At 66.6% G+C, this 57,671-nt stretch carries 55 protein-coding genes and 1 pseudogene (2 of these 56 running past the window's edge); 38 read left to right on the forward strand and 18 right to left on the reverse strand.

The genetic code is table 11. The features are described 5' to 3' along the window. The 3 genes in view from rfbD to ACAG21_RS24365 are tightly spaced (at most 1 nt apart) and all read left to right on the forward strand, a layout consistent with a single transcriptional unit that may run on beyond the window. Positions 1-668 carry the 3' portion of a dTDP-4-dehydrorhamnose reductase gene (gene rfbD, locus ACAG21_RS24355; RefSeq protein ID WP_370498821.1) on the forward strand. The gene continues 250 nt to the left of window position 1, outside the view, so only the last 668 of its 918 coding nucleotides appear in the window; its start codon lies beyond the left edge, outside the window; it ends in the stop codon at positions 666-668. After that, positions 661-1,557 (forward strand): glycosyltransferase family 2 protein, encoded by an 897-nt coding sequence (locus ACAG21_RS24360; protein ID WP_370498822.1) that lies wholly within the window; start codon positions 661-663, stop codon positions 1,555-1,557. The genes rfbD and ACAG21_RS24360 overlap by 8 nt, the downstream gene beginning before the upstream one ends. Before the next feature lies 1 nt (position 1,558). Then, on the forward strand, positions 1,559-2,638 hold the full coding sequence (locus ACAG21_RS24365; RefSeq protein ID WP_370498823.1) for a sugar phosphate nucleotidyltransferase: 1,080 nt from the start codon (positions 1,559-1,561) through the stop codon (positions 2,636-2,638). A gap of 91 nt (positions 2,639-2,729) precedes the next feature. Here ACAG21_RS24365 and ACAG21_RS24370 read toward each other — a convergent pair whose 3' ends face one another. Genes ACAG21_RS24370 through cofD form a run of 4 tightly spaced genes read right to left on the reverse strand, consistent with a single transcriptional unit; the run spans position 2,730 to position 7,207 of the window. After that, complete coding sequence (locus ACAG21_RS24370) at positions 2,730-3,269, reverse strand: NUDIX hydrolase (RefSeq protein ID WP_370498824.1); 540 nt, start codon at positions 3,267-3,269, stop codon at positions 2,730-2,732. Continuing rightward, positions 3,266-4,849 carry a class I SAM-dependent methyltransferase gene (locus tag ACAG21_RS24375; RefSeq protein WP_370498825.1) on the reverse strand — a complete coding sequence of 528 codons (1,584 nt, stop codon included), beginning with the start codon at positions 4,847-4,849 and terminating at the stop codon, positions 3,266-3,268. The genes ACAG21_RS24370 and ACAG21_RS24375 overlap by 4 nt, the downstream gene beginning before the upstream one ends. Before the next feature lie 10 nt (positions 4,850-4,859). Then, positions 4,860-6,221, reverse strand: a complete 1,362-nt coding sequence (locus ACAG21_RS24380) for a coenzyme F420-0:L-glutamate ligase (RefSeq protein WP_370498826.1) — start codon at positions 6,219-6,221, stop codon at positions 4,860-4,862. Beyond that, the gene (gene cofD / locus ACAG21_RS24385; RefSeq protein WP_370498827.1) at positions 6,218-7,207 is read right to left on the reverse strand and encodes a 2-phospho-L-lactate transferase; all 990 of its coding nucleotides are present in this window, start codon (positions 7,205-7,207) and stop codon (positions 6,218-6,220) included. Before cofD ends, ACAG21_RS24380 begins: the two co-directional genes overlap by 4 nt. A 289-nt stretch (positions 7,208-7,496) precedes the next feature. Between cofD and ACAG21_RS24390 the strand changes: the two genes are divergently transcribed. Beyond that, positions 7,497-7,868, forward strand: coding sequence for a WhiB family transcriptional regulator (locus ACAG21_RS24390; protein WP_370498828.1), 372 nt, complete (start codon positions 7,497-7,499; stop codon positions 7,866-7,868). 18 nt (positions 7,869-7,886) lie between these two features. Here the strand turns inward: ACAG21_RS24390 and ACAG21_RS24395 are convergent, their stop codons facing one another. Continuing rightward, entirely contained in the window at positions 7,887-8,309 is a 423-nt protein-coding gene (locus tag ACAG21_RS24395; protein ID WP_370498881.1) for a metallopeptidase family protein, read from the reverse strand. A gap of 173 nt (positions 8,310-8,482) precedes the next feature. On the opposite strand from ACAG21_RS24395, the gene ACAG21_RS24400 reads away from it, so the two are divergent. The 4 genes and pseudogenes from ACAG21_RS24400 to manA all read left to right on the forward strand — a co-directional run bounded on the left by ACAG21_RS24400 (position 8,483) and on the right by manA (position 12,773). Beyond that, complete coding sequence (locus ACAG21_RS24400) at positions 8,483-8,965, forward strand: DUF3499 domain-containing protein (RefSeq protein ID WP_370498829.1); 483 nt, start codon at positions 8,483-8,485, stop codon at positions 8,963-8,965. A 67-nt stretch (positions 8,966-9,032) separates the two neighbouring features. Continuing rightward, a complete protein-coding gene (locus ACAG21_RS24405) occupies positions 9,033-10,430 on the forward strand; it encodes a phosphomannomutase/phosphoglucomutase (protein ID WP_370498830.1) in 1,398 nt (465 codons plus the stop codon). Continuing rightward, positions 10,427-11,538: pseudogene (locus ACAG21_RS24410) on the forward strand (TobH protein). Before ACAG21_RS24405 ends, ACAG21_RS24410 begins: the two are co-directional and overlap by 4 nt. Positions 11,539-11,546: 8 nt before the next feature. Beyond that, a complete protein-coding gene (gene manA, locus ACAG21_RS24415) occupies positions 11,547-12,773 on the forward strand; it encodes a mannose-6-phosphate isomerase, class I (protein ID WP_370498831.1) in 1,227 nt (408 codons plus the stop codon). Here manA and ACAG21_RS24420 read toward each other — a convergent pair. Next, positions 12,751-14,172, reverse strand: coding sequence for an FAD-dependent oxidoreductase (locus ACAG21_RS24420; protein ID WP_370498832.1), 1,422 nt, complete (start codon positions 14,170-14,172; stop codon positions 12,751-12,753). The genes manA and ACAG21_RS24420 overlap by 23 nt on opposite strands. Before the next feature lie 62 nt (positions 14,173-14,234). Between ACAG21_RS24420 and ACAG21_RS24425 the strand changes: the two genes are divergently transcribed. The 10 genes from ACAG21_RS24425 to lpqB all read left to right on the forward strand — a co-directional run bounded on the left by ACAG21_RS24425 (position 14,235) and on the right by lpqB (position 24,680). Continuing rightward, positions 14,235-15,710 (forward strand): amino acid permease, encoded by a 1,476-nt coding sequence (locus ACAG21_RS24425; protein WP_370498833.1) that lies wholly within the window; start codon positions 14,235-14,237, stop codon positions 15,708-15,710. Between the two features lie 101 nt (positions 15,711-15,811). Further along, the gene (locus ACAG21_RS24430; RefSeq protein ID WP_370498834.1) at positions 15,812-17,047 is read left to right on the forward strand and encodes an alkane 1-monooxygenase; all 1,236 of its coding nucleotides are present in this window, start codon (positions 15,812-15,814) and stop codon (positions 17,045-17,047) included. Beyond that, complete coding sequence (locus ACAG21_RS24435; RefSeq protein WP_370498835.1) at positions 17,044-17,217, forward strand: rubredoxin; 174 nt, start codon at positions 17,044-17,046, stop codon at positions 17,215-17,217. Before ACAG21_RS24430 ends, ACAG21_RS24435 begins: the two co-directional genes overlap by 4 nt. Next, entirely contained in the window at positions 17,214-17,396 is a 183-nt protein-coding gene (locus ACAG21_RS24440) for a rubredoxin (RefSeq protein ID WP_342929760.1), read from the forward strand. The genes ACAG21_RS24435 and ACAG21_RS24440 overlap by 4 nt, the downstream gene beginning before the upstream one ends. 17 nt (positions 17,397-17,413) lie before the next feature. Further along, positions 17,414-18,046: a TetR family transcriptional regulator gene (locus ACAG21_RS24445; protein ID WP_370498882.1), complete on the forward strand. Its 633-nt coding sequence runs from the start codon at positions 17,414-17,416 to the stop codon at positions 18,044-18,046. A gap of 85 nt (positions 18,047-18,131) precedes the next feature. Beyond that, positions 18,132-19,589, forward strand: a complete 1,458-nt coding sequence (gene ahcY / locus ACAG21_RS24450) for an adenosylhomocysteinase (protein WP_370498836.1) — start codon at positions 18,132-18,134, stop codon at positions 19,587-19,589. A gap of 88 nt (positions 19,590-19,677) precedes the next feature. After that, positions 19,678-20,310, forward strand: coding sequence for a dTMP kinase (locus ACAG21_RS24455; RefSeq protein ID WP_370498837.1), 633 nt, complete (start codon positions 19,678-19,680; stop codon positions 20,308-20,310). A gap of 80 nt (positions 20,311-20,390) precedes the next feature. After that, positions 20,391-21,077, forward strand: coding sequence for a two-component system response regulator MtrA (gene mtrA / locus ACAG21_RS24460; protein ID WP_007168097.1), 687 nt, complete (start codon positions 20,391-20,393; stop codon positions 21,075-21,077). A gap of 100 nt (positions 21,078-21,177) precedes the next feature. Then, positions 21,178-22,869 (forward strand): MtrAB system histidine kinase MtrB, encoded by a 1,692-nt coding sequence (gene mtrB / locus ACAG21_RS24465; RefSeq protein ID WP_370498838.1) that lies wholly within the window; start codon positions 21,178-21,180, stop codon positions 22,867-22,869. Next, on the forward strand, positions 22,869-24,680 hold the full coding sequence (gene lpqB, locus ACAG21_RS24470; RefSeq protein WP_370498839.1) for an MtrAB system accessory lipoprotein LpqB: 1,812 nt from the start codon (positions 22,869-22,871) through the stop codon (positions 24,678-24,680). The genes mtrB and lpqB overlap by 1 nt, the downstream gene beginning before the upstream one ends. Positions 24,681-24,682: 2 nt before the next feature. Here lpqB and ACAG21_RS24475 read toward each other — a convergent pair whose 3' ends face one another. Continuing rightward, complete coding sequence (locus tag ACAG21_RS24475; RefSeq protein WP_370498840.1) at positions 24,683-25,744, reverse strand: methyltransferase dimerization domain-containing protein; 1,062 nt, start codon at positions 25,742-25,744, stop codon at positions 24,683-24,685. After that, positions 25,728-25,940, reverse strand: coding sequence for a hypothetical protein (locus tag ACAG21_RS24480; protein WP_370498841.1), 213 nt, complete (start codon positions 25,938-25,940; stop codon positions 25,728-25,730). Before ACAG21_RS24480 ends, ACAG21_RS24475 begins: the two co-directional genes overlap by 17 nt. 180 nt (positions 25,941-26,120) lie before the next feature. Here ACAG21_RS24480 and ACAG21_RS24485 point away from each other — a divergent pair, with 180 nt between their 5' ends. From ACAG21_RS24485 to ACAG21_RS24530, 10 genes are all read left to right on the forward strand, one after another. Continuing rightward, complete coding sequence (locus tag ACAG21_RS24485) at positions 26,121-27,158, forward strand: AraC family transcriptional regulator (protein WP_370498842.1); 1,038 nt, start codon at positions 26,121-26,123, stop codon at positions 27,156-27,158. Positions 27,159-27,249: 91 nt separating this feature from the next. Next, on the forward strand, positions 27,250-28,275 hold the full coding sequence (locus ACAG21_RS24490; protein ID WP_370498843.1) for a nitronate monooxygenase: 1,026 nt from the start codon (positions 27,250-27,252) through the stop codon (positions 28,273-28,275). Between the two features lie 28 nt (positions 28,276-28,303). Continuing rightward, positions 28,304-28,936, forward strand: coding sequence for a ComF family protein (locus ACAG21_RS24495; protein WP_370498844.1), 633 nt, complete (start codon positions 28,304-28,306; stop codon positions 28,934-28,936). 346 nt (positions 28,937-29,282) lie between these two features. Beyond that, positions 29,283-29,963, forward strand: coding sequence for a ribosome hibernation-promoting factor, HPF/YfiA family (gene hpf / locus ACAG21_RS24500; RefSeq protein WP_370498883.1), 681 nt, complete (start codon positions 29,283-29,285; stop codon positions 29,961-29,963). A gap of 82 nt (positions 29,964-30,045) precedes the next feature. Then, complete coding sequence (secA, locus tag ACAG21_RS24505; RefSeq protein WP_370498845.1) at positions 30,046-32,889, forward strand: preprotein translocase subunit SecA; 2,844 nt, start codon at positions 30,046-30,048, stop codon at positions 32,887-32,889. Positions 32,890-33,026: 137 nt separating this feature from the next. After that, positions 33,027-33,773 (forward strand): hypothetical protein, encoded by a 747-nt coding sequence (locus ACAG21_RS24510; RefSeq protein ID WP_370498846.1) that lies wholly within the window; start codon positions 33,027-33,029, stop codon positions 33,771-33,773. 33 nt (positions 33,774-33,806) lie between these two features. Beyond that, positions 33,807-35,390, forward strand: a complete 1,584-nt coding sequence (locus ACAG21_RS24515; protein ID WP_370498847.1) for an HD domain-containing phosphohydrolase — start codon at positions 33,807-33,809, stop codon at positions 35,388-35,390. Between the two features lie 47 nt (positions 35,391-35,437). After that, entirely contained in the window at positions 35,438-36,193 is a 756-nt protein-coding gene (gene mddA, locus ACAG21_RS24520) for a methanethiol S-methyltransferase (RefSeq protein ID WP_370498848.1), read from the forward strand. 78 nt (positions 36,194-36,271) lie between these two features. Further along, positions 36,272-36,754 (forward strand): cation:proton antiporter regulatory subunit, encoded by a 483-nt coding sequence (locus tag ACAG21_RS24525; protein WP_370498849.1) that lies wholly within the window; start codon positions 36,272-36,274, stop codon positions 36,752-36,754. A 4-nt stretch (positions 36,755-36,758) separates the two neighbouring features. Then, positions 36,759-37,916, forward strand: a complete 1,158-nt coding sequence (locus tag ACAG21_RS24530) for a cation:proton antiporter (RefSeq protein ID WP_370498850.1) — start codon at positions 36,759-36,761, stop codon at positions 37,914-37,916. Positions 37,917-37,920: 4 nt separating this feature from the next. On the opposite strand, the gene ACAG21_RS24535 is transcribed toward ACAG21_RS24530, so the two are convergent. Further along, entirely contained in the window at positions 37,921-38,469 is a 549-nt protein-coding gene (locus tag ACAG21_RS24535; protein WP_370498851.1) for an Rv3235 family protein, read from the reverse strand. Between the two features lie 192 nt (positions 38,470-38,661). Here ACAG21_RS24535 and ACAG21_RS24540 point away from each other — a divergent pair, with 192 nt between their 5' ends. The 5 genes from ACAG21_RS24540 to ACAG21_RS24560 all read left to right on the forward strand — a co-directional run bounded on the left by ACAG21_RS24540 (position 38,662) and on the right by ACAG21_RS24560 (position 44,122). Next, entirely contained in the window at positions 38,662-40,071 is a 1,410-nt protein-coding gene (locus ACAG21_RS24540) for a wax ester/triacylglycerol synthase family O-acyltransferase (RefSeq protein WP_370498884.1), read from the forward strand. Between the two features lie 46 nt (positions 40,072-40,117). Continuing rightward, a complete protein-coding gene (gene ppk2, locus ACAG21_RS24545) occupies positions 40,118-40,984 on the forward strand; it encodes a polyphosphate kinase 2 (RefSeq protein ID WP_370498852.1) in 867 nt (288 codons plus the stop codon). A gap of 2 nt (positions 40,985-40,986) precedes the next feature. Next, positions 40,987-41,502: a hypothetical protein gene (locus ACAG21_RS24550; RefSeq protein WP_370498853.1), complete on the forward strand. Its 516-nt coding sequence runs from the start codon at positions 40,987-40,989 to the stop codon at positions 41,500-41,502. An 87-nt stretch (positions 41,503-41,589) separates the two neighbouring features. Further along, on the forward strand, positions 41,590-42,741 hold the full coding sequence (locus tag ACAG21_RS24555) for a ferredoxin reductase (protein ID WP_370498854.1): 1,152 nt from the start codon (positions 41,590-41,592) through the stop codon (positions 42,739-42,741). An 85-nt stretch (positions 42,742-42,826) separates the two neighbouring features. Further along, the gene (locus tag ACAG21_RS24560; protein WP_370498855.1) at positions 42,827-44,122 is read left to right on the forward strand and encodes a fatty acid desaturase; all 1,296 of its coding nucleotides are present in this window, start codon (positions 42,827-42,829) and stop codon (positions 44,120-44,122) included. Positions 44,123-44,131: 9 nt separating this feature from the next. Here ACAG21_RS24560 and ACAG21_RS24565 read toward each other — a convergent pair whose 3' ends face one another. Then, positions 44,132-44,737, reverse strand: coding sequence for a DUF5134 domain-containing protein (locus ACAG21_RS24565; RefSeq protein WP_370498856.1), 606 nt, complete (start codon positions 44,735-44,737; stop codon positions 44,132-44,134). Positions 44,738-45,048: 311 nt separating this feature from the next. On the opposite strand from ACAG21_RS24565, the gene ACAG21_RS24570 reads away from it, so the two are divergent. From ACAG21_RS24570 to ACAG21_RS24580, 3 genes are read left to right on the forward strand one after another with little or no spacing between them, the layout of a single operon-like run. Then, complete coding sequence (locus tag ACAG21_RS24570) at positions 45,049-46,566, forward strand: hypothetical protein (protein WP_370498857.1); 1,518 nt, start codon at positions 45,049-45,051, stop codon at positions 46,564-46,566. Positions 46,567-46,594: 28 nt separating this feature from the next. Further along, complete coding sequence (locus ACAG21_RS24575; protein WP_370498858.1) at positions 46,595-48,577, forward strand: hypothetical protein; 1,983 nt, start codon at positions 46,595-46,597, stop codon at positions 48,575-48,577. A gap of 39 nt (positions 48,578-48,616) precedes the next feature. Then, a complete protein-coding gene (locus ACAG21_RS24580) occupies positions 48,617-49,153 on the forward strand; it encodes a hypothetical protein (protein WP_370498859.1) in 537 nt (178 codons plus the stop codon). Between the two features lie 59 nt (positions 49,154-49,212). Here ACAG21_RS24580 and ACAG21_RS24585 read toward each other — a convergent pair whose 3' ends face one another. After that, entirely contained in the window at positions 49,213-49,950 is a 738-nt protein-coding gene (locus ACAG21_RS24585; protein WP_096285320.1) for a VIT family protein, read from the reverse strand. Between the two features lie 210 nt (positions 49,951-50,160). Here ACAG21_RS24585 and ACAG21_RS24590 point away from each other — a divergent pair, with 210 nt between their 5' ends. Then, positions 50,161-50,652: a DUF2231 domain-containing protein gene (locus ACAG21_RS24590; protein ID WP_370498860.1), complete on the forward strand. Its 492-nt coding sequence runs from the start codon at positions 50,161-50,163 to the stop codon at positions 50,650-50,652. 7 nt (positions 50,653-50,659) lie between these two features. Here the strand turns inward: ACAG21_RS24590 and ACAG21_RS24595 are convergent, their stop codons facing one another. The 3 genes from ACAG21_RS24595 to ACAG21_RS24605 all read right to left on the reverse strand — a co-directional run bounded on the left by ACAG21_RS24595 (position 50,660) and on the right by ACAG21_RS24605 (position 54,495). Then, positions 50,660-51,235, reverse strand: a complete 576-nt coding sequence (locus ACAG21_RS24595; protein WP_370498861.1) for a hypothetical protein — start codon at positions 51,233-51,235, stop codon at positions 50,660-50,662. Further along, a complete protein-coding gene (locus tag ACAG21_RS24600) occupies positions 51,228-51,419 on the reverse strand; it encodes a hypothetical protein (RefSeq protein WP_370498862.1) in 192 nt (63 codons plus the stop codon). The genes ACAG21_RS24595 and ACAG21_RS24600 overlap by 8 nt, the downstream gene beginning before the upstream one ends. Positions 51,420-51,519: 100 nt before the next feature. Then, positions 51,520-54,495, reverse strand: coding sequence for an RND family transporter (locus ACAG21_RS24605; RefSeq protein WP_370498885.1), 2,976 nt, complete (start codon positions 54,493-54,495; stop codon positions 51,520-51,522). 144 nt (positions 54,496-54,639) lie between these two features. Between ACAG21_RS24605 and ACAG21_RS24610 the strand changes: the two genes are divergently transcribed. Continuing rightward, the gene (locus ACAG21_RS24610) at positions 54,640-55,302 is read left to right on the forward strand and encodes a TetR/AcrR family transcriptional regulator (protein WP_370498863.1); all 663 of its coding nucleotides are present in this window, start codon (positions 54,640-54,642) and stop codon (positions 55,300-55,302) included. A 179-nt stretch (positions 55,303-55,481) separates the two neighbouring features. Here the strand turns inward: ACAG21_RS24610 and ACAG21_RS24615 are convergent, their stop codons facing one another. From ACAG21_RS24615 to ACAG21_RS24630, 4 genes are all read right to left on the reverse strand, one after another. Then, positions 55,482-55,886, reverse strand: coding sequence for a hypothetical protein (locus ACAG21_RS24615; protein ID WP_370498864.1), 405 nt, complete (start codon positions 55,884-55,886; stop codon positions 55,482-55,484). A 256-nt stretch (positions 55,887-56,142) separates the two neighbouring features. Then, positions 56,143-56,541, reverse strand: coding sequence for a DUF732 domain-containing protein (locus ACAG21_RS24620; RefSeq protein WP_370498865.1), 399 nt, complete (start codon positions 56,539-56,541; stop codon positions 56,143-56,145). Further along, complete coding sequence (locus ACAG21_RS24625) at positions 56,510-56,773, reverse strand: DUF3761 domain-containing protein (RefSeq protein WP_370498866.1); 264 nt, start codon at positions 56,771-56,773, stop codon at positions 56,510-56,512. The genes ACAG21_RS24620 and ACAG21_RS24625 overlap by 32 nt, the downstream gene beginning before the upstream one ends. 359 nt (positions 56,774-57,132) lie before the next feature. Further along, positions 57,133-57,671, reverse strand: partial view of an acetyl-CoA C-acyltransferase gene (locus tag ACAG21_RS24630; protein WP_370498867.1) — the 3' end only. The gene runs 661 nt beyond the window's last position; the window shows 539 of its 1,200 coding nt (coding positions 662-1,200); the start codon falls outside the window, past its right edge; the stop codon is at positions 57,133-57,135.

A 57,671-nucleotide genomic window follows, 5' to 3' on the forward strand; every position in this document is an offset into this window, starting at 1 on the left:
ACATCGCGCGGGCCTGCGCGCGGGTCGGCGCCCGGCTAATCCACGTCTCGACCGACTTCGTTTTCGCCGGTGATTACGCGGATCCGCACCCGTTCGAACCCGGTGACGAGACCTCGCCGCGCGGCGTCTACGCCTGCAGCAAGCGCGCCGGCGAGGTCGCCGTGCTGGCGGCGCTGCCGGATGCCTCGCAGTGCGCAGTGGTCCGCACCGCCTGGGTGTATACCGGCGGCACCGGCAAGGACTTCGTCGCGATCATGCGCAAGCTCGCGGCCGGTGACGGCCCGATCAAGGTCGTCGACGATCAGGTCGGCTCGCCCACCTACGTCGCCGATTTGGCCGCCGCACTGCTGCAGATCGCCGACGACGGCGTGCCCGGGCCGATCCTGCACGCTGCCAACGAGGGCGCCGTCTCGCGATTCGGCCTGGCCCGCGCGGTATTCGAGGAGTGCGGCGCCGACCCCGAGCGGGTGCACCCGGTGAGCACCGCGGAATTTCCCCGTCCTGCACCCCGCCCGACCTATTCGGCGTTGTCGAGCCGGCAGTCGGCGGCGGCGGGCATGACGCCGCTAAGGCCCTGGCGCCCAGCGCTTGTCGCCGCGCTGGCCGCGCGCGCCTCCTCTGGGGGGCCTGTCCCGGCCGAACGACCGATAACCTCTACGCGTGACTGATGTCCTGCCGGTCGTGACGGTGACCTATTCGCCGGGCCACCATCTCGAACGTTTTCTGGCTTCGCTGTCGCTGGCGACGGAGCGTCCGGTCAGCGTCCTGATGGCCGACAACGGTTCCACCGACGGCGCCCCGCAGGCGGCGGTGCAGCGCTATCCGAACGTGCGGCTGTTCAGCACCGGAGGCAATCTCGGGTACGGCACCGCGGTGAACCGCGCGATCGAGTATCTGTCCGAGCGCGGGGAGATCGACGACTGGGTGCTGGTGGCCAACCCCGACGTGCAGTGGGGCCCGAACAGCATCGACGCGCTGCTCGAGGCCGCCGCTCGCTGGCCGCAGGCCGGCGCGCTGGGCCCGCTGATCCACGACCCGGACGGCTCGGTGTATCCGTCGGCGCGCCACCTGCCCAGCCTGATCCGCGGCGGCATGCACGCGGTGATCGGGCCGTTCTGGAAGCGCAATCCCTGGACGGCGGCCTACCGCCAGGAGCGGCTCGAGCCCAGCGAACGGGCGGTGGGCTGGCTCTCGGGATCGTGTCTGCTGCTGCGCCGTTCGGCCTACGGTCAGATCGGCGGATTCGACGAGCGCTACTTCATGTACATGGAGGACGTCGACCTCGGCGACCGGCTCGGCAAGGCCGGCTGGCTCAACGTCTATGTGCCGTCCGCCGAAGTGCTGCACCACAAGGGCCATTCCACCGGGGACGATCCGGCCAGCCACCTCGCTGCGCATCACCGCAGCACCTATATCTTTCTGGCGGACCGGCATACCGGATGGTGGCTGGCTCCGCTGCGCTGGGTGTTGCGGGCCTCGTTGGCGCTGCGCTCGGCTCTGATGGTGCGCAACTCGCGCCGGCAGCGTGCGGAGAAGTCGGCAGAAAGGCGGCGCTGAGTTGGCGATTTCTTCAGTGGATGCGGTGATTCTGGTCGGCGGTAAGGGCACTCGCCTGCGGCCGCTGACGCTGTCGGCGCCCAAGCCGATGCTGCCGACGGCCGGGGTGCCGTTTCTCACCCACATGTTGTCGCGCATCGCCGCGGCCGGCGTCCAGCACGTCATCCTGAGCACCTCGTACAAGGCCGGGGTGTTCGAAGCGGAGTTCGGGGACGGGTCTGCGCTCGGTCTGGAGATCGACTATGTCACCGAGGAGGAACCGCTGGGGACCGGCGGTGGCATCGCCAACATCGCGGACAAGTTGCGCCACGACACCGCGCTGATCTTCAACGGCGATGTGCTCTCCGGCGCCGACCTCGGCCAGCTGGTGGACTCGCACCGGGCCAACGAGGCCGACGTGACGCTGCACCTGGTGCGGGTGAGTGATCCGCGTGCCTTCGGTTGCGTGCCGACCGACGAGAACAACCGCGTCCTGGCCTTTCTGGAGAAGACCGAGGATCCGCCGACGGATCAGATCAACGCCGGCACCTACGTCTTCGAGCGCAGCATCATCGACCGGATTCCGCGCGGGCGGCCGGTGTCGGTCGAGCGCGAGGTGTTCCCGGCGTTGCTGTCGGACCCCGACGTCAAGTTCTGCGGCTACGTCGACGCCACCTACTGGCGGGACATGGGCACCCCGGACGACTTCGTCCGCGGATCGTCGGACCTGGTGCGCGGCATCGTCACGTCGCCCGCGCTGCAGGGCCATCACGGCGAGAAGCTGGTACACGAAGGCGCGGCGGTGTCGCCCGGCGCGGTGCTGATCGGCGGCACGGTCGTCGGGCGCGGCGCCGAGATCGGTCCCGGCGTGCGGCTGGACGGCGCGGTGATCTTCGACGGCGTCAAGATCGAGGCCGGCAGCGTGGTGGAGCGCTCGATCGTCGGCTTCGGGGCCCGGATCGGTCCGCGCGCGTTGATCCGCGACGGGGTGATCGGCGACGGCGCCGACATCGGTGCGCGCTGCGAGCTGTTGCGCGGCGCCCGGGTCTGGCCGGGTGTCTCGATTCCCGACGGCGGGATCCGCTACTCCAGCGACGTCTGACGGTGATCGCGCTCGCGTCGCCATCGTCCGCGAGTGTGAAGCTGGCCGCACATTCGGCTTCGAGTGTGAAGCTAGCCGCACACTCGCCGGTTCATCCCGTCGCGCGCGCTCGCGAAACCAGGTGTGCGAGCGCGTAATCCGTGCCGGGTGGCAGCGCGTCGGCCGGCCACCACCGCAAGTCGTCGGATTCCTCGCTGATCGCGATCTGCGCACCGGCGGGCGCGTGCGCGACGAATTGCAGGTCCAGATGCCGGGTCGGGACGCCCAACGAGCAGGTGACCGGGTGGACGTGAATCGCGGCCAGCTCCGGTGTGATGCGCAGGTCGGGCACGCCGGACTCCTCGACGGCTTCGCGCAGCGCCGCGGTCACGATGTCGGCGTCGTCATCGTCGCAGTGGCCCCCGAGCTGGACCCAGCGGCCCAGCCGGGGATGCAGGGTCAGCAACACCTGGGTGCCGGTGTCGTCGAACACGATCGCCGACGCCGTGACGTGGCCGGCTTCGCACTCGCGGCGGCAGGCGTCGGGGCGACCGTGCACGAACGCCAGCACGGCGTGCCGCAGCGACTCCTGCGTCGGGTCGGGTGCCCGCCAGTCGGTGAGCACCGAGATGGCCGAATCGCGGATGCTCACCGGGCGCCGCGCCTGGTCCGGCGGTCGCGCAGCGTGTGCCAGGCCGCTCGGCACTGCGCGACGACACCGGGTGACCAGCCGAGCCCGTCGATCAGCACATGACGGTCGACGGTGTCGAGGGCCTTCTCGATTTCGTTGGCCTTCAGCAGCAGATCCACATCTGCGGCCAGGTCGGTGCCGGCCAGCGCCGGGGCTGGAATGGGCAGCTGCTCGGCTTCGGTCGGCTCGAGTTCCAAGATGCCTCCACCATAACTACGGCCCATGATCTCGGCGAAGGCGAATGTCGCGCTGTTGTGGAACACCGTCGCGAACGCCGCCGGGTCGCTTCCGGGACAGCCGCGCAGCCGCACCCGGTGTACGGTGTCGGTGCTGGTCGCCGCGGCGGCGTTGACGGCCAGCCGCGGGGCCAGGTGAATCTGGCGCAGCAGGAACAGATCGGGAAACCACAGCGACGGGGTTCGCCACCACGGCGCGCGAATCGAGCACTTGTAGCCGAGGTGAACCCCGGCTGCCTCACCGGCGTCGATGTGCGCGATCAGCGCGGGATCGGCGGGCTGCTCCGGGGCGTCGAGCAGCCAGGTCCGCTGGCCGGCCGCGATATCGCTTGCCCGGCAATCGGTGTCGTAGACCAGGCCGCTGAGCTGGCTGCTGCGCGAGACGAGCGGGACGCAGTGTGCTCCCAGGCCCAGCTCGCGGGCTTGTGCGTCGGTGAAGGTGAAGAAGCTGTTGCGGCCGGTCACGATGCCGACGTCGACGTCGGCGATGCACCCGAGCCGCGTCAAGTCGTCGGACCGGTTGAGCGTGCGCAGCAGCCGGATCGCGGCGGGGTCCAAGAAATACTTGGTCCACTTCTCCTTCTCGTGCAGTAGCGCGGGTGCGGCGTCGCCGTCGAGGCTCGCCTGCGCGAGCGCGTCGGCATCGGCGAGATCGATCGTCCGGATTCGCGCGGGCCCGGCACCGGCCACCCCGCAGAACAACACGACTTCTTGCAGGATGCCGTCGAAAACCAGCCGCTGAAATGTGACCAGAGTGATTTCACGGTATTGCGCGAGCAGAAATTCGCGCAATTGCGCGGCATAACTGACTTGCAGCAATTCGGCGGGCAATACCAAACCCACCCGTCCGCCGTCGCGCACCATTACGGTGCTCGCGACGACGAAAGGGACCCAGGCATTGGTCAGCCTGCTGGGGCGCAGCCCGGCACGGCGCATCAGCTCCAGCGCCGGCTCCCGTTGCTCGGACGCCCAATTGCCGAACCTGATGTACGGCGGATTGCCCGCCACCCCGTCCCAGCCGGTCGCCTCGTTGCGGGCGACCCAGCTGAACAGGTTCGCGGCGTCGACGGGAGCGAAGCGTCGTGCCTTGAGCGCTTCGTGTGACACGAGCTCCACACCGTGTACTTGCTCGCTGAGCGCGGCCAGCTCGCGCAGGATCCGGCCGTCACCGCACGAGGGCTCCAGGATGCGGGGTCCGGCCTCACGTACCCAGCGGGCCAGAAACCGCGCCACCGACACCGGTGTGTAGTAGCCGCCGCGAACCTTGTCGGCAGATGCGGCCGCCTTGCCCGCGAACGTTTTCACCGGGTCAGTATCACTTGCGGATCAGCAGATCTCCGGGATCCACCGGGTCGCGCGGCCCTTCGGGCCGTGCATCTTCGGAGGCGTAGCCGATCGCGATGCCGCCCAACGGCTCCCAATCGGGCGGCAGCTCCAGCTCGGCGCGGACCAAATCCGCGGCAAAGATCGTCGAGCCGATCCAGCAGCTGCCCACCCCCCGAACGGCCAGCGCGACCAACAATGCCTGCACGGCCGCGCCGACCGCGACGGTGAACATGGTGTGCTCGGCATTGGTGCGCTCATCGTCGGAATAGGTGTGGGCGCCCTCGGGCACCAGCATCGGGATGATGACCTCGGGTGCGTCGTAGAGGATCTGGCCGCGCGCCACCCGCCGATCGATCGCGTCGGCCGGCTTTCCGTCACCGGCCAGGTCGGTGCGCCACTTGTCCTTCATCCGATCGAGCAGCCGGGTCCGGGTGGCCGCGGTGCGCAGCCAGACGAACCGCACCGGGCGGGTGTGGTGCGGGGCCGGTGCGGTCAGCGCCTCGGCGACGGCCGCCTCGATCAGCTCCGGCGGCACCGGTTCGGCGCTGAACCGGCGCACCGACCGGCGCAGCAGCTGGGCTTCGCGGCGGCCCATCTCGATGGCTTCGGCGGTGCCGAGCCAGAACAGATCCTCCGGTCCGGGCCGCAACAACTGGCGCGCCGTGGTGCCGTCGTCGACGACGGTCAGCCCGCGCACGACGGCCACCGGCATCGCGGTCAGCTTGCCCTTGACCAGATCGGCCGCGGCGGCCACTTCGTCGGCCACTGCGATCTCGGTGACCACCAATTCGTTGCCGTGCTCGTCGACCGCGCCCGAATAGCCGTGCAGCACAGCCAGTCCCGCCGCGCCGATCGCGACGTCGATCTGACCGTTGCGCCAGGCGCGGCCCATGGTGTCGGTGATCACCACCGCGACGTCGACGCCGAGCTGCTCGCGCAGCGCGTCGCGCAGGGCCGCGGCACTGCCGTCGGGGTCGACGGGCAGCAGCGCGAGTTCGCTTCGGCCGACGTTGGATCCGTCGACGCCGGCGGCGGCCTGCACCAGCCCCAGTGAGTTCTCGGTGATCAGCGTGCGGCCCTTGCGGGCCAGCACCCGCACCGCCTCATCGTCGACCAGTTTGCGCCGCAGCTCGTCACGCTCCTCGGGGTCCTCGGGCGCGCTCACCAGCCGGCCCTCGCACTTGGACACCACCTTGCTGGTGACCACGACGACGTCGCCCTCGCGCAGCCATGGGGCGGCGGCGGCGACCGCGGCGCCGAGATCGTCGCCGGGGCGGAACTCCGGAAGCCCGGTGACGGGCAGGATTTCGATCGTCGCGGCGGTGCCGTGCTCCCTGGGCGAACGAGTCACGGCGCCACGCCCGCAATATCCAGTCCGGCCCGGACCATTTCGGCCGTCGCCTTCGGATCGGTCATCAATAGCGGCACCGCCCGCACCGCGACGCCGTCGATGTCGGCGTGATCGCCCTCGTGCACCAGCCAGCAATCCAAGATCCCGGTGCCGCTACGTGCTCCGTAATATCCGCCGACCGCTTCGGCGGTGGACTCGACCCCGATCACCTCGAGGCAGGCATCAGCCATGCCGCGCAACGGTTTTCCGCCGATGATCGGGGAGTAGCCGACGATCGGGGCGGACGCCGCCCGCAAGGCGCCGCGAATACCCGGCACGGCCAGGATCGCGCCGACGCTCACCACGGGATTGGACGGGGCCAGCATGATGATCTCGGCGTTGCCGATCGCGTCGAGGGCATCGGTTGTGGCACTGGCCGTTTCAGCGCCGACGAAGGCGAAGCTGTGGGTTGTCACGTCGGCCCGGTAGCGCACCCACCACTCCTGGAAGTGGATCGCGCGCCGACTGTCGTCGGCCGGATCGGTGATCACCACATGTGTTTCGCAGCGGTCGTCGCTGGCGGGCACCAGCTGCGCGCCGGGCTGCCAGCGGTCGCACAACGCCGTGGTGATCTGCGAGAGCGGGTAGCCGGCGTTGAGCATCTGGGTGCGCACCAGATGGGTGCCCAAATCGCGGTCGCCGAGTTGAAACCAGTCGGGCTGCATGCCGTAGCGCGCCAATTCCTCTTTGGCGTGCCAGGTTTCGTCGCGATGGCCCCACCCGCGCTCCGGGTCTACGCCTCCACCTAAGGTATACATGCAGGTGTCCAAATCCGGACAAACCCGAACCCCGTGGATCCAGGCATCGTCGCCAATGTTCACGACGGCGGTCAGCTCGTGGTCGGAAGTTTCTCCCCCGGTTGCGAACTGACCCAGCCCGAGTAATTGTTGAACACCCAGCAGGAACCGGGCGCCGCCGACTCCACCGACCAGAACGGTGACCTTCACACCGGACGACAGTACCGGCCGGGATCTTTGGCGAGGGTTTGTGACGGACACGCCGAAGGCCCGAAATAACAGAAACGCCGGAAACTGATCACGAGATGGTATGGAAATGCGCCGAAACGCTTGACCCGGCAGATTAACCCGTGTCTAATCACATCAGTGTCATTTTCGGTTGGCCGGCCGGTTCCGGTGTCGCAGACCGGGATTCGATCACTTGTTCGAATTGTCTGTTACATCAGAACAGCGGGACACAACCACTCTCTCAAAGACCAGCTGAGGAGGCGTACGACGCATGTCTTACGAGCACCTATGGGGCGTCATGCCAAGCACTGAGCGCGCCACGATCAGCTCCGCGCCGGCGCCGATTACCCGACCCCACTTGACCGTGGTCCCTGATGCGCCAAGCGCATTCGAGCCCGAGCCGTTGCCGGAGCCCGAGCTCACCCCGGACCAATGGCAGGACCGCGCGCTGTGCGCGCAGACCGACCCGGAGGCCTTCTTCCCGGAGAAGGGCGGATCGACTCGCGAAGCCAAGAAGATCTGCCTGGGCTGCGAGGTACGTCATGAGTGCCTGGAGTACGCGCTGGCACACGACGAGCGCTTCGGCATCTGGGGTGGCCTTTCCGAACGGGAGCGCCGCCGCCTCAAGCGCGGCATCATCTGACCGGCGAACCCGCGTGGGTTATTCGTCGTCGATCGTCGGGTCGATGACGGTCGGTTCGACGTCGAGGTAGATGGCCACCTGCGCCACCAGAATCTCGTGCAGTAATTCGCCAAGTTCGACGGTGTCTTTAGCGCGTCGTTCGATGGGCTTGCGGAACAGCACAATTCGCGCCCGCGTCGAGTTTCCTCGAACGTCGACCCCGGCGGGGATCAAACGGGCCAGCGCGATCGGTCCATCGGCGACGACCTCGGGCGGCCACTGCACGCTGGCCGGATCCTTGGCGGCGATGCGTGGGATTTCGTCGACTGCCACGTCGAGTTCCGACACCCGTGATTGCCAGCGCCGCTCGATGGGTTCGTAGGCCTCGAGCACCGCCATGTCGAATCGCTCGGCCCGGCTGCGCCACCCCGGCACCGTCGGCGGCAGCAAAGGACCGCGCATATCGCGCCCGCGCCGAGTTGCCCGGTGTCCGGGCGTTCGGCCCGACGGCCGTCCGTTGCGCGGGAAACTGCGCGAATCACCCACGCGCCGATGGTAACGGTTGGACATCGTGGCCCGAACGGATGCGCGTGTCCGGCGCTTCGGCGGCGTTTGCGCACGATAGCCTTTCCGACGTGAACGTTCCCCGTCGCTGCTGCCGGCCAGGGTGCCCGCACTACGCCGTGGCGACCCTGACGTTCGTCTACTCGGACTCGACGGCAGTGGTGGGCCCGTTGGCGACCGCGCGCGAACCGCATTCGTGGGACTTGTGCGTCGGCCACGCCGGCCGCATCACGGCCCCCCGCGGATGGGATCTGGTGCGCCACGCCGGGCCCCTGAATTCGGAGCCCACGAATCCCGATGAAGACGACCTGGTCGCGCTTGCCGACGCCGTGCGCGAACGCGGTGCAGGCAACGCGTCCTTGCCGCACGCCGGTGGTACCGGCATGCCGTTGAACGGATTTCCCCCGCAAGCGGGAGGTACCCCCACCGCTGCGCATCTGCATCACACCGGAGTGCAGGCCACCGCGCCCAGCAGCCATCTGCTCGCGACGCCGGAAAAGCGGTCCGGTCGCCGCCGCGGACATCTGCGGGTGTTGCCCGATCCGTCCGACTAGGGGACCGCTCGGGCCGATAGGCTGACGCCAAGAGGCAAATCAATCCACGGCGTCAAGGAGGCCCCGCATGTCTCGGCCCGCCGCGACTGTCCACCGTGTCATCAAGGCTTATGACATCCGTGGGCTGGTCGGCGAGGAGATCGACGAGTCGCTGGTTGCCGATGTCGGGGCAGCCTTCGCCGCGCTGATGCGCGGCGAAGGCGCGCAACGCGTGGTGATCGGACACGACATGCGCGATAGCTCGCCGTCGCTCGCCGCTGCCTTCGCGGCCGGGGTGACCAGCCAGGGCCTGGACGTGGTGCGGATCGGGTTGGCCTCGACCGATCAGCTGTATTTCGCCTCGGGATCACTCGATTGCCCCGGCGCGATGTTCACCGCCAGCCACAACCCCGCCGCCTATAACGGCATCAAGCTGTGCCGGGCCGGTGCTAAACCGGTCGGTGCGGATACCGGGCTGAAAGTGATCACCGAAGACCTGATCGCCGGAGTCGGCGGCTACGACGGGAAGCCGGGGTCTATCACCGATCGCGATGTGCTGTCCGACTACGGCGAGTTCCTGCGGTCGCTGGTGGCGACCTCCGGATTGCGGCCGCTGCGGGTGGCGGTCGACGCCGGCAACGGCATGGCCGGCCACACCGCACCGGCAGTGCTCGGCCCGATCGACTCGATCACGTTGTTGCCGTTGTACTTCGAGCTCGACGGGTCGTTTCCCAACCACGAGGCCAACCCGCTCGACCCGGCCAACCTGCTGGATCTGCAGTTCTACGTCCGCGAGACCGGCGCCGACATCGGGTTGGCGTTCGACGGCGACGCCGACCGGTGCTTCGTGGTCGACGAGCGCGGGATGCCGGTCTCTCCGTCCACGGTGACGAGCCTGGTCGCCGCGCGCGAGCTCGGCCGCGAAATCGGCGCCACCGTCATCCACAATCTGATCACCTCGCGCGCGGTGCCCGAGCTGGTCGCCGAGCGCGGCGGCACACCGCTGCGCTCGCGCGTCGGACACTCCTATATCAAGGGCCTGATGGCCGAAACCGGCGCGATCTTCGGCGGCGAGCATTCCGCGCACTATTACTTCCGTGACTTCTGGGGCGCCGACTCGGGAATGCTGGCCGCGCTGTACGTCCTGGCCGCCCTCGGTGAGCAGGACCGGCCGCTGTCCGAGCTGACCGCGGACTACCAGCGCTACGAGTCGTCCGGTGAGATCAATTTCAAGGTGGCCGACGCCGCACAGTGCGTGGACGCGGTGTTGAAGTCGTTCGGCAGCCGGATCCACTCCATCGACCACATGGACGGGGTGACGGTGGACTTGGGCGACGGCAGCTGGTTCAACCTGCGCACCTCCAACACCGAGCCGCTGCTGCGGCTGAACGCGGAGGGCCGCACGACCGAGGACGTCGAAGCGATGGTCACCGAGATCAGCGCCGAAATCGCCGGCCAGGCGCAGCGCAATGAGGGTGTGCCGTGAACGCAACCCGGGCGATCGATCTCGAAGACAGCGACGGCCTGATCGCCGCCGACCGGCAGGGCCTGTTGCGGTCCGCCTCGTCGGCCGGCGCGCAGGTGCGCGCGATTGCCGCCGCGACCGAAGAGGGCGCCCTGGACTCGCTACGCACCGGCGACCGGCCGCGCAGCGTGATCTGGGTGGCCGGCCGCGGCACCGCCGAGACGGCCGGGGCGATGCTGGCCGCGACGCAGGGCGCCGCGGCGTCGGCACCGATCGTGCTGGTCAGCGAGGCCCCGCCGTGGGTGGGTCCGCTCGACGTGCTGATCGTCGCCGGCGACGACCCCGGCGACCCGGCCCTGGTCGGTGCCGCCGCGACCGGGGTGCGCCGCGGCGCACGGGTGGTCGTCGTCGCGCCCTACGAAGGTCCGCTGCGCGACTCCACGGCCGGGCGCGCCGCGGCGCTGGCGCCGCGGCTGTGGTTTCCCGACAGTTCGGCCTGTCGCGGTACCTGGCCGCCGGCTTGGCGACGCTGCAAACCGTTGACCCCCGGCTGGACATCGACCTGCCGGCGCTCGCCGACGAGCTGGATGCCGAGGCGCTGCGCAACAGCGCGAGCCGTGACCTGTTCACCAACCCGGCCAAGATGATCGCCGCGCGCTTATCGCACCACCCGGTGGTGCTGGCAGGTGACTGTCTCGCGACGCTGGCGCTGGCCCGGCATGGCAGTTCGCAGCTGTTGCGGATCGCGCACCAGGTGGTCGCCGCCACCGGGCTGGCCGACGCGGTGGTGGCGCTGCGCGAGCCCGTCCATGTCGGTGCCGGCCGACCGCCGGTGGATGCACTCTTTCACGACGAACAAATCGACGGGCCGTTGCCCGAGCGGATGCGGGTGCTGGCGTTCACGCTGGCGGACGACCGGACAGTGGTGGCCGCTCGGGTGGCCGGGCTGGACGAGGTCTACCTGATCGCGGCGCACGACGTGCCCGAAGCGCCCGGCGGCGTGGGCGGGTCCGGCGGCCTGGTCGGGTCGGTGGCGCCAGGAGGAGCGACCCGCCCCGAACAGCAACTGGCAGTATTGGCCGTTCGGCTGGAGATGGCCGCCGTTTACTTGCGACTGGTGCGGGGATAGATAGACAAGTGGAACTGCTTCGCGGTGCTGTACGGACGTACGCGTGGGGATCGCGTACCGCGCTGGCCGAATTCACCGGGCGTCCGGTGCCCGCGGCTCACCCCGAGGCGGAACTCTGGTTCGGCGCACATCCGGGGGATCCGGCCTTCCTGGAGACCGAGCAGGGCGAACTGTCCTTGCTGGAGGCGGTGACCGCCGACCCGGAGGGACAGCTCGGCTCCGCGTCGCGCGAACGGTTCGGTGACGTGCTGCCGTTCCTGGTCAAGGTGCTCGCCGCGGACGAACCGCTGTCGCTGCAGGCGCATCCGAGTGCCGAACAGGCGATCGAGGGTTACCTGCGCGAGGAAAAGTTGGGCATCCCGGTGGCCTCGCCGGTCCGCAACTACCGCGACACGTCGCACAAGCCCGAGTTGTTGGTGGCTCTGCACTCGTTCGAGGCACTCGCCGGATTCCGTCAGGCATCGGCCACCATCGAGTTGCTGCGCGCGCTGGCCGTCACCGACCTCGACCCCTACATCGAACTGCTGAACGACCAGTCCGACGCCGACGGTCTGCGCGCGCTGTTCACCACCTGGATCACCGCACCGCAGCCCGACGTCGATGTGCTGGTGTCCGCGGTGATCGACGGCGCCATTCAGTACGTCAGTTCCGGCGCAACGGAATTCGCGGGTGAGGCCAAGACGGTGCTCGAACTCGGCGAACGCTACCCCGGGGACGCCGGCGTGCTGGCGTCGTTGTTGCTCAACCGGATCAGCCTCGCCGCGGGCGATGCGCTCTACATCCCGGCCGGCAACCTGCACACCTATCTGCGCGGGTTCGCGATCGAGGTAATGGCCAACTCCGACAACGTGTTACGCGGCGGGCTGACGCCCAAGCACGTCGACGTGCCCGAATTGCTGCGGGTGCTGGACTTCGCGCCCACCGCCGAGGCACAGCTGCGGCCGCACGTGCACCGAGAGGGCCTCGGGCTTATCTACGACACCCCGGCCGCCGAGTTCGCGGTGGCGCTGCTGACCCTTGAGGGCGAACACCTCGGCCACGAAGTCGACGCGTCACCACACCATGACGGTCCGCAAATCCTGTTGTGCGCCGAGGGTTCCGCGGTCTTGCACGGAAAGTCCGGCTCATTGACGCTGCAGCGCGGGATGGCGGCGTGGGTCGCCGCCGACGACGGACCGGTGGGGCTGGTCGCGCACCAGCCCGCTAAGTTGTTCAGGGCGACCGTAGGTTTGTGACGGCCGGCCCCTGGGCGGCCTGACGCGACTCGCGGCGCTCGCGCAGCCACAGCCGCACGTTGTGCGCGATGGTCCGGCCGACGATCCGCGGCGGTGGAACCATATAGAGACTGTCGAGCAGCGAGAAGCGGCGCAAAAACCATTCGGCGAGCACGGGTTCGGTCTCGGCGGCGCCGAGGAATTGGTCGAACAGTGCTCCCGTCGGCCGCCACCACCAGGGGATCGGAGCGCTGGCGCCGGCGTGGTGAAAAGCGACGTCGCCGATCGCGTTCATCGTCCACACCGGATAGGTCGTCTTGGCGGTCGCCCGGTGGAGCTCGCCGGCTAAGTCTTCCTGCGCGGTTCCCAAGGCCCGCCGCAGGTGACCCGCCTGTAGCGACGTCATCGTCATGCCCTGCCCGAAGGTGGGATTGAAGCTGGCCACGGCGTCCCCGAATGCGACGATGCCGGCCGGGAAGCGGTCCAGCTTGTCATAGCGGCGCCATCTACTGGTCGGGAAGGCGTGAAATGCCGGTGCGCCAACGGGTGTGGCGCCGGTCAGCGCGTCGGTGAAGTGCGCCGGGAGCAACTTGATGGCCAGCGCGACCATGTCCGGGAACGTCGTCGGTGGTTTCGCGCCGGCCACGCCGAAGGTGGTCAGCACCCAGGTGCCGTCCTCGTAGCACAGCATGCCCATCCCCAACGACTGGTCGTGGGAGGCGCCGGCCACCACCACCTTCTCCGGGATCAATCCCTCGGGGATCCGGAACTGGTGGCTGGCGTAGTTGATGCCGATGTCCAGGCTCTCCTCGATGGGCCGCTGATACCCCCACTGCGTCAACCACACCGGCAGCCGAGTGCCCCGACCCGCCGCATCGACGACCAGGTCGGAGGGCACGAATTCCGGCTCGCCGCCGGCCTCGTCCTTGGGGTCCAGCACCACACCGGTCACCCGCTGTCGTGCCGCGTCGAACCGCGGTTCGGCGACCGATCGGCGCACGATCGTGACGTTGTCGATGTCGCGGACGCGGCTGCGCAACTGCCACTCGAGGTGCGGCCGGCTGGGCACGTAGGCGGTGAATTCGTCGCGCAGCGTGTGGCCCGTCCCGAGGACATGGCCCGCCGCACCCAGGTGGATGCAGTCCGGGCGGTTTTCCAGCATCGGCACCCCCGCGGCCACCATGTCCTCGAGCAGGCCCGGGAACAAGGAGTCGAGTTCGCAGGCCCCGCGCGCCATCAGCAGATGCAGATGGCGGTCCTGAGGAATCGTCGCGCGATGTGCCGGGGTGTTCGGTAGTTCATCGCGCTCGTAGACGCTGACCTGCGAATACCAGTCAGCAAGCACCCGGGCGGCGCACAAACCCGCGATGCTCGCGCCGATCACGACGGCGTGGTCTCGCGTCGGTGCGCAGTCCGGCATCCGGGGGGAGTACCCAGTACTGTGCGGTCCAATGGCTTCTGACGTTAACGAGAGGCGGGCATATGTCCAACCGATGGCGTACTAAGTCAGTCGAACAGTCCATCGAGGACACCGACGAGCCGGAGACTCGGCTCCGCAAAGTACTCACCTGGTGGGACCTGATGGTCTTCGGCGTCGCGGTGGTGATCGGCGCGGGCATCTTCACGGTCACCGCGTCGACCGCTGGCGATATCACCGGCCCCGCGATTTGGATCTCGTTCCTGATCGCCGCGACCACCTGCGCGCTGGCGGCGCTGTGCTATGCCGAATTCGCCTCGACGCTGCCCGTCGCGGGCAGCGCGTACACCTTCTCCTATGCCACCTTCGGTGAGTTCCTGGCGTGGATCATCGGCTGGAATCTGTTGCTGGAGTTGGCAATTGGTGCCGCCGTGGTGTCCAAGGGCTGGTCCAGTTATCTGGGCACCGTGTTCCGGTTCGGCGGTGGCACCGTCGACGTGGGGTCGGTCAACATCGATTGGGGTGCGCTGCTGATCGTCGCCGTGGTGGCCACCCTGGTCGCGTCGGGCACCAAAGTGTCGTCCCGGGTTTCGGCGGTGATCACCGGCATCAAGGTGTCGGTGGTCATCTTCGTCGTACTGGTCGGTGCCTTCTACATCAAGGGCTCCAACTACTCGCCGTTCATCCCCAAGCCGGAAGCCGGGCATCAGGCGAGCGGCATCAACCAGTCGGTGCTGTCGCTGCTCACCGGGGCGCACAGCAGCCACTACGGGTGGTACGGCGTGCTCGCCGGGGCGTCGATCGTGTTCTTCGCATTCATCGGGTTCGACATCGTCGCGACCATGGCCGAGGAGACCAAATATCCGCAGCGTGACGTGCCGCGCGGGATTCTGGCGTCGCTGGCCGTCGTGACCGTTCTCTATGTCGCCGTCTCAGTTGTGTTGTCCGGCATGGTTTCCTACACCCAGCTCAAGACCGTCCCCGGCGGCAAGCCGGCAAACCTGGCCACCGCATTCACTGCGAATCACATCGATTGGGCGAGCAAGATCATCGCCATCGGGGCACTGGCCGGGTTGACCACCGTCGTGATGGTGCTGGTGCTCGGGCAGTGCCGGGTCCTGTTCGCGATGGCGCGCGACGGCTTGTTGCCGCGGTCGCTGGCCAAGACCGGTTCGCGCGGGACGCCGGTCCGGATCACCGTGCTGGTCGCGCTGGTGGTCGCGGCGACGGCGTCGGTCTTCCCGATCAGCAAGCTCGAGGAGATGGTCAACGTCGGCACGCTGTTCGCGTTCGTCCTGGTCTCCGCTGGGGTCATCGTTTTGCGCCGCACCCGCCCGGACCTGGAGCGGGGCTTCCGCGCGCCGTGGGTGCCGCTGCTGCCGATCGCCTCGATCTGTGCGTGTGTCTGGCTGATGCTCAACCTCACCGCCCTGACCTGGGTCCGGTTCGGCGTGTGGCTGGTGGTCGGGACCGCGATCTATCTCGGCTACGGATATCGCCACTCGATGCAGGGTCGTCGGTTGGCCGTCCAGCAGACCTAATCGATCTGCTTTACAAATCAGCGCCCTTTGTCTAGACAGAGGACGCAAGTGGCGGTATTGTCCAATCTCAACGTGGTATGACTCACAAGGAGGTTTGGCATATGACCACCCAGATCCAGGCGGCCGACGAACTCGGCGCAACCGAGTGGCGCGACAAGAAGCGCTACCTGTGGCTGATGGGCCTGATCCCCCCGACGGCGTTGTTCGTGATGCTGCCGATCGTCTGGGGACTGAACCAATTCGGCTGGCACGGCGCCGCCCAGGTGCCGATGTGGATCGGGCCGATCCTGCTCTACATCCTGCTGCCGATCCTGGACCTGCGGTTCGGGCCCGACGGACAGAACCCGCCCGACGAGGTGATGGAGCGGCTGGAGAACGACAGGTACTACCGCTACTGCACCTACATCTACATTCCGTTCCAGTACCTCAGCGTCGTGCTGGGCGCCTACCTGTTCACCGCGTCGGACCTGGGATGGCTGGGCTTTGACGGCGGCCTGGGCTGGGCCGGCAAGATCGGCGTCGCACTGTCGGTCGGTGTGCTCGGCGGCGTCGGCATCAACACCGCGCACGAGATGGGGCATAAGAAGGACTCGCTGGAGCGCTGGCTGTCCAAGATCACCCTGGCGCAGACCGCCTACGGCCACTTCTACATCGAGCACAACCGCGGTCACCACGTGCGCGTCTCCACGCCGGAGGACCCGGCGTCGGCCCGCTTCGGCGAAACATTCTGGGAGTTCTTGCCCCGCAGCGTGTTCGGCAGTTTGCGCTCCTCGGTTCATCTGGAGGCACAGCGGATCCGCCGGCTCGGCCGCAGTCCGTGGGACCCCCGGACGTATGCGTCCAACGACGTGCTCAACGCCTGGGCGATGTCGGTGCTGCTGTTCGGCGCGCTAATCGCGGTCTTCGGCGTCGGCGTGATCCCGTTCATCGTCATCCAGGCGGTCTTCGGCTTCTCGCTGCTGGAAACCGTCAACTACCTCGAGCACTACGGCCTGCTGCGGCAGAAGAATGCCAACGGCCGCTACGAGCGTTGCGCGCCGGTGCACAGCTGGAACTCCGACCACATCGTCACCAACTTGTTCCTCTACCACCTGCAGCGCCACAGCGATCACCACGCCAACCCGACCCGGCGGTATCAGACGTTGCGCAGCATGGCGGGCGCGCCCAACCTGCCGAGCGGATACGCGTCGATGATCGCGCTGACGTACGTCCCGCCGGTCTGGCGCAAGGTGATGGACCACCGGGTGCTGGCGCACTACGACGGTGACATCAGCAAGGTCAACGTCCACCCGCGGATGCGCGACAAGGTGCTGGCGAAATACGGGGTGCCGGCATGACCGCCTACCGCTGCCCGGGCTGCGACTACGTCTACGACGAAACGAAAGGCGCTCCGCGGGAAGGCTTTCGGCCGGGTACGCCGTTCAGCGACATCCCCGACGACTGGTGCTGCCCCGATTGCGCGGTGCTCGAGAAGGTCGACTTCGAAACAATAGGAGTGAACCAATGAACGACTACAAGCTTTTCGTCTGCGTGCAGTGCGGATTCGAGTACGACGAGGCCAAGGGCTGGCCGGAAGACGGCATCGCCCCGGGCACCCGGTGGGACGAGATTCCGGACGACTGGAGCTGCCCGGATTGCGGCGCGGCCAAATCCGACTTCGAGATGGTGGAGGTTGCGCGTCCGTGAGCACTATTGTCGCGCCTGTGAAGCGGATTCCCTATGCCGAGGCGTCGCGTGATCTGCTGCGCAACTCGGTGTTGGACGCGATGCGCGACTTGCTGCTGACCCGAGACTGGTCCGCGATCACGCTGTCCGACGTGGCCCGCGGTGCCGGGATCAGCCGGCAGACCATCTACAACGAGTTCGGTTCGCGGCAAGGCCTGGCGCAGGGATACGCCCTGCGCCTGGCCGACCGCCTCGTCGACGCCGTCCATGCGGCGATCGACGCCAACGTCGGCCGCATCTACGAAGCATTCCTGGAGGGCTTCCGCGCCTTCTTCGCCGAATCGGCGGCCGACCCGCTGGTGATCTCCCTGCTGACCGGCGTCGCGAAACCCGACCTGCTGCAGATCATCACCACCGACAGCGGTCCGATCATCACCCGGGCATCGGACAGGTTGACCGTGGCATTCACCCACAGCTGGGTGGCTACCAGCGACGAGGACGCCGGTGTGCTGGCCCGGGCCATCGTGCGGCTGGCGCTGAGCTACGTGTCGATGCCGCCGGAGGCCGACTTGGGGGCACCACCCGGCGAAGCCGGGGGAGACGTCGCGCAGGACCTCGCCCGGCTGATGACGCCCTTCGCCGAGCGTCACGGCGTGATCAACGTCCCCTGACCTGGCCGCCCTTCGGCCGCCTACTACAGTGGCGGACGAGCGTATACCCAAGCTAACTAAATCCACTTTGAGGAACAGACACGCCATGACTCTGACCGCCGACGTTGTTAACGGCATCGACTTCAAGATCGCTGATCTGTCACTCGCGGAATTCGGCCGCAAAGAGCTCGACCTGGCCGAGTACGAGATGCCCGGCCTGATGTCGCTGCGTCGCGAGTACGCCGAGGTGCAACCGCTGAAGGGCGCCAGGATCTCGGGCTCGCTGCACATGACCGTGCAGACCGCGGTGCTGATCGAGACGCTGACCTCGCTGGGCGCCGAGGTCCGCTGGGCCTCCTGCAACATCTTCTCCACCCAGGACCACGCGGCCGCGGCCGTCGTCGTCGGCCCGCACGGCACCCCCGAGGAGCCCAAGGGTGTGCCGGTGTTCGCCTGGAAGGGCGAGTCGCTCGAGGAGTACTGGTGGTGTGCCGAGCAGATGCTGACCTGGCCCGGCGAGCCGGCCAACATGATCCTGGACGACGGCGGCGACGCCACCATGCTGGTGCTGCGCGGCGCTCAGTACGAGAAGGCCGGCGTGGTGCCGCCCGCCGAAGAGGATGACTCCGCGGAGTGGAAGGTCTTCCTGAACCTGCTGCGCACCCGGTTCGAGACCGACAAGGGCAAGTGGACCAAGATCGCCGAGTCGGTCAAGGGTGTGACCGAGGAGACCACCACCGGCGTGCTGCGCCTCTACCAATTCGCCGCGGCCGGTGACCTCGCCTTCCCGGCGATCAACGTCAACGACTCGGTCACCAAGTCAAAGTTCGACAACAAGTACGGCACGCGGCACTCGCTGCTGGACGGCATCAATCGTGGCACCGACGCGCTGATCGGCGGCAAGAACGTGCTGATCTGCGGCTTCGGCGACGTGGGCAAGGGCTGCGCCGAGGCCGCCAAGGGCCAGGGCGCGCGGGTGTCGGTCACCGAGATCGACCCGATCAACGCCCTGCAGGCGCTGATGGAGGGCTACAACGTGGTGACCGTCGAGGACGCCATCGCCGACGCCGACATCGTCGTCACCGCGACCGGCAACAAGGACATCATCTCGCTGGACCACATGAAGGCGATGAAGGACCACGCCATCCTGGGCAACATCGGCCACTTCGACAACGAGATCGACATGGCCGCGCTGGAGCGCTCCGGGGCGACGAAGCTCAACATCAAGCCACAGGTCGACCTGTGGACGTTCGGCGACTCCGGCAAGTCGATCATCGTGCTCTCCGAGGGTCGGCTGCTGAACCTCGGTAACGCCACCGGGCACCCGTCGTTCGTGATGAGCAACAGCTTCGCCAACCAGACGATCGCGCAGATCGAGCTGTGGACCAAGAACGACGAGTACGACAACGAGGTCTACCGGCTGCCCAAGCACCTGGACGAGAAGGTGGCCCGCATCCACGTCGAGGCGCTCGGCGGTCAGCTGACCAAGCTGACCAAGGACCAGGCCGAATACCTGGGCGTCGACGTCGAAGGCCCGTTCAAGCCGGACCACTACCGCTACTGAGCCGTTTCCCTCTCGCCGAGTGTCACGCCAGCGTGACGTTGGACGCCGAGCGCCACGCGAGCGTGACGCCCGCGGTGCTGGATAGCGCGTGCTGATCGCGATCGAGGGAGTCGACGGCTCCGGCAAGCGGACGCTCACCGAAGGGCTGCGCAAGGCCTTCGAAGCCGCCGGCAACTCGGTGGCCACGCTGGCCTTCCCGCGGTACGGCCAGTCGGTGACCGCCGACATCGCCGCCGAGGCGCTGCACGGCCAGCACGGTGACCTCGCGACGTCGGTCTACGCGATGGCGATGCTGTTCGCGCTGGACCGTGCGGGCGCGGCCGACGACATCGAGCAGCTGCGTCGCGGCCACGACGTGCTGATTCTCGATCGCTACGTCGCCTCCAACGCGGCCTATAGTGCGGCGCGCCTGCACCAGGACGCCTCCGGAGACGCGGCGTCCTGGGTCTACGCGCTGGAATTCCAGCGGCTCGGACTGCCGGCGCCGGACTGGCAGGTGCTGCTCAACGTGTCGACCGAGCTGGCCGGACAGCGGGCTCGCAGCCGGGCCGAGACCGATCCCGGCCGGGCGCGCGACAGCTACGAGCGCGACGACGGGCTGCAGCAGCGCACCGGCGAGGTGTACGCCGGGCTGGCCGACGCGGCTTGGGGCGGGCGGTGGCTGGTGGTCGACGCGGACGTCGACCCGGCGCGGTTGGCGGCCGATTTGGCCGGCAATTAGCACAGATTTGTCACGATTCGGCCGTTTCCAAGAAGAAACGCCCGTGTGGCGCCCGAGTTTTGTCCCGATCTGGTGACACCATGGACTCCATGAGGCAAAGGATTTTGGTCGTCGACGACGACGCTTCGCTCGCGGAGATGCTGACCATCGTTCTTCGTGGGGAGGGCTTCGACACTGCGGTCATCGGTGATGGCACGCAGGCTCTGACCGCGGTGCGCGAGCTGCGGCCCGACCTGGTGCTGCTTGACCTGATGTTGCCCGGTATGAACGGCATCGACGTGTGCCGGGTGCTGCGCGCCGATTCCGGCGTTCCGATTGTGATGCTGACTGCCAAGACCGACACCGTGGATGTGGTGCTCGGCCTGGAGTCGGGCGCCGACGACTACATCATGAAGCCGTTCAAGCCCAAGGAACTGGTGGCGCGGGTGCGGGCGCGGCTGCGGCGCAACGACGACGAGCCGGCCGAGATGCTCTCCATCGCCGACGTCGAAATCGACGTGCCGGCGCACAAGGTCACCCGTAATGGCGAGCAGATCTCGCTCACCCCGCTCGAGTTCGACCTGCTGGTCGCGCTGGCACGCAAACCGCGCCAGGTGTTTACTCGTGATGTATTGCTCGAACAGGTGTGGGGCTACCGGCACCCGGCGGACACCCGCTTGGTGAACGTGCACGTCCAGCGGCTGCGGGCCAAGGTCGAGAAAGACCCCGAGAACCCGACTGTGGTGTTGACCGTTCGAGGAGTGGGTTACAAGGCCGGACCTCCGTGATCCGCGCCGGCGACGATGCAGAGCGCGGCGATGCTGAGGAGCGGCGCCTATGCACTGTCGGCGCCGGTGTAAGACATCAAGATGCTGAGGAGCGCCGCCATTGATCTGGGGCTCGCGGCGACGTATCCACGGTCACCGCTGGGGACGCACCGGCCCCATGACTCGGGGCATGAGTGCGTTGAGTCGAGCCGTCGGCATTGCCTGGCGCCGTTCCCTGCAGCTTCGAGTCGTGGCGTTGACTCTCGGGCTGTCGCTGACGGTGATCCTGGCCCTCGGTTTCGTGCTCACCAGCCAGGTCACCAACCGCGTTCTTGACGTCAAGGTCAAGGCGGGCATCGACCAGATCGAGCGGGCCCGCACCACTGTCGGCGGGATCGTCAACGGCGAGGAGACGCGCTCGCTGGACAGCAGCCTGCAACTGGCCCGCAACACGTTGACGTCGAAAACAGATCCGGCATCCGGCCCCGTCCTGGCCGGCGCATTCGACGCGGTGCTGATGGTGCCGGGCGACGGCCCCCGCGCCGCGACCGCTGCCGGACCCGTCGACCAGGTGCCCGCCTCGTTGCGTGGCTTCGTCAAGGCGGGGCAGGCGGCCTATCAGTACGCCACGGTGCACACCGAAGGCTTCTCGGGACCGGCGCTGATCGTCGGTACGCCGGCGTCGTCGCAGGTGGCCAACCTGGAGCTGTACCTGATCTTCCCGCTGGCCAGTGAGCAGGCCACGATCACGCTGGTGCGCGGCACGATGATCACCGGTGGCGCGGTGCTGCTGGTGCTGCTGGCCGGAATCGCGCTGCTGGTATCGCGGCAAGTGGTGGTCCCGGTGCGGTCGGCGTCGCGGATCGCCGAACGGTTCGCCGAGGGGCACCTGTCCGAGCGCATGCCAGTGCGCGGTGAGGACGACATGGCCCGGCTGGCGGTGTCGTTCAACGACATGGCCGAGAGTCTGTCGCGGCAGATCACCCAGCTCGAGGAGTTCGGCAACCTGCAGCGCCGATTCACCTCCGATGTCAGCCACGAACTTCGTACACCGCTGACCACGGTGCGAATGGCCGCCGACTTGATCTACGACCACAGCTCCGAGTTGGACCCCACCCTGCAACGCTCCACGGAGCTGATGGTCAACGAGCTCGATCGCTTCGAGACCCTGCTCAACGACCTGCTGGAAATTTCCCGGCACGACGCCGGTGTGGCCGAATTGTCGGTGGAGGCAGTCGATTTGCGCACCACGGTGCGCAGCGCGTTGGGCAATGTCGGCCACCTTTCCGAGGACGCCGGCATCGAGCTGCTGGTGGACATGCCGTCCGAAGAGGTGATCGCCGAAGTCGATCCGCGGCGGGTGGAGCGGATCCTGCGCAACCTGATCGCCAACGCCATCGACCATGCCGAGCACAAACCGGTGCGCATCCGGATGGGTGTCGACGAAGACACCGTCGCCGTCACCGTGCGCGACTACGGGGTGGGGCTGCGGCCCGGCGAGGAGAAGCTGGTGTTCAGCAGGTTCTGGCGCTCGGACCCGTCGCGGGTGCGCCGCTCGGGCGGGACCGGGCTGGGGCTGGCGATCAGCGTCGAGGATGCGCGCCTGCACCAGGGCCGGTTGGAGGCGTGGGGCGAGCCCGGTCAGGGCGCCTGCTTCCGGCTGACGCTCCCGCTGGTCCGCGGCCACAAGGTCACCACCAGCCCGTTGCCGATGAAGCCGATCCCGCAGCCGGCGCCGCCGGCCGGGGAGCCCGTGTCACCGACGGGCAAGGAGCGTCCGCGCCAACACGAGCACGCCGAAAGGGGCGTGTGATGCGGCGGACGCCCGATTACCCGACTCCTCAGCGGGCTGCTTCGGCCCGCATCGTCGCCGGGTGGAAGCTCGTCGCACTGCTGGCGGTGCTGCTGGCCGGCTGTGCGGGGGTTCCCAGTACATCGGCGCCGCAGGCCATCGGCACGGTCGAGCGACCGGCCCCGTCGAATCTGCCCAAGCCGACCCCGGGCATGGACCCCGACGTGTTGCTGCGCGAATTCCTCAAGGCCACAGCCGATCCAGCGAATCGGCACCTGGCGGCGCGGCAGTTCCTCACTCAATCGGCATCCAATGCCTGGGACGACGCCGGTAGCGCATTGTTGATCGACCACGTGGTGTTCGTCGAAACCCGTGGCGCGGAACGTGTTTCGGCGACAATGCGGGCCGACATCCTGGGCTCGCTGTCCGACGTCGGGGTGTTCGAAACAGCCGAGGGTGTGCTGCCCGACCCCGGCCCGATCGAGCTGGTGAAGACATCCGGTGGCTGGCGAATCGACAAGCTGCCCAACGGCGTTTTCCTGGACTGGCAACAGTTTCAGGCTACCTACAAACGCAATACGCTCTACTTCGCCGACCCGACCGGTAAGACGGTGGTGCCCGATCCGCGCTATGTCGCGGTCGCCGATCACGATCAGCTGCCCACCGAACTCATCTCCAAGCTGCTGGCTGGGCCGCGGCCCGAGATGGCGCACACCGTTCGCAACCTGCTCGCCCCGCCGCTGCGCCTGCGCGGGCCGGTGACCCGCGCCGACGGCGGCAAGAACGGGATCGGGCGAGGCTACGGCGGTGCGCGCATCGATCTGCAGAAGCTGTCCACCACCGATCCGCACAGCAGGCAATTGCTTGCCGCACAGATCATTTGGACGCTGGCCCGAGCCGACATCAGAGGTCCGTATGTGATCAATGCCGACGGCGCGCCGCTGGACGACAGGTTCGCCGAAGGGTGGACGACCTCCGACGTCGCCGCGACCGACCCGGGCGCGGCCGACGGTGCCGGCGCGGGGCTGCACGCCCTGATCAACGGATCGCTGGTCGGTCTGGATGGGCAGCGGACCACCACGGTGAACGGCGCGTTCGGCCGGATGGGTGACCAGACGCTCGCGGCGTTGTCCCGCAGCGGCCGACAGGTGGCATCCGTCGTGACGCTGCACCGCGGCGCGCCGGACATGGCGGAGTCGCTGTGGATCGGCGACCTCGGTGGCGAGGCGGTGCAGTCAGCCGACGGACACAGCCTGACCCGTCCCAGCTGGGCGCTGGACGACGCGGTCTGGGTGGTGGTGGACGGCAACAACGTGCTGCGGGCTATCCAGGAGCCGGCGTCCGGGCAACCCGCGCGCTTGCCGGTGGATTCCGGGGCGGTGGCGAGCAAGTTCCCCGGCCCGATCAGCGACTTGCAACTGTCTCGCGACGGCACGCGGGCCGCAATGGTGATCGGCGGCATGGTCATTCTCGCCGGGGTAGAGCAGACCCAAGCCGGCCAATATGCGCTGACCTATCCCCGGCGATTGGGTTTCGGGCTGGGCAATTCGGTGGTGTCCCTGTACTGGCGCACCGGCGACGACATCGTGGTGACCCGCAACGACCTTGCCCATCCGGTCTCGTACGTGAACCTCGACGGGGTGAACTCCGACGCCCCCGCCCACGGCTTGCAGATTCCGCTGACCGCGATCGCGGCCAACCCGTCGACGGTCTACGTCGCGGCACCGCAAGGCGTGCTGCAGTATTCGGCGTCCGCGCCGGAAAGCCAGCAGAGTTGGTCGGACGTGCCGGGCTTGATGACCAGTGGCGCTGCTCCGGTGCTGCCGGGGTGACGCTAGATTTTCGTCGCGATCTGTAGGGCGATGTCGCCGCGGCTCAGCGTCACCGGTTGGGCCGCGGGTTCCAGGCCAGCATCCCGTTGCCATCCCGCGGTGTCACGCGAGGTCCATGCTCCCGATCGGCTGGTCGCACCGAAGTACAACTCGTCCAGTGCGGCGAATTGACTTGCAAAATAGCCTGTTTCGAGCCGCAGGGGCTCTATTACCGCAAAGACCCCATGTGGTCGCAGTGCCCGTCCCAACCGCCAGAACAGCAGTGCGTTCTCCGCCGCGGTGAAGTTATGTGCCAGATTGCATAACAGCACCACGTCGCAGGTCTTGACACCGAAGTCATACGAGAGCGCGTGGGCTTCGCGGTGCACGACCCGAGTGCCCATGTTCTCGGCGGCCAGCAGTGGCGCCGCCGCCCGGACCGCCTCGGGTGAGTCCAGCACCTCCGAATGCAGGCGGGAGTGACGCCGGCACAATGCAACTGAGTAGCGGGCGTGCGCGCTGCCGACATCGATCATGTCGGTGGCACCGCCCGGCACCGGAATGAATTGCGCGACTTCTTGCGCCGTCAGACCGGCCAGTGCCCGCATGGCCCGAAGGTAATGGTCCCACTGCACACCGGTCATGGTCTGGTGCAGCTCGAGGGGGATGCCGGTGCGCACATAGTCCTCGACATGCATCATCAGCTCCCACTCGTCGAACGCGAAAAGCACTGCGTCGACCATCGAACGCGGGCTTTCCGCCAGTAGCCAGGTGCGCGCGGTGGTGGTCAGCGCGTACCGGCCATCGCGGTACAACAGGTAATCCGACCCGGCCAGGGCGGCCAGCAGCTGCTGGGTTGCCACCGCATCGGTTCCGCAGCGGTCGGCTATTTCGGCGGCTGTGGCCGCCTGGCGGCTCAATGACTCGAACACGCCGAGTTTGGTTGCCGCCATGATCGCGCGTGCACGTCCGAACGCAAAGTGCGTTTCGAACAATGGCAACGGTAGTTGTCGTGACGCCAGAGCCTTCCATTCGGCCGGGTCGTCGGGGATCATGCCCAGGTGCACGTCAGGTAGACCGTTCAATGATGTTGTCGGAAAAGATGTCTGGGATATCGACCACGATGCGTGGCTGATAGTCCCGGTGGCGACAGTGCACGATGTCACCGCCCGCTCGAGCTTCCGACGCCACGAGCAGATAATCTGAAAGATGCTGAACAGTAACAGATTCTGCGTGGATCATGGGCTCACTTCCGGTTCCGCCGACGGCGTCGCTCGCCACGTTACCCACGCTAGACCGCAGGGATCCGTCCATACCGGCGGCTAGCCTAAATGCGCACCGGATTATCCGGATCGCGCACGGCCACCGGCGCGGCATGGTGCGACGCTGGTTGGCGACGTTAGCTTGTTGGCACGCGGATGTGGAAGGGGCATCAGTGGATTCGTGCAGGGAGGTGGCCGAATGGCGGAATCACCGACAGCGCAAGCAACGGGCGCGCATATCTGGAAGCAGGTGAAGAATTTCGACGATTTCGCCGTCGTGTGCTGCGGCCGGCTCCACACGCAGCTCCTGACCGATCCCGACGGCTTTTCCATGTGTCATCGAGTGGGTCGCATCGGTGCGGCGACCATTTCCGAAATCGCTGTCGGGTCCGAGATGTCGCTGGATGCCGGCGAGCTGTGTGGGGCCTATCGGATCGTCGTGCTGCGCGCCGGACGCGCCGAGGGTGAATACCGGGGCCTGCCGCTGGCGGGTGGACCCGGTACCGCCACGATCTACCTCCCACAGGGTCACGCTTCGATGAAGTGGAGCGCCGGAACCAGATTCATCTGTATCAAATTCGATCGTTCGGCCGTCGACGATGCGCTCAGCGACGCACTCGGCTGGCAGGTGATGTCCCAGCCTGAATTCACACCCGTCATGCGTATGGGGTCGGCCGCGACGCGCAGCTGGATCAACATGGTGGCGCTTTTCAAGGATCAGGTTTTCCGGGCCGACAGCGTGCTCAATCAGCCGCTGGTCGGGTTGCCGTTCGTCGACAGCCTGGTCCGCGGTTTCCTGCTCGCCGCTGACCATCCCCACCGCGAGGCTCTTGCCAAAGACATGCGGCTGTTCGCGCCGCGGGCGATTCGTTCCGCGATCGAAATCATCGAAGAAGAAGCGCATCTGCCGTTGACGTTGACCTCGATCGCCACCCGTACCCACATCAGCGTCCGCACGCTGCAGCAGGGATTCCAGCGCCACCTGGATACCTCGCCGATGGCCTATCTGCGCGAGGTCCGATTGCGGCGCGCACACCATGCGTTGCTCAGGTCGGACCCGTCGCAGGTGACCGTGGCTTCGGTCGCCTACCGTTGGGGCTTCACCAATCTCGGCAGGTTCGCCGCGGCCCACTCGGCCCGCTACCGCGAGACGCCGACGGAGACCTTGCGCCGCAGGACGTTCCAGCGCTTCACCGCCGAAGAGCGGGTTCACGTCAGGACCGCTCGGCGTTGTTAGATGTCGCCGCTGCACGCACGGTAGAGCGGAAGCTACGCAATCTGTCCAGCGGTCCGCGTCCCGCGACAGGTCGCTATGGGGGAGGTATGTGATGTTTGATCGATTTACGTTGGGGGATTTGACTCTTCGAGTGCTCGGCGCGCCGATGGCCGGTGGCCCGTCGACGCCGGCGCTGGCCGCTGCCGTATCCCATGGCGGCGGCCTGGGCTTTCTTGCCGGGGGCCTGTCGTCCGCCGACGAATTGGCCGACTCGATCCTTGTCGCACGCCGACTCACCTCGGGCCCACTGGGGGTGAATCTCTTTGTGCCCCAGGCCAGGGTCGCCACCGTCGCCGAACTGGGCGCGTTCGCGGCGGCGCTGCAGGACGAGGCGGAACACTACGGCGTGGCGCTGGGTGCACCGCGCGATGAAGACGACGAATACGCGGCGAAGCTCGACGTGGTGTGCGATCTGCGACCGGAAGTGGTGTCCTTCACGTTCGGTCCGCCGACCGAGGCGGCGTGCGTCCGACTCCGCGATGCCGGCATCCTGACCCTCGCCACCGTGACGACGGTACGAGAAGCATTGATCGCCACCAGTTTTGGAGTGGACGCGCTGGTAGCCCAAGGACCCGATGCCGGTGGGCATCGGGCTACGTTCGACCCGATCGCCGCGCCGGCCGCCGATCCTCTCGACGATCTGGTGTCGGCCCTGGTCGCCTGTTTCGACTGCCCCGTCGTCGCGGCCGGCGGACTGGGGACACCGGCTGCCGTGCGTCGAGCACTGGATGCCGGCGCCACCGCGGTGCAGATCGGCACCGCGTTCTTGCTCGCCGACGAGGCCGGAACCAATCCGGTGCACCGTGCGGCTTTGCGCGATCCGCAGTTCACCGAAACCGTGGTGACGCGGGCGTTCACCGGGCGGTATGCCCGCGCGTTGCGCAACCGATTCATCGACCGACACGACGCCCACTCCGTATTCGGGTTTCCCCAGGCCGCCATGATCACCGCCCCCATCCAGGCGGCCGCGGTGAAGCTGGGCGACCCGCACGGCGTCGGCATGTGGACGGGGGCGGGGTTCCGCGACGCGCGAACCGGTTCAGCCGCCGACATCGTGCAAGAGCTGGCGGGCTGTTGATGTCACCCCAGCCGGTGACACTGGGGCCGTGCTCGATTTGATCCTGCCGCTGGAGTGCGGCGGCTGCCGGACCGCGTCGGCCCGCTGGTGCGACGCGTGCGCCAGGGAGCTCGTCGTCAAGCCCGACGAACCGCACCTGATCAGCCCCCGCGTCGACCCGCAGGTACCCGTGTTCGCGCTGGGGCGTTACGCCGGTGCCCGTCGCCAGGCGATTCTCGCGATGAAGGAGCAGGGCCGCCGCGATCTCGTCCCGACGTTGGCCCAGGCGCTGGCCGTGGGTGTCCACCGGCTGCTGACCTGGGGCATCGTCGAAACCCCGCTGACCGTCGTGCCCGCACCGACTCGGCGTGCGGCCGCCCGCCGGCGCGGCGGTGACCCCGTCGCCCGTCTGGCGCACGCCGCCGTGGCCCGGCATCCGGACGCCACCGTCGCAGCGGTGTTACGCATGAAAGCGCTGACCCGCGACTCCGTCGGTCTCGGCACGGCCGAGCGCGAGCGCAATGTCGCGGGCCGGGTGCTGCTGCGGGGCCGGCCGCCGCGCACCGAGGTGCTGCTCGTCGACGACATCGTCACCACCGGCGCGACCGCGGGTGAGTCGGTCCGGGTCTTGTCGGCGGCCGGAGTGCGGGTGACCGCGGTGCTGGCGATCGCAGTCGCCTGACTCACCGAATCTCGGCGTAAACCAGTGAAATTGCCAAGAAGACGTGAAGAACTCGCTACGGGTTCATCAAATCGGTGGCACGGCGAGGCGAACACGAGCTAACGTCGAGAACAACCTTCAACAACTCTTCGGGACCTACCGGCCCCGACTCACTGGTCGCGAATTCCCAGCTTGAGATGGCACGTGCGGAGGGGGTGAGTGTTCGACACCTTGCGACGGCGGGCTGCCTACGGCGGTGATTTTCGCAAACCGTTTCCACCCCGTCGAAGCTTTTTCTGGAAAGCCGGCACGCAGGGCGCGTGGACGTGAAGAGAGAAATGAGTTGTCACGTATGTCAAGGCTCACCGTGGATTCCACTCAGCTTCTGGACGAACCACCGGTACGGATCGACGCGCAGGAACCGACCACCACCGCCGAGGTTGTGTTCAAGGGGCGCAACGTCGAGATTCCCGATCATTTCCGCGTTTACGTCTCGCAGAAACTCGCCCGCTTGGAACGATTCGACAAGACCATCTACCTCTTCGACGTCGAGCTCAAGCACGAACGCAACCGTCGCCAACGTAAGTCCTGTCAGCGCGTGGAGATCACCGCGCGGGGCCGTGGGCCGGTAGTGCGCGGTGAGGCTTGTGCCGACAGCTTCTACTCCGCGCTCGAGTCCGCGGTGGTCCGGCTGGAAAGCCGGCTGCGTCGCGGTAAGGACCGCCGCAAGGTGCACTACGGCGAAAAGACCCCCGTTTCGCTGGCCGAGGCCACCGCGGTGGCCCCGCCGGAGAGCACTTTCCGCAACAACAATGCGCCCGCGCAGCCGCATCAACACGACACCGGTGATGACGATCGGGACCATCAGCCGGGCCGCGTGGTGCGCACCAAGGAACACCAGGCCACGCCGATGACGGTCGACGACGCGCTCTACGAGATGGAGCTCGTCGGACACGACTTCTTCTTGTTCTACGACAAGCAGAGCGAGCGGCCGTCGGTCGTCTATCGCCGTCACGCCTACGACTACGGACTGATCCGGCTCTCCTGAGGATCGGCGGCCATCAGCAGGTCGTCACCTACGATGGGAGTCGCCTTACTAACGAAGACTCCTACCCACAGGGGACCTAGCTGTGCTGTCGAAGCTGCTGCGCCTTGGTGAAGGTCGCATGGTCAAGCGCCTCAAGCGCGTGGCCGACTATGTCAACACGTTGTCTGACGACGTCGAGAAACTCACCGATGCGGAGCTGCGGGCCAAGACCGACGAGTTCCGTAAGCGGCTCGACGACGGCGAAACCCTCGATGACCTGCTACCGGAAGCCTTCGCGGTGGCCCGCGAGGCCGCCTGGCGGGTGCTGGATCAGCGACCGTTCGACGTGCAGGTGATGGGCGCGGCCGCGCTGCACCTGGGCAACGTCGCCGAGATGAAAACCGGTGAGGGCAAGACGCTGACCTGTGTGTTGCCGGCCTACCTCAACGCGCTGGCCGGCAAGGGCGTGCACATCGTCACCGTCAACGACTACCTGGCCAAACGCGACAGCGAGTGGATGGGCCGGGTGCACCGCTTCCTGGGCTTGCAGGTCGGGGTGATCCTGGCCAACATGACCCCCGACGAGCGCCGGGTGGCCTACAACGCCGACATCACCTACGGCACCAACAACGAGTTCGGCTTCGACTACCTGCGCGACAACATGGCCCACTCGGTCGAGGACATGGTGCAGCGTGGACACACTTTCGCGATCGTCGACGAGGTGGACTCCATCCTGATCGACGAGGCCCGCACGCCGCTGATCATTTCCGGGCCCGCCGACGGCGCCTCCAACTGGTACCTCGAGTTCGCCCGGTTGGCCCCGCTGATGCAAAAGGACGTCCACTACGAGGTGGACCTGCGCAAACGCACCGTCGGTGTGCACGAGCTCGGGGTGGAGTTCGTCGAGGACCAGCTGGGCATCGACAACCTCTACGAGGCCGCGAACTCGCCGCTGGTCAGCTACCTGAACAACGCGCTGAAGGCCAAGGAGCTGTTCAACCGCGACAAGGACTACATCGTCCGCGACGGCGAGGTCCTGATCGTCGACGAATTCACCGGTCGCGTGCTGATCGGTCGTCGCTACAACGAAGGCATGCACCAGGCCATCGAGGCCAAGGAGCACGTCGAGATCAAGGCCGAGAACCAGACGCTGGCCACGATCACGCTGCAGAACTACTTCCGGCTCTACGACAAGCTGGCCGGCATGACCGGTACCGCCCAGACCGAGGCGGCCGAGCTGCACGAGATCTACAAGCTCGGCGTGGTCCCGATTCCGACCAACAAGCCGATGGTCCGCCAAGACCAGTCCGACCTGATCTACAAGACCGAAGAGGCCAAGTACATCGCGGTCGTCGACGACGTCTCCGAGCGCTACGAGAAGGGCCAGCCGGTTCTGATCGGTACCACCAGCGTCGAGCGCTCGGAGTACCTGTCGCGGCAGTTCACCAAGCGCCGCATCCCGCACAACGTGCTCAACGCGAAGTTCCACGAGCAGGAAGCCGGCATCATCGCGGTGGCCGGGCGCCGCGGCGGCATCACCGTGGCCACCAACATGGCCGGTCGCGGTACCGACATCGTGCTGGGCGGCAACGTCGACTTCCTCACCGACCAGCGGCTGCGCGCCCGGGGTCTGGACCCGGTGGAGACGCCCGACGAGTACGAGGCGGCCTGGCACGAGGAACTGCCCAAGGTCAAAGAAGAGGCCAGCGCCGAGGCCGAAGAAGTGATCGAGGCCGGCGGGCTGTACGTGCTGGGCACCGAGCGCCACGAGTCGCGCCGTATCGACAACCAGCTGCGCGGTCGCTCCGGCCGGCAGGGCGACCCGGGTGAGTCGCGCTTCTACCTGTCACTGGGTGACGAGTTGATGCGACGGTTCAATGGCGCCGCGCTCGAGGCGATGCTCAACCGGCTGAACCTGCCCGACGATGTGCCGATCGAGGCCAAGATGGTCACCCGCGCAATCAAGAGCGCGCAAACCCAGGTCGAGCAGCAGAACTTCGAGGTCCGCAAGAACGTCCTCAAGTACGACGAGGTGATGAACCAGCAGCGCAAGGTGATCTACGCCGAGCGCAAGCGCATCCTCGAGGGCGAGAACCTGCAGGAGCAGGCGTTCGAGATGGTCCGCGATGTCATCACCGCCTATGTGGACGGCGCGACAACCGAAGGCTACGCCGAGGATTGGGACCTCGACGCATTGTGGTCGGCGCTCAAGACGCTGTATCCGGTCGGGATCGAGCACGAGTCGCTCACCCGTCGGGACGCGGACTCCGAGCATGACGATCTCACTCGCGAGGAGCTGCTCGAGGCGCTCGTCAAAGACGCCGAACGGGCTTATGCCGCAAGAGAAGCCGAGCTGGAGGAGATCGCCGGCGAAGGCGCGATGCGACAGCTGGAGCGCAACGTGTTGCTCAACGTGATCGACCGCAAGTGGCGTGAGCACCTCTACGAGATGGACTATCTCAAGGAGGGCATCGGGCTGCGGGCGATGGCGCAGCGCGATCCGCTGGTCGAGTACCAGCGCGAGGGCTACGACATGTTCATGGCCATGCTGGACGGCATGAAGGAGGAGTCGGTCGGCTTCTTGTTCAACGTCAGCGTGGAAGCGGTTCCCGCTGCGCAGGTCGCGCCGGTGGAAACGCCGGAAGGCCTGGCGGAGTTCGCGACCGCCGCCGCGGCCGCCGGGCAGGACACTCCAGCCGCAGCCGCACCGGCGCCGAAAGAACCGGCTCCAAGCACCTTGCGCGCCAAGGGTATTGATACCGAGGCTCCCGCTCTGACGTATTCCGGTCCGGCAGAAGACGGTTCGGCCGAAGTCCAGCGCAACGGCGGTGGCGCGCAGAAGACTCCGGCCGGTGTGCCCGCCGGGGCCAGCAGGCGCGAGCGCCGCGCGGCCGCCCGCCAGCAGGGCCGCGGCGCCAAACCGCCGAAGTCGGTCAAGAAGCGCTAGACGCGCGGCTCGGATTCGCCGAGTGTGCGCCTGGCCGCACATTCGGCGGTGAGTGTGCGGCTGGCCGCACATTCGCGAGCAGGATTTGAGGCATAAGCCTCATGCGCGGGTCCCGCGGTGCCGCGCAGCATCGGTGCATGACTACGTCGCACACTCCTGCCGACGCCGCTTCGGCCGTTCTGCACAACGCCACGCTGCCCCCCGGCGACGACGAAAGATTTGCCGGCTTCGGGGTTCTGGGGCTGCCGTTCGCGAGCGGGCATTACCTCGCGCTGCGTTGCATACCCACGTCGTCGTTCGCGCCGGGCTACCGGTCGGTCTGGCATCGCGATGCCGCGGGGGTCTGGACGTTTTACGCGACCAGCTCCGGTGAACTCAGCTGCGCCCGCTTCTTCAGCGCGGCCACGCCGAACGACGCGGTGCGGTGCGAAATCGACGTCGCCTGGGTGACGCCGTGGTCGCTGTACGTCCGGATTGCCGGCTTGCTCGAGTGGCATCTCGATCTCGGCACCAGCGCGTCGACCCGGCTGATGAGCGCGCTCGCCCCGCGGCTGCCCGCACGGGCGTGGACCAGCCGATGGGCCCTCGGCGCTCTCGGGCGAGTCGCCGGACCGCTGATGGGCACCGGGCGGGTGCGGCTATCCGGCAACGCGCCGAACGGCCAGCGATTCATGATCGCTCCCAAGCGATTCTGGGCCGTCAGCGATTCGCGCGCGGTATGGCGCGGCGAGGACCTCGGCGTGGTGACCCCGTTGTCGCGGCAGGCCCGATTGGCCGACTTCTGGGTCCCGCAGCGCGGGCTGTTCGTGACCGGGGGCGGCCGGCTGGAGGCGTTCGACCCGACCCGTCACCGCGCCGTGCGGCGCACTATTTCGATTTGCTGAAACTTGCACCTGAGCGAAGGGGACAATGGGCCGATGGCGTCGCACCCAGCCGAGCCGGCGCCGGCGGGCGAGGCGCCCAGCCGGGCCGAATTGCTCGCGGCGTTATCGGTGGCGATCGACCTCGGCTTGGGACAGCCCGCCGAGCACATGTTGCGTGCGGCGATGATCGCGACCCGGCTCGCGGATCGGCTGGGACTGACCGACGCGCAACGGGATTGCGTCTACTACACGACACTTGTCATGTGGATCGGATGTCACGCCGACTCCCATGAATACGCGCGGTGGTTCGGCGATGACATTGCGGTCCGGCATGACTCGTATCTGGTCGACTGGTCGGGCCTGCCGTATTGGCGGTTCCTGCTGGGCAACATCGGTCGCGGTCAGCCGTTGACGCAGCGGCTGACCATCATGGCAACCCTGTTCGCCAATGCGCGCGGTCAGCTGTCCCGGCTCATTCACTCGCACTGCACCTCCGCGGCGCTGCTGGCGGATCGCATCGGCCTGGGCCCCAGCGTCCAGGCGTCGCTCGCGTTCGCCTTCGAGCGCTACGACGGCGGCGGCCTGCCCGCCGGCGCCCACGGCGACGAGATTCCGATCCAGATGCGGGTCGCCCAGCTCGCCGAGATGGTCGAGGTGCACCACCGCACCTACGGCGTTGACGGTGCCGTGGCGATGGCTCGCAGTCGCCGCGGTGGCCAGTTCGACCCGAAGGTCGTCGACACCTTCATCCACAATGCCGACGCGATCCTGGCCGGCCCGGCTCCCGGCGATGCGTGGGCGGCGGCCCTGCGCGAGGCCCCCGATCGCCAGCAACGGCTCGACGACGACGGGCTGGACGCACTGCTTGTCGCGTTCGGCGACTTCGTCGACCTCAAATGTCCGTTCACCCTTGGACATTCGCGTGCGGTGGCCGGACTGGCCGGCGATGCGGCAATCGCGGCCGGCGTCGACGCCGGTTCGGCGGCCCTGACGCGACGTGCGGGCCATGTTCACGACCTGGGCCGCATCGGTGTGTCGAATCAAATATGGTCCAAGCCAGGATCTTTGACCGCGGGCGAATTCGAGCGGGTGCGGCTGCATCCCTATCTCACCGCCCGGATCCTCAACCAGGTTCGCGGGCTGGGACGGCTGGCCGAAGTCGCCGGAAACCACCATGAATGCCTGAACGGATCGGGCTATCCACGCGGACTTGCCGGTGCCGCGCTGAGTCTGCCCGACCGGATCCTGGCAGCGGCGGTCAGTTACCAATCCGCTTGTGAGCCAAGACCATACCGCTGCGAGTTGTCGCCCGGCGCGGCGAGTCAGCGGATGCACGAGCGGGTGAGCGCCGGTGAACTCGACGCCGTCGCGGTCGAAGCGGTGCTGCATGCGGCGGGCCGGCCCGCCGGGCGGCCCAAGCCGCGTCCGGGCGGTCTCACCCCGCGCGAGATCGAGGTGCTTCGCCTGGTCGCTCGCGGCGCCTCGAACAAAGAGATCGCGGCGGCGTTGGTGATCACCGAGAAGACCGCCCGCAATCATGTGGAGCGAACGTACGCCAAGATCGGCGTCTCGAATCGCATCGGCGCCAGCATGTATGCCCTGCAACAGGGATTGTCCTCACCGACTGCCGAAAATTGAGGCAATCGCCCCATTCCCTCGCCGGGGATTCGGCGGACAATCTGTACATGAGTCGATATTTGACAATCTGTTACGGCGCAGTGGCTTATCTGCTGTTCCTGGTGTCGTTCACGTACGCGATCGGATTCGTCGGCAACATCGCGGTGCCCCGCAGCGTCGACCATGCGCTCTCGGCCCCGGTTGGCCTGGCGGTGCTGATTGACGTACTCCTGCTTGGTGTTTTCGCAATTCAGCACAGCGTGATGGCCAGACCCGCGTTCAAGAGATGGTGGACCCGATTTGTGCCCGCGTCGATCGAGCGCAGTACCTACGTGATCCTGGCGAGTGCTGCGCTGTTGCTGCTGTATTGGCAGTGGCGCACGCTGCCCGACGTCGTGTGGGACGTGAGTCTGCCGGCGGCACGGGTGCTTTTGTGGGCGTTGTTCTGGCTGGGCTGGGCCACGGTGTTCTTCTCGTCCTTCATGGTCAGCCACTTCGACCTGTTCGGTCTGCGGCAGGTTTACCTGGCCTGGCGCGGAAAACCCTACCGCGAATTAGACTTTCGTGTTCGGTACCTGTACCGGCTGGTGCGTCACCCGCTGATGCTGGGTTTCCTGATCGCATTCTGGGCGACACCCACGATGACGGTCGGGCATCTGCTGTTCAGCGCCGCCACCACGGGTTACATCCTGATCGCAGTGCGGCTGGAGGAACACGACCTGGTCGAGTCGCTGGGCGAGCCGTACCGGGCCTACCGTCGCGAGGTGCCGGCGTTGGTGCCCGGGACACGGCGGTACCCGCATGCGGCGGCCGGCCAGCACTAGTCCTGCTGAATATGAACTCGGTCTGTATCGCGGCCATCTGTGCGGTATTACGCCGCGGGTTCCCGGTATGTTGCGGATATGGATGTCAAGGAGGTGTTGCTGCCGGGCGTCGGTCTGCGATACGAGTTCGTCAGCCATAAGGGCGACCGGATCGGCATCATCGCGCGGCGCGGCGGCGACTTCGACGTCGTGCTGTACGGCCCCGACGATCCGGACCAGGCCCGCCCGGTGTTTCACCTCACCGACGAAGAGGCCGACACCGTGGCCCTGATTCTGGGCGCTCCCCGCATTGCCGAGCGGTTCACCGCGCTCACCCGCGAAGTGCCCGGGCTCGAGGCGGGTCAGGTCCATATCGAGCCGGGCAGCCCGTTCGTCGACAAACCGTTGGGCGACACCCATGCTCGTACCCGCACCGGGGCGTCGATTGTCGCGATCGTGCGTGACGAGGATGTGCTCGCCTCGCCGGGTCCGGCCGAAATGCTGCGGGAACGAGACGTTTTGATCGTCATCGGCACCGAAGAGGGCATCGCCGCCGTCGAGCAAATCGTCGATAAGGGTTGAGCCAGTGCAGGTTTCGGGGGCCCTGCTGTTTCAGCTAGGCGCCCTCCTCGCCGCACTCGCGGTGTTGGGGGCCATCTCGCGGCGGTTCGCGCTGTCGCCGATTCCGGTCTATCTGATGGCGGGTCTGTCGCTGGGCAAAGGCGGTATCTGGCCGGTGGCCGCCGCCGGTGAGTTCATCATGACGGGTGCACCCATCGGCGTCGTGCTGTTGCTGCTGACCCTCGGACTGGAGTTCTCCGCGACGGAATTCGCCGCCAGTCTGCGTCACCACCTGCCCTCGGCCGGGGTCGACGCGGTCCTCAACGCCACCCCGGGAGCGGTGGCGGGATGGCTGTTGGGGCTGGACGGCATCGCGATCCTGGCCCTGGCCGGCGTCACCTACATCTCGTCCTCCGGTGTGATCGCGCGCCTGCTGGAGGACCTACACCGGCTCGGTAACCGTGAAACGCCGGCCGTTCTGTCGGTGCTGGTGCTCGAGGACTTCGCGATGGCCGCCTACCTGCCGCTGTTCGCGGTGCTGGCGTCCGGCGGTACCGGGCTGGAGGCGGTCGCGGGGATGGCCGTCGCGATCGGTGCGCTCTTCGCGGCGTTCTTCGCGTCCTATTACTGGGGCCATCATGTGGGCCGGCTGGTGGCCAATGCCGACTCCGAGCAGCTGTTGCTGCGGGTGCTGGGTGCGACCCTGATGGTGGCGGCGCTGGCCGAATCGCTGCACGCCTCGGCCGCCGTCGGTGCCTTCCTGGTCGGGCTCACCCTGACCGGTGACACCGCGAAGCGGGCGCGCAAGGTGCTGGGGCCGTTGCGCGACCTGTTCGCCGCGATTTTCTTCGTGGCGATCGGGCTGCAGGTGGACCCGCACTCGCTGGTTCCGGTGCTGCCGGTCGCGCTGGCGCTGGCCGCCGTCACCGCGGCCACCAAGGTGGCCACCGGGATCTTCGCCGCCCGGCGTGACGGCGTGGCGCGGCGCGGGCAGTTGCGGGCCGGCACCGCACTGGTCGCGCGGGGCGAGTTCTCGCTGATCATCATCGGCTTGGTCGGCACGGCGATCCCCACCGTGGCCGCGCTGGCGACGGCGTATGTGTTCGTGATGGCGATCCTGGGTCCGGTGCTGGCCCGCTTCTCGGGCGGCCCGTCGCGCGAGGGAGCAGGATCGCCGGCCTAGCCGATCAGCCGATGTGCAGGGCCACCACCTGCCACCGGATTCCGTTGCCGGTGGGCAGCATCTGGACCCGAGCGGCGATGGCGTGGATGCGGTCGCCGCGGCTGTAGGAGCCGAACACCTCGGCGGCGGTCTCGGCATCCCGGTGCCCGACCGGCTGCAGCCGCATCCGGCGCAGCACCGCGGCGCCCTGGTGCCCGCCGCGCGACTGGCTCACCGACAGCACGGAGTCGACGAGGCCGCGCACCAGCAGCGGCTGCAGCTGGGACACCGGCCGCCGGTGATCGATGACCTCCAGCACCCGGCGCAGCGCGGCGTCGGCGAAGGCCGCCGCCTGACGCATTGCCGCGGACCAGGCCACCGCCGTCGGCTCGGGTTGCCTGACCGGCCGCCCGCTGTACGGCCGGCGCGGGCCGCCGCCGCTTCGGCGTGCCACCGCCGGCTGCCGGCAGCCGGCGACGTTGCGCGGCACCTCCCGCGGCGGCGGTTCGTACTCGACGACCGGCACGACGGCGAAATCGTCACGGTGAGCGGGGTTTACGGAGCTGATGGTCAACGCGCACTCTCCAAGTCATCGGTGAACGAGCGGCCTGCAGGAGAGTGACAGACAATGGGGCTTTCAATTGCCGGCCATCATCGCACAATTCGACATCGCGCGTACCCGCGCCGTGTTGTGGCCTAGCGGACGATTACGGTGAGCGGGAACATCGGGGAACCCGAAGGATTGACCAAGGAGGCCAGGGCCGCAATGGTGACCCGGTTGTCCACAGCGGACGCATCCTTCTACCGGCTCGAAAACACCGCCACCCCGATGTACGTCGGATCGCTGTCCATCCTGGCGCGCCCGCGCAACGGACTGAGCTACGAGACGCTGCTCGCCGCCGTCGAACAGCGGTTGCCGCAAATACCTCGCTATCGGCAGAAGGTGCGCGAAGTGGGGGTCGGTATGGCCCGGCCGGTGTGGATCGACGACGCCGATTTCGACATCACCTACCACGTGCGGCGCTCGGCGCTGCCGTCGCCGGGCAGTGACGAGCAGCTGCACGAACTGGTCGCCCGGCTGGCCGCGCGGCCGCTGGACAAGACGCGGCCGCTGTGGGAGATGTACCTGGTTGAAGGCCTGGCCAAGAATCGGGTCGCGCTCTATACCAAGTCGCATCAGGCGCTGATCAACGGGATGAGCGCGCTGGAGATCGGCCATGTGATCGCCGACCGGACCCGGCAGCCGGCGCCGTTCCCCGAAGACATCTGGATCCCGGAACGTGAACCCGGCTCGACGCGGCTGCTGCTGGGCGCGCTCACCGACTGGCTGGTGGGCCCGGGCACGCAGCTGCAGGCCGTCGGCTCCGCGATGGCCGGGGCGGCGACGAACTACGGCGAGCTGCTCAACGCGGGTCGCCGGGTCTTCGACATCGCGCGCACGGTCGCGCGCGGTACCGCGCCCAGTAGCCCGCTCAACGCCACCGTTTCGCGTCATCGGCGGTTCACCGTCGCCCGCGGAAGTCTCGAGGACTACCGGACGGTGCGCGCCCGCTACGACTGCGACATCAACGATGTGGTGCTCGCCGTGGTGACCGGCGCGCTGGGCAACTGGCTGATGTCGCGCGGGATGGCCGTGTCGTCGAGCGCCACCATCCGCGCGATGGCTCCGGTTTCGGTGTATGCCGAGGATCAGCACGACTCGACCGGGCCCGGCCAAATGATCAGTCAGGTCTCCCCGTTCCTGGTCGACCTGCCGGTGGGCGAGGCCAATGCCGTGGTGCGGCTGTCGCAGATCGCGCACGCCACCGAATCCAATCCGTCGGCCGCCCGGTTGGTCGACGCCCGGACCATCGTCACGTTGTCCGGGTTCGCGCCACCGACCCTGCACGCCATGGGCATCCGGGTGGCCACCAGCTTCTCGGCGCGGTTGTTCAACTTGTTGATCACCAATGCCCCTGGCGCCCAGTCGCAGATGTATATCGCCGGCACCAAACTGCTGGAAACCTACGCGGTGCCGCCGCTACTGCACAATCAGGCGCTGGCCATCGGTGTGACGTCGTACAACGGGACGCTGTATTTCGGAATCAACGCCGACCGCGAGGCGATGAGCGATGTCGACCTGCTGCCGGCGCTGTTGAAGCAATCACTCGAGGAACTACTCGACGCTTCTCGCTAGTCGGTAGCGGTGAAAATTGGTATGCGTGCATCTACCATTCGTTGATGTGAGCACTTCGAATGATGGCGCACCGCTAGCGAAGGCGAAGAAAAAGAAATCGTCCGCGCGCGACGGTGCCAGGATCTCCGATGCCGTGTATGAAGCCGAATTATTCAGGCTACAAGCAGAATTCGTGAAGCTGCAGGAGTGGGTCCGGTTTTCCGGCGCGCGAATCGTGGTGCTCTTCGAGGGCCGTGACGCCGCAGGCAAGGGCGGTGCCATCAAACGGATCACCGAATACCTCAGTCCCCGTACCGCCAATATCGCCGCCCTGCCGGTGCCCACGGATCGAGAGCGCGGCCAGTGGTATTACCAGCGGTATATCGCGCATCTGCCCTCCAAGGGCGAAATCGTGCTGTTCGACCGGTCGTGGTACAACCGCGCCGGCATCGAGAAAGTCATGGGATTCTGCACGCCGCAAGAACATGTGTTGTTTCTGCGGCAGACTCCGATATTCGAGCAGATGCTGATCGACGACGGGATTCTGCTGCGCAAGTACTGGTTTTCGGTTTCCGAGTCCGAACAGTTGCGCCGTTTCAAGGCACGTCGCAACGATCCCGTCCGGCGCTGGAAACTGTCCACCACGGACTTGGAGTCGGTGTATCGGTGGGAGGACTATTCGCGCGCCAAGGACGAGATGATGGTGCACACCGACACGCCGGTAAGTCCTTGGTACATCGTGGAATCCGATATCAAGAAGCACGCGCGGCTGAATATGATGCACCACCTGTTGTCCAGCATCTCCTACCACGAGGTGCACGAGCCGAAGGTTGACTTGCCGGACCGTCCGGTCGTCAGCGGCAACTATCATCGTCCGCCGCGCGAGCTGTCGACGTATGTCGACGACTACGCGGCGACCTTGATCGAGGCCTAGGGATGGGCGCGACCCAGGTCTACATTCCGGTCACGTTGACGATGCTGCAGCAGCTCGTCGCCGAGGACTCGCTGCAGCCGGTCAACGGCACCGCGTTCGCGGTGACTCCGACACTGCGCGAGGCCTATGCGCAGGGCGACGAGGACGAGCTCGCCGACGTCGCGTTGCGTGAGGCGGCGCTGGCGTCGCTGCGCTTGTTGGCGGCCCACGACGCCGAGGGAGATCAACCGGCGCGGCCACGGCGGGCGGTGCTGGCTGCCGAGGTCGACGACGTCACCCTGCGCCCCGATCTCGACGATGCGGTCGTCAGAATCACCGGGCCGGTCTCGATGGGCCAGGTGGTCGCGGCCTATGTCGACAACGCCGGCGCCGAGGAGGACGTGGCGAAGGCGATTGAGGCCATCGATGCCGCTGACCTGGGGGATGAGGATGCCGATCTGATCGTCGGCGACGCCCAGGACCACGATTTGGCCTGGTATGCGAACCAGGAGCTGCCGTTCCTGCTCGATCTGTTGTGACCGCCACGACCGGCCGGAGAATGTGACGCAATCCGGGCGGGTCAGCCTGGAAAAGATAACGTAACTTACGGTACCGTAGCTTTCATTATGGGTAGGAAATACCAATCGGTAACCGCGAATGTGGTCGACACGAAGCGCCCCACGGTCGCCGGGGCGGAACGACACCCCGGCTGGCATGCGCTGCGCCAGATCGCTGCCCGCATCACGACGCCGCTGTTGCCCGACGACTATCTGCGCCTGGCCAACCCGCTGTGGTCGGCGCGAGAATTGCGGGGCCGCATCGTGCAGGTTCGCCGCGAGACGGAGGATTCCGCGACCCTGGTCATCAAGCCGGGCTGGGGCTTCAGCTTCGACTTCGAGCCCGGCCAGTACATCGGGATCGGGCTGCGGATAGACGGTCGCTGGCGCTGGCGGTCGTATTCGCTGACGTCGAGCCCGGTGGCGCGGTCGGGGTCCGGACCGGAGCGCACCGTGACCATCAGCGTCAAAGCGATGCCGGAAGGTTTCCTGTCCAGCCACCTGGTGGGCGGCGTCGAGCCGGGCACCATCGTGCGACTGGCCGCACCCCAGGGTAACTTCGTCCTTCCCGACCCGGCTCCGCCGTCGATTCTGTTCCTCACCGCGGGATCGGGGATCACGCCGGTCATGTCGATGCTGCGAACGTTAGTGCGCCGCAAGCAGATTGGTGACATTCAGCACGTCCATTCAGCGCCGACCGAATCGGACGTGATGTTCGGTGCCGAGTTGGCCGCGCTGGCGTCGGTGCACCCCGGGTACCGGCTGCAGGTGCGCGAGACCCGTTCGCAGGGGCGGCTCGACCTGGCCCGGCTCGACGACGAGGTACCGGACTGGCGCGAACGTCAAACCTGGGCCTGCGGACCGGAGGGCATGCTGGCCCAGGCCGAGAAGGTCTGGGCGGCCGCGGGCATCAGTGACCGGTTGCACCTGGAGCGGTTCGCGGTGGCCAAGGCGGCACCGGCCGGCCAGGGCGGAACGGTGACCTTCGGCCGAACCGGCCGCACGGTGGCCGCCGACGCCGCGACCTCACTGATGGATGCGGGGGAGGGCGCCGGAATCCAGATGCCTTTCGGCTGCCGGATGGGTATCTGCCAGTCCTGCGTGGTACCCCTGCTGGAAGGTCACGTGCGTGACCTGCGAACCGGGCAGGAACACGAGCCCGGGAGCCGGGTGCAGACCTGCGTGTCGGCAGCTTCCGGCGATTGTGTGCTCGACATTTAGGTATTACTCATAGGTAACCTACGGAGTCGTAGGTTACGATAGCGTAGGTACTGACCACAAAATCGAACGCCGGGAGGTGAGAACGATGGCGATCACAGACATCGACGTATTCGCGCATCTGTCCGACGCTGATATCGAAGCCCTGGCCGTTGAGCTGGATGCTATCCGCCAGGACGTGGAGGACTCACGCGGCGAGCGGGACGCCCGCTACATTCACCGCACCATCGCCGCACAGCGTGCGCTGGAGGTGTCCGCCCGACTGATGCTGGCCGCGAGTTCGCGGCGCTCGGCATGGTGGGCCGGCACTGTGACCCTGGGCGTGGCCAAGATCATCGAGAACATGGAGATCGGCCACAACGTCATGCACGGCCAGTGGGACTGGATGAACGACCCGGAGATTCACTCCTCCTCGTGGGAGTGGGACATGAGTGGGTCGTCCAAACACTGGCGTTACACCCACAACTTCGTGCACCACAAGTACACCAACATCCTCGGGATGGACGACGACGTCGGCTACGGCATGCTGCGCGTCACCCGCGACCAGCGCTGGAAGAAGTTCAACCTTTTCAACCTGGTGTGGAACACGTTGCTGGCCCTCGGTTTTGAATGGGGCGTCGGCCTGCAGCACGTGGAGATCGGCAAGATCGTCAAGAAGCGGATGGATCAGGACGAAGCGCGGCAGCGCACCGACGAGTTCTTCGCCAAGGCCGGCCGTCAGGTGCTCAAGGACTATGTCGCGTTCCCGGCACTGACCTCGCTGTCGCCCGGAGCGACCTACAAGTCCACGTTGAAGGCCAACGCCGTTGCCAACGTGATCCGCAATGTGTGGGCCAACGCGGTGATCTTCTGCGGCCACTTCCCTGATGGCGCAGAGAAATTCACCAAGACCGACATGATCGGAGAGTCGAAGGGGCACTGGTACCTGCGCCAGATGCTGGGCAGTGCCAACTTCGAGGCGGGACCGGCGCTGCGGTTCATGAGCGGCAACCTGTGCCACCAGATCGAGCACCACCTGTACCCGGACCTGCCGAGCAACCGGCTGCACGAGATCTCGGTGCGAGTGCGCGAGGTCTGCGACAAGTACGACTTGCCTTACACCACTGGGTCTTTCCTGGTGCAGTACGGCAAGACGTGGCGCACGATGGCCAAGCTGTCGTTGCCCAACAAGTACTTGCTGGACAATGCCGACGACGCGCCGGAAACCCGTAGCGAGCGGATGTTCGCCGAACTGGAGGCCGACTTCGCGGGTACCGATCCGCAGACCGGTCGGCGGCGCGGCCTCAAGACCGCAATCGCCACCGTTCGGGGCTGGCGCCGCGACAAGCGCGCCATGAAGAAAATGGAGCAGATGCTCAAGGACGCCGACGATCTGGCGGCCTAGGCGCTGCGCCTAAAGCTGGGCGAAGAACATCGCCGCGGTGCCGGCGGCAGCGCATGCTTGATACAGCGGTTCCAAGCGTGCGGACTGCCGCCGGGCGGCGAAACGGCTTGACCAATACAGCGCCGCAACCGCGAAACCGAGTACCACGATCCAGTTCACCGCGGTGATCCACCCGAATCCAGCTGGGGCCTTGGACATCTCGTGTACCGGCATGTCCATGCCGGGCATGTTCATGGCCAGCGAATCCAACTTCGGGTGGCTGGCCTGGCCCGGCAGGCCACCGCTCATCACCGCGTACATCCACACCATCGCCGCCGCCATCACCGCGTAGTAGGAGTTGGTCATTCGCTCACCGGTGGCAGACGAGCCTCTGCAGGCCGCCCGCACAAACCAGGCGCCCGCCAACCCGAAGATAATCATCGGCCCGGCCGTCGACACATCCCCTCCGATGTGCCACGCCATCAGGATCATTGCGGCCGCCATCGTCAGGTGCAGCAGATGGTCGATCGTGCTCGTCGAGCGGTCACGTTGGGCGACAAGGAGATAGACGTAGGTCGCAATGCTGATACCGAAGAGCGCGGTGACAATCCACCGCAGCGTGGAGTCGCCGATCAAGAGCCGGCCGCGCCGTCTAGCATGAGCTGGACGGTACCCCCGTAGGGTACCAAGGTCAAGCAACGCGGCCGCGCGTCGAGTCGCCGGCGGCGACCCGCGATTCGGCTCGAATATTGGTGCGGGGAGCTGCCCGCAGCCCAGGTTAGGCTAACTGCGGGTGACGCCAAGGTGTCGTCGAAGGGGTGCCGAGATGGCCGGTAATCGGCGTTGCTGATTCGCCAGTTGTCGCAGCGCGGGCGTGATGGAATTTCACCGGACTTTGGTCGCGCGCTCATTCGTCGTGCTCTGTGGCAGCTAGGAGGTGATTCGCCATGACCGGACCGGTGATGACGAAAGTCGTCTACGAGGAACTGATAGCTCGGGCGAACGAGTTGGAAGCGCCGCTGGTGGATCAGCAAGGACGAGGCATACCCACCGAAGTCCCCCAACCTCCGTGCGGCCTGGCGATCGTCAAACAGGGCGCCAAAGACCTTGGTTATTCCGCTGACAACATGCGCTATTACCTAGGGCTTTTCGACAAGTCGCGCAAAGACCTGGCCCAGTCGCTGCGGAATGCGGCCAAGGCATATCGCCACGTCGACGAAGACGCGGCGGCAGCGCTGCGCAACGAAACGTCGTTGTCGGGTGCGGCCATGTCCGTGCCCGCGCCCGGCGATTCCGGCCCCGCGATGTTCGGCGCCGGCGTTGCTCCGAACCAAGACGTGCCGGAAGAGGCGATGGACGGGCTGCACAACCTCGAACAGGCGGCCCTGGAACTCGAGCAAATGGATCAAGGCGCATCGTTTGATCGCTTTGCCGAACAGTGGGCCAAATACCACGACGCGTTACTGCGGGCCCGCGATCGTTTCCGGCCCTTCCGCGAATGGGAAGGCGAGGCTGCCACCGCCGTCGGGGAGAATTTCGAATTGCAGCGAACGTGGCTGGACACTATGGCGCGATTCAGCGACCAGATGTCTCGTCAGGCCCAAACGATTGCCGACGAGTTCCGCGCCTTGCGAAAGCAGCATGTCTGGGGCAAGGATGCTCGCTACGGAAAGCGGGTGAAGTGGGATTACAAAAGCTTGCTCGAGCTCGAGGCGTGGGCCCGAGCCAATATGCACTCCGGCTACGAAACGTTTATGACAACCTACAACGAGGCGTCGAAAAACTCGCTGGCTCTGCTCACTGATTTCCGCGGCAAATCGGGTTTGCCGGTGTCGCAAGTGAATCCGACGACGCCGCCCAGCGCCAAGAAAATTGATCCGCCCAAGCCGTGGAAGCCATCGGTGCGGCCGAGCGATGAAGACATCAAGAAGTCTCATGTTCTCAAGCCGCCGCCGCGGCCGGACTGGATACCCGACGACAAGCCGACGCCTGGGCCGCCTACACCTTCCGGTGATCAGGGTGGTCTGCCGTTCATTCCGTCGACACCGATGATGCCGATGATGCCTTCGGCGGCACAGACGTCCGAACCGCAGCTGGCCGAGGCGCTAAGAGACCTGAAAGGCCAAGGCGCGCCGAAACTTCCGCACGATGGTGGGGTCAAGCCCGCATCCTTCGGTGGGGCCGGTGTGCCGGGCACGCCGTTGCAAACCTGGGGAGAAGACGGCGCGACGGCACGCGCCGCTGCCGCCGGAGCCGCAGCTGGGCCCGGAATGGCCGGCCGAGGCGTCCCGGGCGCCGGCGCGATGGGCGGCGGTATGGGCGGGGCTCCCGCCGCGGGTGGGGACAAGGGCACCGGCAAAGCCAAACGCGTGCAAGGGGATGAGGAGGCGCTGTACACCGAGCAGCGGTCCTGGACTGAGGGCGTCATCGGTCTGCGGAGTGCCAAGGAAGTGCCCAAACAATAGCCGGCAGTCGCGAAACGAGGAGTAATCGATGGGTTTGGCGCCGCCGACGGGTGAGCATGCCGAGAAGATGCTTGCCCCGAACGGCTGGCCCGAGTCCGACGAGGACATCAACTTTGACCGCGCCGCGCAGTACATGCAAGTGTTGCGGAAGGTCAGTGACGTAGCGGATAACTGCCGGCATCAGCAGCTCGAGATCTTCGGCAGCGACGTCTGGTCGGGAAGCGCCTCCGGTGCCGCCAATCGTCAAGTGGGAACGCTGATCGAAGCACTGGCTTCGTTGCAGGATGGTCTCGCCACCGTGATCACCTGGCACAGAAATGTTGGCAGGTCGATCATCCAGGCCAAGTCCGATATCTATGACAACGTCGAAGTCGCCGAGACCAAGATCGAGGCATTGGCGAACGAGTTCAGGCTGAGCGAAGCTGAACGGACCGAAGCGATCAACGCGGTGGTCGCTGCTACCCACGAGGCTAATGCCGCGGTGGTGACAATGACCGCCGAGCAGATTCTGGCGAGCAAGGCGTGGAAACCGCCGTCCAGCGCGCTGCAAGACTTGCTCGACCAGAAGGCGCCACCTGCAGCGCCGGGGGATGACGACCCGTCAGATCTCAACCCCGCGCTGCCGGGACCGGTCGCGCCGCCGGTCGCTGGGCCGATGGCCCCCCCGCCCGCCGGACCGGCAGGTCCGCAGCCGTCGTTGCCCGGCATTCCGGTAGGTGGCCAGTTGCCAACTCCGGCAATCATTCCCGCTGTGTCGGCGACGCCTGCCGCCAGCGTTCCTGGTCACCCGACACAGGTCGGCGGCCCCACAACTGCGGGCACCGTCCGCCGGCCGGCGTCAGTACCTCGGGATGGCGGTGGCGACGATCCGGATGGGTCGGCGCTGCCGGATGCGCAACCGTATCAGGCTGGGCCGCATGACGATTCACCGCGGGTTGCGCCCGCCAGCGCGAGTGTCATGCCGACGGTGCCGGGAGCCGCTGGCGGCGGTGGCGCGGGCGGGTCCGTCGCGCCGGGTGGCGGCCCGGGTGGTGGCGCGGTGCCGGCGGTGGGCGGCCAGGCCGGGCGAGTGTCCCCGGGTCAGTCTTCGGGTGTTCGACCTGCCGCGGCAACCCATCGTCGGGCGCCGCGTGGCGACCGCGTCGCACAGTCGAGGGATGCGGCTCAGGTGGCGGAAGTCGCTGGGATCGCGGCGATTCCGGTCTCACCGGCTCGTCTTGAACGCGATGCGGTGGCCGAGGCGGCAACTGCCGATGCCGCACGCCGACGCGGCGCCGATCCGCTGCAGCTGGCGCGGCGCATCGCGGCGGCATTGAACGCGCCCGTCGGCGACAGGCCGCCGGACTTCGGATTCTTCTGGGTGACCGGCGTGACCACCGAAGGCGCGATCGTGGTGGCCAACAGCTATGGGCTGGCCTATATCCCGGACGGCGTGCAGTTGCCCGAAAGGGTGTTCATGGCCACGGCGGACGACGCGATTCCACCCGCCGAGCGGGCCCGCTGGGCTACGTATCCGGTGGTGGCCGTGCAAAGCTGGGCGGCTCAGCGCGACATGACCCTGCGCGCGGTGATCGCCACCGAGGGGCAGTTGGCCGATTCCGATCCGGGCGTCGCGAAGGTAGTACTCAACGTCGATGACATCCCGGACACCGGGGAGATGATCGGCCGGTCGCGGTTGGAGGTGGTGAATCCCGAAGCGGCCGAGCGGCTGGCGCAGACGCCCGACGCGCGCCTACGTGAACTGCTACCACCAGCCGACGCGAACCCGCCCGCTGACGAGCGCTTCATGAAGTGGCTACAGGTGATGAAGCCGATGGTCAGCAACGACCCCCGCCGTCAGGCGCCACACCTGCAGGCCTTCCAGGCCTACGTCGCTCACGCTCAGCACGTCGTCCGCGGCGATGCGTACGCCGCGGCCGACCCGGTAGTGCAGCGCTGCGCCGTCGCCGACTGGCTGTACTGGAAAAACCTCGCCGGGCTGCTGGACGCCGCGTTGTCCCCGGTGTCTTGAGTCTCCGCGCACCTGCCGCCTAGGTCTACTCTCGGAAACATGCTTGCAGCGTTTGGATTCGAAACCCTGGGCGTGGTCGTCGGGGATATGTTCTTCGTCGACCCGACCCCGAACGAAGGTCAGGAAACCCCGGAGCGGGGAGTCAGATTGGAACTCCGTGTCGTCGATCGGGCCGAGCCGCAGGGATCGATATACGCGGGCATTCCGATCGCCTTCAACCGCCCGGTATGGCGGGTGGATCTGTTCGGGTCCACCGAGAGTCCGCCGGGGACGTTGGACCGGGCCCATCACCACCCCAAATTCAAGGGCTGGGAACCCGGGCGCCGGCACTTCGTCCCCGAGCTGTCAGCCGATCCGGTGTCGTGGTTGGCCGAGCAGCTGGCTGATCCGGCCGCCGTGCTGGCAAGGGCGGGCGTCGAACCCGACGAGGTTCCCGAGGCCGACAAGGCCGGACTCGCCGCGGCCGCTCCGGACATTGTCGCTGCGGTGAAGCGGATGCTCGACGGCGTGCGAGACGGGGAATTGGCCCCCGCGCCCGCCGAGCCGGTTGCCGCCGCACGCACCGGGTGGCTCTGATCTCGCCCCGCGCGGGCGCGCGAAAGAGGGCGTGATCGAATCCGCAGCCGAGCGCGGTACTACTGGACCGCGGTGCCGAAGAGATGGCCGATGCCGTAGGTGAACGCTAGACCTGCCGCGCCTCCGAGCACGACCCGCAACACCGCCCGCCGTACGCTGCCACCGCCGATGCGGGCGCTGAGCGCACCGGTGAGCGCCAAGGCCGCGAGCACGGCGACGAATGTCACCGGGACCCGAAAGGCGGTGGGCGGCAATAGGATCGATATCAACGGTAGCAACGCTCCGATGATGAACGACGCTGCCGACGCCGCGGCGGCCTGCCAGGGGTTGGCCAGCTCCTCGGGGTTGATGTTGAGTTCGGCGTGCGCGTGCGCGGTCAGCGCATCGTGTTCCGTCAGCTCCTTGGCAACTTGCGCTGCGGTTTCAGCCGATAGGCCCCGGTCCTGATAGATGGCAGTGAGCTCGGCCAATTCGGCATCGGGTATGTGCCGAAGCTCATGTCGCTCGGTCGCAAGCTGCGCCTTCTCGCTGTCCCGCTGGCTCGAGACCGACACGAATTCACCCAGCGCCATCGAGGCTGCCCCGCCCACCAGGGCAGCCAGTCCGGCGGTGAAGATCGGGCCGCGCTCTGAGGTTGCCCCGGCCACACCGACCACCAGGCTGGCCACCGAAACGATGCCGTCGTTGGCGCCTAACACCGCCGCCCGAAGGCTGTTCAGCCGGCCTGAGCTGTGGCCGGCATGCGGTTCGGCCGCATGCGTTGGTTCGTCTTGCTGAAGTGGCTGCTCGTCACCCATGTCGCCTAGCCAAGCGCATTTCCACCCTGTCGCGCCAGCAAGTGCAGCCTCATCAAACTTTTTCGGAGTAGCCGTATTTAGCTTTGCCTTTGCAGCGGTGAACGACGTTATGATCACGCTCGCCCGACCTCACTGGGCGTCCGTTCCAGCCAGCCGCCGGACAAGCCACGACGTTGGCGCCCGAGGTATGTCGACGTACAAAGGACCTTCATGACGGTCATTCATGGCTTGCCCGCCCATGTGCTGCTGGTGCATTTCCTCGTGGTGCTCGCGCCCCTGACGGCTCTGCTGGAGATCGTGTGCGCCCTGTGGCCTGCCGGCCGGCGGGGACATCTCGTCTGGCTGACCGGCATACTCGCCGTCGTGACGGCGGTGCTGACACCGATCACGGCCAACGCCGGTGGATGGTTGTATGACTTGCGGCGCAATCCGAGCCCGATACTGCGCGAGCACGCCGAGCTGGGCGACACCATGATCTATTTTGCTGTTGCCCTATTGGTCGTTGCCGCCGCACTTTTGGCGCTCGGGTTGGCCGAACGCCGGTCCGGCCCGCGTCACCTGGGCGTCACCGCGACGGTGGCAATTGTCACGCTCGCCGTCGGTATCGCGACGATGGTTCAGATCTACCGGATCGGCGATGCTGGCGCGGATTCGGTGTGGGGCAACGAGATAGCGCACCTGAAACAGGCCAATAGCAAGTAGTGGCGATTCAGGGCGGTCTCATCATGCCGCCGGGACCCATCATGCCGCCGGGCCCCATCATTGCTTGCATCATCGCCGGCATGCCCTCGTTCACAAAACCGGTGACCTCTCGGGCGTGTGCCCGGATGGTTTCCGTGAGCGCGGGATCGTCTGCGGTCTCTTCGGCGATCACGCCCGTAGGGGTCAGCGTGAGCTGGCGGCGATATCCGCCGGCGTGACGGAAAAGAACCGGCAGGCTTTGGCTCATGCACATGACCTCGGTTCCCTGATCCAGGTGGGCATACATGCTTGAGACGTGCGCCTGCAGTTGAGAGGTCAGGTCCGCGGACTTCGATTCGGTGGTGGTGCGCACGCCGCCGGGTATGTCTTCGACCACACGACTGATCTCGTTGTGTCGCTTGAACATTTCCATGTAGCGGCTCATGTCCATGTGACCGGCACCCATGAAACCGCCTCCATCGGTGAGGCGGATAGCCGAGGACGGCTCAATCAGGTTGCGAAGGACATAGCCGAGACCTACGACGCTGCTTGCTGCGATCGAACCGAGCGCGACGAGGGCCGCCCGTCGCGTCAACCTAGCCATCGCGGTCAGACACCGAAGTTCCGGCGCCCTGGTCCTGACGGCGAATCACATCGCGCATCGCGAAGGCCACCACAACCACTACCGTCATCAGAAGTGCTGCCAACACGATGTACATCGCGACGCTGCCCCAGCCCCAGCCCCAGCCCCAGCCACCGTTGTTCCACATCCAGCCCCAGCCGCACATCTGCGGCGCTCCCTTCGTCAGGTGATCCTTGAGACAGACGATGCGCGGGCCGCTCGAGAGCTTCTAGGGTCGATGGTCCTTTCTTTACGCGTCGAAGCGCCTAACCGAGGCCGTTGCGAGAGCTCCGTGTCGGTACCGGCCACCAACTCTTTTCGCCTAGGAGGGTGGCGATGGCGGGGACGGTCAGTGTTCGGACCACGAAGGTGTCCAGTAACAACCCTGAGCCGATGATGAATCCGGCTTGGACGAGGATGTCGACGGATCCAACCATCAGTCCGAACATGCTGACGGCAAAGATGATGCCTGCCGAGGTGATCACGGAACCGGTGCTGACGACGGTGCGCAGCACACCGACCCGAATGTTGTGGCCGGCTTCTTCGCGTAGCCGGGACATGAGCAGCAAGTTATAGTCAGCACCCACGGCCACCAGCAACACAAACGCCAAAAGGGGTACCGGCCAGGCGATCTGGTGACCGAGTCCGCACTGGAACACCAGGACTCCCAAGCCGAGGGCGGCGAGATAGTTCACCACGACGGTGCCCAACAGGTAGAGCGGGGCGACGACGGAACGTAGCAGCAGGATCAAGATGACACCGACGATGATCAACGTCGCCGTTCCCAGACGCTCGAAGTCGGCGGTCAGCATGTGTTGCAGATCGGAGTTGACGGCGGGGAAGCCGGCGGTCGACATCGCGGCGTTGGCCAGCGAAGTATTGGGTCGGGCGGCGTTGGCTGTCTCGATGATGCGTTGGTTCAGGGCCATCGCATCAGCCGAGTAGGGATCGTACGACGAGGCGACGGCGAATCGGACGGTGTGTCCGTCGGGAGAGATGAAATGGCTTGCCAGATCGCTGAATTGGCGGTTATCGAAGGCGTCTGGGGGTAGGTAGAAACCCGAGGCGGCGTCCGATTCGGAGGTGGCGCGCGCCGAGCCTTGCAATTGGGCGGCGATCTTGCTCATGCCGCTGAGCATCTGGATGTTGCTGTCGGCAAGGGCGTGTACGCCGGTGGCCAGCGCTCGAGCGCCCCACGCGAGTTGACCGATGCCGTCCTGGAGCCGATGGATATTGCCGACGATGTCGGCCGGGTCGCCGGTAGCGCCGAGGCTTTGCTGCATGGTGTGAGCAGCGGTTTGGATACTGTTGAGAGTGGTTGACAGCGTGGCGTTTTGGCTGAGCTCGGCAACCTGGTCGAAGAAGCCGCCGTTGCGCAGCGTAACCAGCATTCGAGTTTCGTCGCGCAGTTGCGCGCACTGTGGTGTGGTCACGCACCAGGGCGAGGTATTGAGGCCTTCGACCAGAGGATCGATGGCCGCGACGGCTGCGGCGGCCTGCTGGGCCAGGGGACGCAACCCCGACTCGAACAGGGGGCGGTGGTTCTGCAGCTGTTGCCCCACGCTTTGGGCTTGGGTCAGCAGGCCGGCGACCGGGGTGAGTGCGCGGCGCAGTGTGGTGTCGAGTTGGTCCAGGCCGGCGGCCAGTTGGTCGGCCCCATGGGTGAGCTTGGCAAGGTCGTCCTCGTGAGCCTCACCGTCGGCGACCGCACCGGCCATTTTGTCGCCGATTTGTTTGTTCTGCCAAGACAATTGGGCTTGATCGAGCCGCTTGCCGGTGGGGCGCGTGACACCGGAGACGCGGGTCACTCCCGGCAGTTGGGCCAGGCGGGAGGCCATCTCATCGAGGTCGGCGAGGCCTTTTGCGCTTCGCATGTCACGGTTGGACTCAACCAGCAGAAATTCGTTCATCACGGTGTCTTTGGGAAAGTGTCGGTCGAGCAACTGGTAGCCCTGGTTGCTGGCGGTGCCGGCGGGTTGACCGCTGCGGTCGTCGTAGCTGATCTTCATCGTTGCCGCGACACCAGCCAGGGCAAGCAAAACGGCCAGACTGGCAGCCAGCACCGGCCACGGGTGCCGCACCACGACGACAGCCACGCGAGTCCAGTAGTGCCGGGACTGATCGGTGCGCGGCTCGGCGATACCGCGTTTGGCGGCGACCACCAGCAGCGGCGGCAGCAGCGTGATGGTGGCAAGAAACCCAATCAGCACGGCGATGGCGCAAGCCGGGCCCACCCCCTGGAAGATGCTGAGGCGGGCAACCACCATGGCGGCCAGTGCAAAGGCGACGGTGGCTGCCGAGGCCAAGATGACGCGCCCGATGCTGCCGCAGGCGTGGCTGATGGCTTGTTCCGGTGCGACGCCCTGTCGCCGTTGTTCGTGATAGCGGCTGATGAGAAAGACGCTGTAGTCGGTGCCCGCGCCCAACAACACGGCGGTCATGAACCCGACGGTGACCTGGGAGACGGGCAGGCCGCACTCACCCAGGGCCGACAAGACGCCTCTGCCGACGGCCACGCTGGCACCGATGACCAGCAGCGGCAGCAGTGCGGTGAACACCGATCGATAGACCAGCAGCAGGATGAGCGCGATGAGGCCGGCGGTGGCAACGGAGATGATCAGCAGGTCGTGCTCGGCAGAGGCGATCTCGTCATGAAACGTCGCAGCCGGGCCGGTTACGTGGGCGGTGGTCGAAGACCCGCCGAGCGCCGCGGATGTGCTGGCGCGCACGGCGTCGACCGACTCGGCTGCCTTGGGATCGCCCAGTGTGCCGGCGATCCCGACTGGTAGGAACCAGGCCTGTCCGTCTTTGCTGACCGCTTGGGGTCGGGTGATCGGGTCAGCGAGCAGATCCTGGACCAGCAGGACGTGCGACTTGTCGGCGCGCAGCGCGGACACTAGGGCGTCGTAGTGTTGCCGTGCCGACGGCGTCAGCCCGGCTGGGTCCTCCATCGCGACGACAATCGATGTCTTTGCGCCGCCCTCGTTGAATGCCGTCGCCATCGCGTCGAGCGCGTGAAACGACGGAACCTCATTGGGCAGGAGTTGTACTGACTGCTCCCGCACCACGGTCTCGAGCTGTGGAAGGACCACGGCCAGGATTACCGCCGCACCGACCCACGCGCCGACCACGCCGGCTTTGTGTCTCATCGAGAAGCGGCCCAGCGCCGCAAGACGTGGGCTGTATTCACGCGGAGCGCCGGCCCGGCGCGGTGCCCGTCGTCCCAATTCACGAAGTCCCATGACACTTTCGCGCACACTCGTCATCGACGGCCCACCCCTGTTGCCCCCTGATATCTTTGGTGAAGTGTTTCACCAAAGACCACTTTGGTGAGATCCTTCACCAAAGTGACGCGCGGCGCAACCCGCCCTTCGGACCGGAGGTTTATGGCTGTCCATCGCGGACTGACCGCTGACCAGCGACGTGAGCAGCGCCGGCAACGGCTCATCGAGGCGTCTCTCGACGCGATCGCCGAGCACGGTGTGGGCAACCTGCGCGTGCGTGCCGTCAGTGCCCGCGCGGGACTCAACGACCGCTATTTCTACGAAAGCTTTCCCGGCTGCCACGAGCTTCTGATCGCGACGTTCGAGGATCAATTCACCCGCGCGCTGACCGGGATCATGGCGGTGGTTGCGGACTCGTCGGCCGACCTCAAACCCCGGGCTCGGGCCGTCATCGAGTTCGCGTTCGCGTTCATCGACGAGGACCCACGGCGCTCAGCGTTACTGATCGAGCTGCAGACCGCCGAGGCGCTCGCCGGCCGTCGCCGCGAGGTCATCGACGTCCTTACTCAGGTCATGGTCGGGCAGGTGCGCGCGCTACTTGGGGAGGCCGCCGGAGCCGACGAGAACGTCATGATGACCGCGCTGGCCGTCATCAGTGGTCTTCTCGAGCTGACAACCCAGTGGTACCGGCGCCAGATCGACGTCAGTCGAACTCAGTTGATCGAATTCATGATCGCTCTCGTAGTGACCACCACCGACATCGCCGGCGCCCTCGAACGGCGACTCGCGCCACCGGGTGACGGTGAGCGAGCCGCCGAACGCTAGGAGGGAAAAGCTAGCCGCACCAAGGCTATTGCGCCGATCGTGCACTCAGCGCCGTTTATTCACCACTCTTCGCGCTCAGTGGACGCTCGGCTGCCCCAATCGACAGGCCGAGCTAGGCGATTTCGCGGTACGCCGACGCTAGCCGCTGGTCACCTGGCACCGTCGCAAGTCGTTGAACCTCAGGCCGTCGGGGGGAATACCGCCTCAGGAGGTAGGGAGCTCAGGGGGTACTCATTCCGGGATAAGACTACGGTCTCGGTGGGTGTGGACATGCCTTCGAGATAGTGGTGACCATCTGGAATCCCTGAATCGACCATCGAATTGAGTAATTCGATCAATTCCGCGGCTTTGGCGGCATCGAGCCGCCACACGACGGTGCCATCCTGGAACTCAATGTCTGCGGCGCCAGCTTCGATGCGGAACAGGAAAGTCAATGCGCCGTGGTCTAGGCGAGCTGATCCTTGCTGCGCCGCCTGCCTAGCTGCAGCGAGCACCTCGCAGACACCGGCGTCGTCCATAGCCAACAGCACCGCATCGTGACCGGAATCGAGCTTCTCGGCCAGTTCGGCGTAAATCACGCTCATTAACACCATGCTTTCGGCGGGAGCACCCTGGTCAAGTCGTCCGCCGCTGCATCCCGACTCCTTCAGCAATCGGACCTGCCTCAGATGACACCATACCGCCACAGTTGGGGCCGATTACCGGGAAATGATCGACCACGGTCGGACTGCCTACGCCAGGCGCTCGATGATCGTGGCGTTGGCCATCCCGCCCTCGCACGTCGTCTGCAACCCGTACCGGCCGCCGCGCTGCTCCAAAGCGTTGACCAACATCCAATATTCAACGATTGGGCGGGTAGTGCGTCAGGTAGTTCAGCCTTGGACAGAGGGCCATCACTGCAGCGGCCATCCACATGTTGGCGTTGCGGTTCGAATGGCCGAGTTTCACTAGATAATCGACCGTTGCGTTCGGATCTTGATTGGCGTCGAGAAGATCGCAGATCGCTTCGCCGAGATCGATTGATCTGTAACGGATTTCCTGTGTCGATACATCCTCGCCGTTAGCCCCTAGAATCTGTATGAAATCAGCACTGTCGGCGCTGGCTGAAGTGGCAACTCCGATGGCAGCAGTATTGAAGGTGCCGACGGCGAGCAGTATGCCGATAATTCGTTGTCCCCCGCAGAGCAACATTGTCTTCGCTATCCATCTAGAGGTACTGGGAGACACCGCCGTGGCCATGGCACGTTCCCCCGGAGTGGGGGTGTTCGCTGAATGACCAAGTCCCGTCCGCACAGCGGGCAGTGGCACCCGGCGGTTGTGAGGGTGCCGCTACCGGCCGAGGGACACAATCGCCAGACGACGCTGTGTAATCCGGCCCTTCTGGGCAGCCAGGGCTTGCGTCAGCCGGTGGCGCTGCGCCGATGGTCGCGGCTCCGATAATTGCTGAGACGAGAGCTGCACGGAACAACATGCTTGCCAACCCCACGTTTGGTGCGTCTTTGTTGTTGTGACGTTGCCCGCTCGTCGATTGGAAGCGTAGTTCGGGCTCGCGATCGTTGTGCCCTTTTTCGTGAAAGTCACCGGTCCGCTGGAATTGGATTGCGGTCCAAGCCAACTAGAAGAATTTGCTCCCCGTGGTTATCGCCAAACCTGGGAGCAACCAACCAACGCCGCTTGAGTTTTGCGCCACTGGCGCACGGGCGTTGTGCACCCGGCCATCGCTCGGCGGTGGGTGGGCGTAGTGACTCCATCACCCTGCCCGTGCTCCCGGCTATAAACGCTGGGGAGCACGGGCGAGGAGTCGCCAGACCCGGAAGTTGCTAGGGCCACCTAATCCAGTCTCTCGATGATGGTGGCGTTGGCCATGCCGCCGCCCTCGCACATGGTCTGCAGGCCATACCGTCCGCCCCGCTGTTCGAGCGCGTTGACCATGGTGGTCATGATGCGAGCGCCGCTGGCGCCCAACGGATGTCCGATCGCGATGGCGCCGCCGTTGACGTTGGTCTTGGCCAGGTCGGCGCCGGTGTCGTGAGCCCAGGCCAGCACGACCGGCGCGAAGGCCTCGTTGACCTCGAACAGGTCGATATCGGCGAGCGTCAATCCCGCTCGCTGCAAGACCTTTTCGGTCGCGGGGATGACGCCGGTCAGCATGTACAGCGGGTCATCGCCCACCACGGTCGTCGTGTGGATGCGCGCCAGCGGCCGCAGGCCCAGCTTCTTGGCGACCTCGCTGGTGGTGATCAGCACCGCGGCGCTGCCGTCCGAGAGCGGCGACGAGTTGCCCGGCGTGATCTCCCAATTGATCTGCGGGAAGCGCTGTTCCATCTTCTCGCTGTAAAACGCGGGCTTCAGCGTGGCCAGCGTCTCGA

Origin of the sequence: Mycobacterium sp. pR1184, from assembly GCF_041287235.1 — a bacterium.
GTDB lineage: Bacteria > Actinomycetota > Actinomycetes > Mycobacteriales > Mycobacteriaceae > Mycobacterium.

Excerpts from the sequence above, each read along its gene's own strand:
- ACAG21_RS24390 (WP_370498828.1), top strand. The coding sequence starts at position 7,497 with ATGTCTTACGAGCACCTATGGGGCGTCATGCCAAGCACTGAGCGCGCC.
- ACAG21_RS24395 (WP_370498881.1), bottom strand. The coding sequence starts at position 8,309 with ATGCGCGGTCCTTTGCTGCCGCCGACGGTGCCGGGGTGGCGCAGCCGG.
- ACAG21_RS24405 (WP_370498830.1), top strand. The coding sequence starts at position 9,033 with ATGTCTCGGCCCGCCGCGACTGTCCACCGTGTCATCAAGGCTTATGAC.
- ACAG21_RS24420 (WP_370498832.1), bottom strand. The coding sequence starts at position 14,172 with ATGCCGGACTGCGCACCGACGCGAGACCACGCCGTCGTGATCGGCGCG.
- ACAG21_RS24425 (WP_370498833.1), top strand. The coding sequence starts at position 14,235 with ATGTCCAACCGATGGCGTACTAAGTCAGTCGAACAGTCCATCGAGGAC.
- ACAG21_RS24430 (WP_370498834.1), top strand. The coding sequence starts at position 15,812 with ATGACCACCCAGATCCAGGCGGCCGACGAACTCGGCGCAACCGAGTGG.
- ACAG21_RS24435 (WP_370498835.1), top strand. The coding sequence starts at position 17,044 with ATGACCGCCTACCGCTGCCCGGGCTGCGACTACGTCTACGACGAAACG.
- ACAG21_RS24440 (WP_342929760.1), top strand. The coding sequence starts at position 17,214 with ATGAACGACTACAAGCTTTTCGTCTGCGTGCAGTGCGGATTCGAGTAC.
- ahcY (WP_370498836.1), top strand. The coding sequence starts at position 18,132 with ATGACTCTGACCGCCGACGTTGTTAACGGCATCGACTTCAAGATCGCT.
- mtrA (WP_007168097.1), top strand. The coding sequence starts at position 20,391 with ATGGACTCCATGAGGCAAAGGATTTTGGTCGTCGACGACGACGCTTCG.
- lpqB (WP_370498839.1), top strand. The coding sequence starts at position 22,869 with ATGCGGCGGACGCCCGATTACCCGACTCCTCAGCGGGCTGCTTCGGCC.
- ACAG21_RS24485 (WP_370498842.1), top strand. The coding sequence starts at position 26,121 with ATGGCGGAATCACCGACAGCGCAAGCAACGGGCGCGCATATCTGGAAG.
- ACAG21_RS24490 (WP_370498843.1), top strand. The coding sequence starts at position 27,250 with ATGTTTGATCGATTTACGTTGGGGGATTTGACTCTTCGAGTGCTCGGC.
- ACAG21_RS24510 (WP_370498846.1), top strand. The coding sequence starts at position 33,027 with ATGACTACGTCGCACACTCCTGCCGACGCCGCTTCGGCCGTTCTGCAC.
- ACAG21_RS24515 (WP_370498847.1), top strand. The coding sequence starts at position 33,807 with ATGGCGTCGCACCCAGCCGAGCCGGCGCCGGCGGGCGAGGCGCCCAGC.
- mddA (WP_370498848.1), top strand. The coding sequence starts at position 35,438 with ATGAGTCGATATTTGACAATCTGTTACGGCGCAGTGGCTTATCTGCTG.
- ACAG21_RS24525 (WP_370498849.1), top strand. The coding sequence starts at position 36,272 with ATGGATGTCAAGGAGGTGTTGCTGCCGGGCGTCGGTCTGCGATACGAG.
- ACAG21_RS24540 (WP_370498884.1), top strand. The coding sequence starts at position 38,662 with ATGGTGACCCGGTTGTCCACAGCGGACGCATCCTTCTACCGGCTCGAA.
- ACAG21_RS24550 (WP_370498853.1), top strand. The coding sequence starts at position 40,987 with ATGGGCGCGACCCAGGTCTACATTCCGGTCACGTTGACGATGCTGCAG.
- ACAG21_RS24555 (WP_370498854.1), top strand. The coding sequence starts at position 41,590 with ATGGGTAGGAAATACCAATCGGTAACCGCGAATGTGGTCGACACGAAG.
- ACAG21_RS24560 (WP_370498855.1), top strand. The coding sequence starts at position 42,827 with ATGGCGATCACAGACATCGACGTATTCGCGCATCTGTCCGACGCTGAT.
- ACAG21_RS24570 (WP_370498857.1), top strand. The coding sequence starts at position 45,049 with ATGACCGGACCGGTGATGACGAAAGTCGTCTACGAGGAACTGATAGCT.
- ACAG21_RS24575 (WP_370498858.1), top strand. The coding sequence starts at position 46,595 with ATGGGTTTGGCGCCGCCGACGGGTGAGCATGCCGAGAAGATGCTTGCC.
- ACAG21_RS24580 (WP_370498859.1), top strand. The coding sequence starts at position 48,617 with ATGCTTGCAGCGTTTGGATTCGAAACCCTGGGCGTGGTCGTCGGGGAT.
- ACAG21_RS24585 (WP_096285320.1), bottom strand. The coding sequence starts at position 49,950 with ATGGGTGACGAGCAGCCACTTCAGCAAGACGAACCAACGCATGCGGCC.
- ACAG21_RS24590 (WP_370498860.1), top strand. The coding sequence starts at position 50,161 with ATGACGGTCATTCATGGCTTGCCCGCCCATGTGCTGCTGGTGCATTTC.
- ACAG21_RS24595 (WP_370498861.1), bottom strand. The coding sequence starts at position 51,235 with ATGGCTAGGTTGACGCGACGGGCGGCCCTCGTCGCGCTCGGTTCGATC.
- ACAG21_RS24600 (WP_370498862.1), bottom strand. The coding sequence starts at position 51,419 with ATGTGCGGCTGGGGCTGGATGTGGAACAACGGTGGCTGGGGCTGGGGC.
- ACAG21_RS24605 (WP_370498885.1), bottom strand. The coding sequence starts at position 54,495 with ATGGGACTTCGTGAATTGGGACGACGGGCACCGCGCCGGGCCGGCGCT.
- ACAG21_RS24610 (WP_370498863.1), top strand. The coding sequence starts at position 54,640 with ATGGCTGTCCATCGCGGACTGACCGCTGACCAGCGACGTGAGCAGCGC.
- ACAG21_RS24615 (WP_370498864.1), bottom strand. The coding sequence starts at position 55,886 with ATGAGCGTGATTTACGCCGAACTGGCCGAGAAGCTCGATTCCGGTCAC.
- ACAG21_RS24620 (WP_370498865.1), bottom strand. The coding sequence starts at position 56,541 with ATGGCCACGGCGGTGTCTCCCAGTACCTCTAGATGGATAGCGAAGACA.
- ACAG21_RS24625 (WP_370498866.1), bottom strand. The coding sequence starts at position 56,773 with ATGTTGTTCCGTGCAGCTCTCGTCTCAGCAATTATCGGAGCCGCGACC.